35 protein-coding genes and 3 tRNA genes are annotated in these 42,232 nt (G+C 59.0%); 24 read left to right on the top strand and 14 right to left on the bottom strand.

The features are described from left to right. Positions 1-129: 129 nt before the first annotated feature. The 3 genes from adeC to AC0IW7_RS23925 are packed head-to-tail and all read right to left on the bottom strand — an operon-like array spanning position 130 to position 5,897. Positions 130-1,572, bottom strand: a complete 1,443-nt coding sequence (adeC, locus tag AC0IW7_RS23935; protein ID WP_471821270.1) for an AdeC/AdeK/OprM family multidrug efflux complex outer membrane factor — start codon at positions 1,570-1,572, stop codon at positions 130-132. Continuing rightward, the gene (locus AC0IW7_RS23930) at positions 1,572-4,706 is read right to left on the bottom strand and encodes an efflux RND transporter permease subunit (RefSeq protein ID WP_471821269.1); all 3,135 of its coding nucleotides are present in this window, start codon (positions 4,704-4,706) and stop codon (positions 1,572-1,574) included. The genes adeC and AC0IW7_RS23930 overlap by 1 nt, the downstream gene beginning before the upstream one ends. A gap of 3 nt (positions 4,707-4,709) precedes the next feature. Further along, the gene (locus tag AC0IW7_RS23925; protein ID WP_471821268.1) at positions 4,710-5,897 is read right to left on the bottom strand and encodes an efflux RND transporter periplasmic adaptor subunit; all 1,188 of its coding nucleotides are present in this window, start codon (positions 5,895-5,897) and stop codon (positions 4,710-4,712) included. A gap of 265 nt (positions 5,898-6,162) precedes the next feature. On the opposite strand from AC0IW7_RS23925, the gene AC0IW7_RS23920 reads away from it, so the two are divergent. Further along, positions 6,163-6,795 carry a TetR family transcriptional regulator gene (locus tag AC0IW7_RS23920; protein WP_471821267.1) on the top strand — a complete coding sequence of 211 codons (633 nt, stop codon included), beginning with the start codon at positions 6,163-6,165 and terminating at the stop codon, positions 6,793-6,795. A gap of 64 nt (positions 6,796-6,859) precedes the next feature. Here the strand turns inward: AC0IW7_RS23920 and AC0IW7_RS23915 are convergent, their stop codons facing one another. Then, positions 6,860-8,206: a class II 3-deoxy-7-phosphoheptulonate synthase gene (locus AC0IW7_RS23915; RefSeq protein WP_471821266.1), complete on the bottom strand. Its 1,347-nt coding sequence runs from the start codon at positions 8,204-8,206 to the stop codon at positions 6,860-6,862. A 123-nt stretch (positions 8,207-8,329) separates the two neighbouring features. Then, the gene (locus tag AC0IW7_RS23910) at positions 8,330-9,664 is read right to left on the bottom strand and encodes a flavin-containing monooxygenase (protein WP_471821264.1); all 1,335 of its coding nucleotides are present in this window, start codon (positions 9,662-9,664) and stop codon (positions 8,330-8,332) included. A gap of 168 nt (positions 9,665-9,832) precedes the next feature. Between AC0IW7_RS23910 and AC0IW7_RS23905 the strand changes: the two genes are divergently transcribed. Then, positions 9,833-10,606, top strand: a complete 774-nt coding sequence (locus tag AC0IW7_RS23905) for a spermidine synthase (RefSeq protein WP_471821262.1) — start codon at positions 9,833-9,835, stop codon at positions 10,604-10,606. A 1-nt stretch (position 10,607) separates the two neighbouring features. Here AC0IW7_RS23905 and AC0IW7_RS23900 read toward each other — a convergent pair whose 3' ends face one another. Beyond that, positions 10,608-11,399, bottom strand: a complete 792-nt coding sequence (locus AC0IW7_RS23900; protein ID WP_471821261.1) for a crotonase/enoyl-CoA hydratase family protein — start codon at positions 11,397-11,399, stop codon at positions 10,608-10,610. Positions 11,400-11,462: 63 nt separating this feature from the next. Then, the gene (locus AC0IW7_RS23895; protein ID WP_471821260.1) at positions 11,463-11,678 is read right to left on the bottom strand and encodes a hypothetical protein; all 216 of its coding nucleotides are present in this window, start codon (positions 11,676-11,678) and stop codon (positions 11,463-11,465) included. A gap of 114 nt (positions 11,679-11,792) precedes the next feature. On the opposite strand from AC0IW7_RS23895, the gene AC0IW7_RS23890 reads away from it, so the two are divergent. Then, positions 11,793-13,460 carry a DEAD/DEAH box helicase gene (locus AC0IW7_RS23890; protein WP_471821259.1) on the top strand — a complete coding sequence of 556 codons (1,668 nt, stop codon included), beginning with the start codon at positions 11,793-11,795 and terminating at the stop codon, positions 13,458-13,460. Positions 13,461-13,528: 68 nt separating this feature from the next. Here AC0IW7_RS23890 and AC0IW7_RS23885 read toward each other — a convergent pair whose 3' ends face one another. The 3 genes from AC0IW7_RS23885 to AC0IW7_RS23875 all read right to left on the bottom strand — a co-directional run bounded on the left by AC0IW7_RS23885 (position 13,529) and on the right by AC0IW7_RS23875 (position 16,215). After that, positions 13,529-14,686 (bottom strand): MFS transporter, encoded by a 1,158-nt coding sequence (locus AC0IW7_RS23885; protein WP_471821257.1) that lies wholly within the window; start codon positions 14,684-14,686, stop codon positions 13,529-13,531. Between the two features lie 72 nt (positions 14,687-14,758). Continuing rightward, positions 14,759-15,412, bottom strand: a complete 654-nt coding sequence (locus AC0IW7_RS23880) for a potassium channel family protein (protein WP_471821255.1) — start codon at positions 15,410-15,412, stop codon at positions 14,759-14,761. An 86-nt stretch (positions 15,413-15,498) separates the two neighbouring features. Continuing rightward, entirely contained in the window at positions 15,499-16,215 is a 717-nt protein-coding gene (locus AC0IW7_RS23875) for a DUF4431 domain-containing protein (protein WP_471821253.1), read from the bottom strand. A gap of 443 nt (positions 16,216-16,658) precedes the next feature. Here AC0IW7_RS23875 and AC0IW7_RS23870 point away from each other — a divergent pair, with 443 nt between their 5' ends. Next, complete coding sequence (locus tag AC0IW7_RS23870; RefSeq protein WP_471821251.1) at positions 16,659-18,167, top strand: flavin-containing monooxygenase; 1,509 nt, start codon at positions 16,659-16,661, stop codon at positions 18,165-18,167. A 49-nt stretch (positions 18,168-18,216) separates the two neighbouring features. On the opposite strand, the gene AC0IW7_RS23865 is transcribed toward AC0IW7_RS23870, so the two are convergent. Next, a complete protein-coding gene (locus tag AC0IW7_RS23865) occupies positions 18,217-20,073 on the bottom strand; it encodes a sigma-54-dependent Fis family transcriptional regulator (protein WP_471821250.1) in 1,857 nt (618 codons plus the stop codon). A gap of 399 nt (positions 20,074-20,472) precedes the next feature. Here AC0IW7_RS23865 and AC0IW7_RS23860 point away from each other — a divergent pair, with 399 nt between their 5' ends. The 6 genes from AC0IW7_RS23860 to AC0IW7_RS23835 all read left to right on the top strand — a co-directional run bounded on the left by AC0IW7_RS23860 (position 20,473) and on the right by AC0IW7_RS23835 (position 26,463). Then, on the top strand, positions 20,473-21,567 hold the full coding sequence (locus tag AC0IW7_RS23860; RefSeq protein ID WP_122495510.1) for an ABC transporter ATP-binding protein: 1,095 nt from the start codon (positions 20,473-20,475) through the stop codon (positions 21,565-21,567). Beyond that, a complete protein-coding gene (locus AC0IW7_RS23855; protein ID WP_471821248.1) occupies positions 21,567-22,688 on the top strand; it encodes an ABC transporter ATP-binding protein in 1,122 nt (373 codons plus the stop codon). The genes AC0IW7_RS23860 and AC0IW7_RS23855 overlap by 1 nt, the downstream gene beginning before the upstream one ends. Continuing rightward, a complete protein-coding gene (locus AC0IW7_RS23850; protein ID WP_471821246.1) occupies positions 22,685-23,548 on the top strand; it encodes a carbohydrate ABC transporter permease in 864 nt (287 codons plus the stop codon). Before AC0IW7_RS23855 ends, AC0IW7_RS23850 begins: the two co-directional genes overlap by 4 nt. A 9-nt stretch (positions 23,549-23,557) precedes the next feature. Further along, on the top strand, positions 23,558-24,358 hold the full coding sequence (locus AC0IW7_RS23845) for a carbohydrate ABC transporter permease (protein ID WP_463560517.1): 801 nt from the start codon (positions 23,558-23,560) through the stop codon (positions 24,356-24,358). A gap of 10 nt (positions 24,359-24,368) precedes the next feature. After that, positions 24,369-24,641: a DUF2160 domain-containing protein gene (locus AC0IW7_RS23840; protein ID WP_122495517.1), complete on the top strand. Its 273-nt coding sequence runs from the start codon at positions 24,369-24,371 to the stop codon at positions 24,639-24,641. A 79-nt stretch (positions 24,642-24,720) separates the two neighbouring features. After that, positions 24,721-26,463: an ABC transporter substrate-binding protein gene (locus AC0IW7_RS23835; protein ID WP_463382939.1), complete on the top strand. Its 1,743-nt coding sequence runs from the start codon at positions 24,721-24,723 to the stop codon at positions 26,461-26,463. A gap of 159 nt (positions 26,464-26,622) precedes the next feature. Here the strand turns inward: AC0IW7_RS23835 and folD are convergent, their stop codons facing one another. Beyond that, a complete protein-coding gene (gene folD / locus AC0IW7_RS23830; RefSeq protein ID WP_122450797.1) occupies positions 26,623-27,477 on the bottom strand; it encodes a bifunctional methylenetetrahydrofolate dehydrogenase/methenyltetrahydrofolate cyclohydrolase FolD in 855 nt (284 codons plus the stop codon). Between the two features lie 187 nt (positions 27,478-27,664). On the opposite strand from folD, the gene AC0IW7_RS23825 reads away from it, so the two are divergent. The 11 genes from AC0IW7_RS23825 to AC0IW7_RS23775 all read left to right on the top strand — a co-directional run bounded on the left by AC0IW7_RS23825 (position 27,665) and on the right by AC0IW7_RS23775 (position 38,566). After that, a tRNA-Arg gene (locus AC0IW7_RS23825) sits at positions 27,665-27,741 on the top strand. 50 nt (positions 27,742-27,791) lie between these two features. Continuing rightward, positions 27,792-27,867: transfer RNA gene (locus AC0IW7_RS23820), tRNA-His, on the top strand. A 54-nt stretch (positions 27,868-27,921) separates the two neighbouring features. Next, a tRNA-Leu gene (locus AC0IW7_RS23815) sits at positions 27,922-28,006 on the top strand. A 267-nt stretch (positions 28,007-28,273) separates the two neighbouring features. Beyond that, a complete protein-coding gene (gene tig / locus AC0IW7_RS23810; RefSeq protein ID WP_471821243.1) occupies positions 28,274-29,584 on the top strand; it encodes a trigger factor in 1,311 nt (436 codons plus the stop codon). A gap of 89 nt (positions 29,585-29,673) precedes the next feature. Beyond that, positions 29,674-30,318: an ATP-dependent Clp endopeptidase proteolytic subunit ClpP gene (clpP, locus tag AC0IW7_RS23805; protein ID WP_463382937.1), complete on the top strand. Its 645-nt coding sequence runs from the start codon at positions 29,674-29,676 to the stop codon at positions 30,316-30,318. Positions 30,319-30,421: 103 nt separating this feature from the next. Next, complete coding sequence (gene clpX, locus AC0IW7_RS23800; protein ID WP_122495527.1) at positions 30,422-31,702, top strand: ATP-dependent Clp protease ATP-binding subunit ClpX; 1,281 nt, start codon at positions 30,422-30,424, stop codon at positions 31,700-31,702. 154 nt (positions 31,703-31,856) lie between these two features. Further along, on the top strand, positions 31,857-34,253 hold the full coding sequence (gene lon / locus AC0IW7_RS23795; protein ID WP_471821241.1) for an endopeptidase La: 2,397 nt from the start codon (positions 31,857-31,859) through the stop codon (positions 34,251-34,253). A gap of 137 nt (positions 34,254-34,390) precedes the next feature. Beyond that, complete coding sequence (hupB, locus tag AC0IW7_RS23790; RefSeq protein ID WP_003239952.1) at positions 34,391-34,663, top strand: nucleoid-associated protein HU-beta; 273 nt, start codon at positions 34,391-34,393, stop codon at positions 34,661-34,663. Positions 34,664-34,889: 226 nt separating this feature from the next. Further along, complete coding sequence (locus AC0IW7_RS23785; RefSeq protein ID WP_471821239.1) at positions 34,890-36,764, top strand: SurA N-terminal domain-containing protein; 1,875 nt, start codon at positions 34,890-34,892, stop codon at positions 36,762-36,764. 114 nt (positions 36,765-36,878) lie between these two features. After that, the gene (locus tag AC0IW7_RS23780) at positions 36,879-37,769 is read left to right on the top strand and encodes an NAD(P)-dependent oxidoreductase (protein ID WP_471821238.1); all 891 of its coding nucleotides are present in this window, start codon (positions 36,879-36,881) and stop codon (positions 37,767-37,769) included. Continuing rightward, a complete protein-coding gene (locus tag AC0IW7_RS23775; RefSeq protein ID WP_471821236.1) occupies positions 37,769-38,566 on the top strand; it encodes a hydroxypyruvate isomerase family protein in 798 nt (265 codons plus the stop codon). The genes AC0IW7_RS23780 and AC0IW7_RS23775 overlap by 1 nt, the downstream gene beginning before the upstream one ends. On the opposite strand, the gene AC0IW7_RS23770 is transcribed toward AC0IW7_RS23775, so the two are convergent. Together AC0IW7_RS23770 and AC0IW7_RS23765 are read right to left on the bottom strand one after the other, a co-directional pair. Further along, a complete protein-coding gene (locus tag AC0IW7_RS23770) occupies positions 38,553-39,332 on the bottom strand; it encodes a siderophore-interacting protein (protein ID WP_471821234.1) in 780 nt (259 codons plus the stop codon). The two genes, AC0IW7_RS23775 and AC0IW7_RS23770, sit on opposite strands and share 14 nt — an antisense overlap. Then, positions 39,329-39,901: a PadR family transcriptional regulator gene (locus AC0IW7_RS23765; protein ID WP_463382931.1), complete on the bottom strand. Its 573-nt coding sequence runs from the start codon at positions 39,899-39,901 to the stop codon at positions 39,329-39,331. Before AC0IW7_RS23765 ends, AC0IW7_RS23770 begins: the two co-directional genes overlap by 4 nt. A gap of 263 nt (positions 39,902-40,164) precedes the next feature. Here AC0IW7_RS23765 and AC0IW7_RS23760 point away from each other — a divergent pair, with 263 nt between their 5' ends. From AC0IW7_RS23760 to AC0IW7_RS23750, 3 genes are all read left to right on the top strand, one after another. Then, entirely contained in the window at positions 40,165-41,490 is a 1,326-nt protein-coding gene (locus tag AC0IW7_RS23760; protein WP_471821232.1) for a spinster family MFS transporter, read from the top strand. Positions 41,491-41,765: 275 nt separating this feature from the next. Beyond that, entirely contained in the window at positions 41,766-42,086 is a 321-nt protein-coding gene (locus tag AC0IW7_RS23755) for a hypothetical protein (protein ID WP_471821230.1), read from the top strand. Between the two features lie 69 nt (positions 42,087-42,155). Continuing rightward, the coding region (locus AC0IW7_RS23750) for an ESPR-type extended signal peptide-containing protein (protein WP_471821271.1) at positions 42,156-42,232 on the top strand (77 nt) is incomplete at its 3' end.

The raw sequence follows: 42,232 nt of genomic DNA, 5'->3' as shown, positions 1-42,232 counted from the left end.
CTGCGCCTTTTCCCCGAATCCATTGAGCCCTCCTGAAAATAAATCAGAAGGTGTAAACCTTATTCAGGACGGGACACCCAAACAACAAAAAGCCCGCCAATTGGCGGGCTTTTTGTTGATGGCAAAACCTTACGGCTTAGCCGGTTCAGCGGGCGCCGAGCCGGTGTTTTCCACCCAGCCACCGCCCAGCGCCTTGTACAAATTAACTTCGCTGGTGAGCTGCGCCAAACGGTCGGTAATCAGCGCTTGTTGCGCGCTGAACAACGAGCGTTGGGCGTCGAGGAAGGTCAGGTTGCTGTCGATGCCGGTGCGGTAGCGACGTTCAGCCAGGCGGTAGTAATCCTGGTTGGCGGCAACGAAGTCACGTTGGGCCTGCAACTGTTGGTTGTAGGTTTGGCGTGCAGCAAGGCCGTCGGACACTTCCTGGAAGGCGGTCTGAATCGACTTCTCGTACTGAGCCACGCGAATATCTTTCTGAATTTTCGAGTAGTCCAGGCTGGCTTTCAGGCTCCCGGCGTTGAAAATCGGAATGCTGATGGACGGCGAGAAGTACCAACTGCCCGAGCCACCTTTGAACAGGTTGGACAGATCGGCACTGCTAGAACCGGCATTGGCCGTCAGGCTGATGCGCGGGAAAAACGCAGCCCGCGCCGCGCCGATGTTGGCGTTGGCGGCTTTCAGCAAGTACTCGGCTTCAAGGATGTCTGGGCGACGCTGGAGCAAATCGGACGGCAAGCCGGCTGGCAACTCTTCGAGCAAGTCGTCGGCCAATGGGCTGCTGGCGTTGAGGTTGTCCGGCACCGAGGTGCCGAGCAACAGCGCCAGGTTGTTGCGGTCTTGCGCGACCAGACGCTGGTATTGCGCCAGGGCCACACGCGCGCTTTCTACGGAGGTGCGCGACTGGCTGAGGTCCAACGCCGAGGCCACGCCGACTTCGTTGCTGCGTTGTGTCAGGCGGAAGCTGTCTTCGTAGGTTTTCAGGGTTTCTTCGGTCAGGCGCAGCAGTTCCTGGTCGGCGGTCAGCGTCAGGTAGGCATTGGCGACGTTGGCTACCAGGCTCAACTGCGTGCTACGACGTGCCTGCTCGCTGGAGAAGTAAGTCTGCAACGACTCTTCATTCAGGCTGCGCAGGCGGCCGAACAGGTCCAGCTCGTAAGCGCTGATACCGACAGTGGCCGAGTACTGACCGCTGGTGGTGGCTTGGCCGGTTTGCGACAAATCGCCCGGCGTGCGTTGGCGCACGCCGGTGCCGTCGGCGCTTACGTTGGGCAGCAGTTCCGCACGTTGAATGCGGTACTGCGAGGCGTAGGCGTCGAGGTTCAACGCGGCCACGCGCAGGTCGCGGTTGTTTTCCAGCGAGGTCTGAATCAGCTGCTGCAGCGCCGGGTCGTGGAAGAACTGGCGCCAGCCTTGTTCGGCCTGCGCCACGCGCGCCGACTCCGCTGGCCCGTACGCCGGGCCTTGCGGGTAGGTGGCGGCAACCGGCGAAGCCGGCTGCTCATAGTCAGGAATCAGCGAGCAGCCGCCCAGAATCAGGCTGGCAATCGCGAGGGACAGAAGGGACTTGCGCATCAGTGGCCAGCCTCATTACGTGGGGTTTCGGTCTGCTTGCCTTTGAACAGCGAGGAGATCGTGACGAAGAACAGCGGCACCCAAAAAATTGCCAGCACGGTGGCGGTGATCATGCCGCCGATCACGCCGGTACCGATGGCGTGTTGGCTACCCGAACCGGCGCCGGTGGAGATGGCCAGCGGCACTACGCCGAGGATGAATGCCATCGACGTCATGATGATCGGGCGCAAGCGCATGCGGCAGGCTTCCAGGGCGGCGTCGACCAGCGACTTGCCCTGTTCGTGCAGCTCTTTGGCGAACTCGACGATCAGAATGGCGTTTTTCGCCGCCAAACCGACGGTGGTCAACAAGCCCACCTGGAAGAACACGTCGTTCGACAAGCCGCGCAAGCTGGTGGCCATCAACGCACCGATGATCCCCAACGGCACCACCAAAATAACTGCCACTGGAATCGACCAGCTTTCATACAGCGCAGCCAGACACAGGAACACCAACAGCAGCGAGATCGCATACAGCGCCGGTGCTTGCGAGCCGGACAAGCGTTCTTCGTACGACAGGCCGGTCCAGGAATAACCGACGCCCGCCGGCAGTTTCTTCGCCAGCGCTTCGACTTCGGCCATGGCCTCACCGGTGGAGTAGCCCGGCGCCGGCGAACCCATGATTTCCATGGCTTCTACACCGTTGTAACGGGCCAGTTTCGGCGAGCCGTAAATCCACGAACCGGAGGCGAAGGCGGAGAAGGGCACCATCTGCCCGAGGTTGTTGCGCACGTACCATTTCTGCAGGTCTTCCGGGGTCATGCGCGATTTCGCTTCGCCCTGGATGTAAACCTTCTTCACCCGACCACGGTCGATGAAGTCATTGACGTAGCTACCGCCCAAGGCAATCGACAGGGTGTTGTTGATGTCCGAGAGGGTAATGCCCAGGGCGCTGGCGCGCTCGTCGTCGATGGTCAGCTGGAACTGCGGTTCATCGTTCAGGCCGTTCGGGCGAACCTGTTGCAGCACCTTGCTTTGCGAGGCCATGCCGAGGAACTGGTTGCGTGCTTCCATCAGCTTGTCGTGGCCGACGCCGCCACGGTCTTGGAGGAACACGTCGAAGCCGGTGGCGTTACCCAGCTCCAGTACCGCAGGCGGGGCGAAGGCGAACACCATGGCGTCGCGGAAGCTGAAGAAGTGCTGCTGGGCGCGTTGAGCGAGGGCGAATACGGTGTTCTCGGCGGAACGCTCACCCCAGGGCTTGAGCATGATAAAGGCCATACCCGAGCTCTGACCGCGACCGGCAAAGTTGAAGCCGGTAACGGTAAACACCGAGTTCACTGTGTCGGCTTCGTCTTTAAGCAAGTACGCGCGCATTTCATCGACCACCACCTGGGTGCGACCGGCACTGGAGCCCGCCGGGGTTTGCACCTGGGCGAACAGAACGCCTTGGTCTTCTTCGGGCAGGAACGCGGTAGGAATGCGGGTGAACAGCCAGATCATGCCGACGATCAGCACGGCGTAGGCCAGCAGGTAAGGAACTTTATTGCGCAGCATGCTGCTCACACCGCGCTCGTAGCCGCGTACGCTGCGGTCGAAGTTGCGGTTGAACCAGCCAAAGAAGCCACGTTTGGGAACGCCTTGAGTGCCTTCTTTATGTGGCTTGAGCATGGTGGCGCAGAGGGCCGGGGTGAAGATCAACGCCACCAGCACCGAGAGGCCCATGGCCGACACGATGGTGATGGAGAACTGCCGGTAAATCACGCCAGTGGAACCGCCGAAGAACGCCATTGGCAGCAATACGGCCGACAGCACCATGGCGATACCGACCAACGCGCCCTGAATCTGGCCCATGGATTTCTTCGTCGCTTCTTTGGGCGACAAATGCTCCTCGGCCATCACCCGCTCGACGTTTTCCACCACCACAATCGCATCGTCCACCAGCAAGCCGATGGCCAACACCATGCCGAACATGGTCAGGGTGTTAATGGTGAAGCCGGCGGCGGCGAGGATGCCGAAGGTGCCGAGCAAAACCACCGGAACGGTGAGGGTGGTGATGATGGTGGCCCGCAGGTTTTGTAGGAACAGGTACATCACCAGGAACACCAGCACCACGGCTTCGATCAGGGTGTGCACTACGCCTTCGATCGAGGCGGTGACCACCGGCGTGGTGTCGTATGGGTACACCGCTTTCATGCCTTGCGGGAAGAACGGTTCCAGGTCGGCGATGGTGGCGCGGATGGCTTTGGCGGTATCCAGCGCGTTGGCGCCGGTTGCGAGTTTGATTGCCAGACCGGAGGCCGGCTTGCCGTTGAACTGCGCGCTGATGCTGTAGTTTTCACCGCCCAGTTCAACCGTGGCGACGTCGCCGAGGCGTACCTGCGAGCCGTCAGTGTTGACCTTGAGCAGAATGTTTTTGAATTGCTCGGCGCTCTGGAAACGGGTCTTGCCGATGATGGTGGCGTTCAGCTGTTGGCCCTTCACGGCCGGCAAGCCACCCAACTGGCCAGACGAGACCTGCACGTTCTGCGCGGCCACGGCGGTTTTCACATCCACTGGGGTCAGCTGAAACTTGTTCAGCTTGGCCGGGTCGAGCCAGATACGCATGGCGTACTGGGCACCGAACACCTGGAAGTCACCCACACCGGCTGTACGCGAGATCGGGTCTTGCATGTTGGAAACGATGTAGTTGGCCAAGTCATCCTTGGTCATGCTGCCGTTTTCCGATACCAGGCCGATCACCATCAGGAAGTTCTTCACCGCCTTGGTCACGCGAATACCCTGTTGCTGCACTTCTTGCGGCAGTAGCGGGGTGGCCAGGTTGAGCTTGTTCTGCACCTGCACCTGAGCGGTGTCCGGGCTGGTGCCCTGGTTGAAGGTGGCAGTGATGGTCATGCTGCCGTCGGAGTTACTTTCCGAGGTGACATAACGCAGGTTGTCGATGCCGTTGAGCTGCTGCTCGATGATCTGCACCACGGTGTCCTGCACGGTTTGTGCGGACGCGCCTGGGTAGGTCACCTGAATGGCAATAGCGGGTGGCGCGATCGCCGGGTACTGGTTAATCGGCAATTTCAGAATGGACAGCGTGCCCACCAGCATGATCACCAGGGCAATTACCCAGGCGAAAATGGGGCGGTCGATAAAGAATTTCGACATGAATTACTTCCCTTCGCCTTGGGCTTGTTCAGTGGCCGGGGCCGCCGGCTTGGCTTCGCCGCCATTGGCCGCAGCGCCGCCGTTTGCTGGGGTGACGTTGGTGGCTTCGGCCACTTTCACTTCCACGCCCGGCTTCACGTATTGCAGGCCTTCGGTAATCAGGCGATCGCCGGCTTTGAGGCCGTCATTGATCAGCCAATCGGAACCCAAGGTGCGCTCGGCTTTTAGCTCGCGCAGTTCCACTTTGTTCTCTGCGTTAACCACCAGCGCTGTCGGCAGGCCTTTGAGGTCGCGGGTGACGCCTTGTTGCGGGGCAAGAATGGCGTTCTCGTTCACGCCGGCTTGCAGCTGGGCGTGCACGAACATGCCAGGGAGCAGTTGGTGTTTGGGGTTGGGGAACACTGCGCGAATAGTGACCGACCCGGTGCCTTCGTCGACCGACACTTCGGAGAATTCCAGCTTGCCTTCCTGCTCGTAGAGGCTGCCGTCTTCGAGTACCAGCTTGACCTTGGCCGCGTTGTCGCCGGCTTTTTGCAGGTTGCCGCTTTCCAGTTCACGACGCAGCTTGAGCAGTTGCGCGGAGGACTGGGTGACGTCGACGTAGATGGGATCGAGCTGCTGGATGGTCGCCATGGCATTGGTTTGGCCATTGCTGACCAGCGCGCCTTCGGTCACCGCCGAACGACCGATACGGCCGGCAATCGGCGCGAGCACTTTGGTGTAGCGCAGATTGATTTCGGCGCTCTGCAGAGCCGCTTCGGCTTGCAGGCGCTGGGAAACGGCGTTGTCGTATTCCTGACGGCTAACGGCCTGTTCGTTCACAAGCTGCTTGTAGCGATCAGCCAGGGACTTGGCCGATTGCAGGGTCGCCTGCGAGCTTTTCAGCGTGGCTTCGTACACGGAAGGGTCGATCTGATACAGCTGCTCGCCGGCCTTGACCTCGCGGCCTTCGGTAAACAGACGCTTAAGAATGATGCCGTTGACCTGCGGGCGAACCTCGGCAACGCGGTAAGCGTTGGTGCGGCCGGGCAATTGGCTGACGAGGGAATAGGCTTGCGGTTTCAAGGTCACCACACCCACTTGCGGGGTCTGTTGTGGCGGCGCTTCTGCTGCTTTTTCGCAACCGGTGAGCAACAGCGTTGCCAGGGCGAGGGCGGAAACCAGAGCGGGGTGGGCTGGCTTGAATTGCATGAAAGGCCTCATGTCGATCAGCGCTTGGGAAGGCGCCGGTACGATTGGTTAGTTTTAAACGTTTTGGGTAGGCGGCTGATCAAAGCGTGATCAAAAAATAAGGATTTTCTTGTGGATAGGTAGGATGCTAAGAAATATACTTACATTCACGGTTGTTTGTAAACGCCTAAAACTCACTGTTACATAAGCTTTTTTCAAGCTTTGCTTTTAACTGACACGACGCTGACATTGGGCTTACGTGTCGATAACCCAGGGCTGTATTGGCATGGTCAGACGCACCAAAGAAGAAGCACAGGAAACCCGTAGCCAGATTCTCGATGCCGCCGAGCAGGCGTTCTACGAGCACGGCGTCGGGCGGACGACGCTGGCCAAAATTGCCGATGTGGCCGGCGTGACGCGCGGCGCAATCTATTGGCATTTCAGCAACAAGAGCGACGTATTTCAGGCAATTCTCGAGCGTGCGCACCTGCCGTTCGAAGAGCTGGCCAAGGCCAGCGAAAGTGCCACTGAGCCTGACCCATTGGGTCGCCTGCGCGAATTATTGGTTCAGCTGTTCAGACAAACCGCCAGTGACGCGCAGGTACGGCGCATCAACGAGATTCTGTTCCACAAATGTGAATACACGGCGGAGCTCAATGACCTGCGCCAACAAATGCAAGACAACAGTATCGACTGCGACCAGCGCATCGAACTGACCCTGCGTAACGCCATTAACAAAGGCCAATTGCCCGCCGACCTGAACACCCAGTGGGCAGCCACGTGCCTGCATTCGTTTATTGATGGGGTGTTGGCGAAATGGCTGCTGGCGCCGAAAAGCTTTGCCATGGGCAAAGAGGCGGAGCGGCTGGTGGACGTGGCGCTGGATATGTTGCGGTTGAGTCCTGGGTTGCGCGGCTGACGAGCGCTCAGCGACCAGCACCGTCATCGCGGGAATGACGGTGTTGGATTGATGAACGCGAGGTTTACCGCCGAACCTGCTTCAGCGTCTCGGCAATCAAGAACGCCAACTCCAACGACTGATCGGCATTCATCCGCGGGTCGCAGTGCGTGTGATAGCGGTCCGACAGCCCATCTTCGGTGATCGGCCGCGAGCCGCCGATGCACTCCGTGACGTTCTGGCCGGTCATTTCAATGTGAATGCCGCCGGCGTACGTCCCTTCCGCTTCGTGAACCTGAAAGAACTGTTTCACTTCTGCAAGAATCTGCGCGAAGTCGCGGGTTTTGTAGCCGCTCGATGCCTTGATGGTGTTGCCGTGCATGGGGTCGGAGCTCCACAGCACGTGGCGGCCTTCCTCTTTAACGGTGCGCAGCAAACGCGGCAGACCGGCTTCGACTTTGTCGGCGCCCATGCGCACGATCAGGTTGAGGCGGCCTGGATCGTTGTCGGGGTTGAGGATGTCGATCAGGCGAATCAGGTCTTCGCTGCTCATGCTCGGCCCGCACTTCACGCCGATCGGGTTGCCCACGCCGCGCAGGAATTCCACATGGGCACCGTCCACCTGACGGGTGCGGTCGCCAATCCACAGCATATGCGCCGAGCAGGCGTAGTCGCCGCCGGTGAGGCTGTCGCGGCGCACGAAGGCTTGCTCGTAGTTGAGCAGCAGCGCTTCGTGGGCGGTGAAGAAGCTGGTCTCGCGCAGCTGCGGCGAGGTGTCCATGCCGCACGCACGCATGAAAGCCAGTGTTTCGTCGATGCGGTCGGCCAGTTGGTTGTACTTCTCGCCAAGCGCCGAATTCTCGATGAACTCCAGGTTCCACTTGTGCACTTGATGCAGATCGGCGAACCCGCCCTGGGCAAAGGCCCGCAGCAGGTTGAGGCTGGCGGTGGACTGGTGATAAGCCTGCAATAAACGCTCAGGATCGGGCACGCGGCTGGTTGCGTCGAAGCCGATGCCGTTGACGATGTCGCCGCGGTAAGCGGGCAGGGTGACGCCGTCGATGGTTTCGTCATTGGCCGAGCGCGGTTTGGCGAACTGGCCGGCCATTCGCCCGACTTTTACCACCGGGCTGCCAGCGGCGAAGGTCATGACGATGGCCATTTGCAGCAACACCTTGAAGGTGTCGCGAATTTTCGCCGCGCTGAACTCGGCAAAACTCTCAGCGCAGTCGCCCCCTTGCAGCAGAAACGCACGGCCCTGAGTGACCTCGGCAAACTGGCGGCGCAACTCGCGCGCTTCGCCGGCAAATACCAACGGCGGATAACCGGCGAGGGTTTGCTCAACCTGGCTCAGGTGGGCGGCATCTGGGTACTGCGGCTGCTGCTGGATGGGTTTGGTTCTCCAGCTGCTGGGGCTCCATGGTTGCGACATCGACGTTCTCGGCTCAAGCGAATTAGGCGGACGGGCATGGTAACCGATCGGCTTGCGCTCACAAGCGCAGAGCCTGTCGATAGGCGCGATAGAGCCGCTGCATTCGCCCGTGCCCGTCAACCGCTATGAGGCATTCACGGTTGCGCTTAACGCCTCGGTTCGCTCCGCCGGCAGGCGCAACGCGGCGCTGTGTTCGGCCATGCTCTGGCGGTAGGTGTCTTTGTGCACGTAGTAAGCCATGCGCTCCAGTTGCAGATAGCGGTAACCGCCGTCCAGCCGAATGCTGGCGCGCTCGCGCTTGATGGTCTTGAACGCCTCGGCGGCAGCGCTGCCTGCCTGCAACTGCCGGATAAACAGTGCCACCAGCTCCGCTTGCTCGGCCCGGCCCTGCCAGCCAAGGCCGGAGGCTTCCACCATGCCCATCATGAACAGGTCGTCGTACTCGGGGTGGAACACGTTCAAGTACAGCTTCGGTGCGCCGGCGCCTTCGGGCCAGTTGAGGTGCTCGCGTGCAACAAACGGATAGTCCAGCTTGTAGCCGGTGCCTTGCAGAATCAGGTCGTACTCGGCGTGCTCACCGTCGGTGAAGGTCACCGTTTTACCGTCGATGCGCGCGATATCGCGGCGCGCTTTGATGTCGCCGTGACCGAGGTGATGCAGCACCAATGAATTCACCACCGGGTGCGATTCGTACAGCTTGTAGTCGGGGTCGGGCAGGCCATATTGCGAGGGCTTGCCGATCAGGGCGCGAATCAGCAGGCCGTCGATGCGTTGCTTCAGCGCGCGGGGCAATTTCACTGCGCCGCCGAAGGTGTCGATGGGGCGTCCGAGCAGAAATTTCGGCAGGAAGTAATAGCCTCGTCGTACCGACAAATCCACCGAGGCGGCGCGGTGCACGGCGTCTACGGTGATGTCGCAGGCCGAGTTGCCGCAGCCGACAATCAGCACGCGTTTGCCGGCAAAAACCTCGGCCGAGCGGTAGTCGCTGGAGTGCATCAGCTCGCCGCTGAAGGTGCCCGGCAGTTGTGCCAGATTGGGTTGGTGCAAGGTGCCGTTGGCGATCAGCACACCCTCAAATTGCCATTCGCGGGTGACGCCGGCTTTTTCGGTGAACAGCGCCCAGCCTGTTTCCCGGCGCTCCATGCGCACTACGCGGGTGCCGAATTGGAAATGTTCGTACAGGCCGAAATGGCTGGCGTAGTCGCGAAAGTAGCGGCGCATTTCGCTGTGGTGGGGGTAGGGCGCCACGTCGTCGCCCATGGGAAATTCGCTGAACTGAGTGGTGCTTTTGGACGAGATCAGATGGGCTGATTCGTACATGGTGCTGTGCGGATTATCGATATCCCACAAACCGCCGACGTCGTCGTGCAGCTCGAAGCCGACAAAGGCAATGCCCTGTTTTTGCAACTGGCGGGCCGTGCACAGGCCCATGGGGCCCGCGCCGATAATGGCGTACATAGCGTTCTCCCTTGCACGTCGCGGCCGGCGACCTGCTGATTATTGTTCTGGTTGGGGGGCGTAACAGTGGGCGAATTATTGCGTGACCGGCGCCAGGCTCTTCAATGACAATCGGCGCCTTTCCCTGCCGCGCGCTGGTCGGGGATGTCATAAATACTGGAGACCGCAATGCCTGAACAGCCGCCACGGGACGAGCTGACCGAAGAGCTGCTATTGGCCGAAGTGCACGATGAGTACGGCGTTATCAAGGTCATGCAGGTAGGCGATTACCGCTTCCTCGAATTCGGCGATGCCATTGAGCAAAGCTGTGTATTCCTGCCCGACCCGACGTGGCTGGAGTACGACTACACGCGGGCGATGTTTATCGGCGCGCTGTGCCACGAGCAGCCGGAGAGCGCGCTGTTTCTGGGTCTGGGTGCCGGCACCCTGACCCAAGCGTGTCTGCGTTTTCTGCCGCTGGATGACGTGGAAGCCATCGAGCTGCGCCCCGATGTGCCGCGCTTGGCCATGGAGTTTCTGGGGCTGGACGACGATCCGCGTCTGTATGTGCGCATTGGCGATGCCATCGAACTGCTGGAAAGCGCCGAATCGGCAGACCTGATTTTCGTCGACCTCTATACCGACACCGGCCCGGCCGTTGGCCATCTGGCCTGGCGTTTTCTCGAAGGCTGCCAGCAGCGCTTGAATCCTGGCGGCTGGCTGGTGATCAACCAGTGGGCCAGCGACGACGGCAAACCGCTGGGCGCGGCGCTGCTGCGCGGGCTGTACCACCGGCATTACTGGGAGCTGCCGGTGAAAGAGGGCAACGTGATTCTGATCGTGCCCGCCGATCTGGATCAGCAGCTGGACACCGCCGCCCTCAGCAGACGCGCCGAGGCATTGCAGGCGCAGCTGGGTTATTCGCTGCAGCCTTTGATCGACCTGGTGCGCCCAGCCACCTGACTCAGCAGCCTTTGAATGCGCCGGGGCGGCGCTCTTGCATGGCGCGCACGCCTTCCTGAGCGTCTTCGCTGGCCATCAGGCGCCGCATGGTGACGGGCAAGGCAGCAGCGGCGGCCACTTCGCCTTCGGCCACTGCCTGGCGCGCCGAGGCCAAGGTCGCTTGCACGCCCAGTGGCGCCTGCGCCGCGACCCGTTCGGCCAGGTGCAAGGCGCGCGGCAGCAGGTCTTCGCTGGCCAACACTTCTTGAACCAAGCCCAGCCGGCAAGCTTCGTGCGCATCGAATTCGTCGCCGGTCAGCAGCCAGCGCATGGCGTTGCCCCAGCCAGCTGCCTGGTGCATGCGCAAGGTGGCGCCGCCGAAAGGGAAGATGCCGCGCTGCACTTCCATTTGCGCAAAACGCGTGTTGCTGGCGCACAGGTTGATGTCGGAGGCGAGCATCAGTTCGATGCCAATGGTGAAGCAGTAACCCTGAGCCGCGACGATCACTGGCTTGCTCACGCGCGGGCCGCCGAACACGCCCCACGGGTCACAGCCGCCTTCGGGAATCTGCCAGCCGCTGGCGAAGGTGGCGGCGACGTTCGCCAGGTCCAGCCCGGCGGTGAAGTGTTCGCCGTGGGCAAACACCAGCGCCACGCGCATTTCGTTGTCGCGCTCGAACTCGCCATAGGCCAGCGTCAGGTCGTTGAGCAGCGCCAGGTCGAACGCGTTGCGTTTGCTGGGGCGGTCGAGACCAATGAGCATGATCGCCCCACGTTTTTCACGGCTGACGCGTCCGGCGCTGGTGCTGTTCATGGGGAATTATCCTTATGGCTGGCGGAAGTGGCTGGTGCGGTATAGCTGGCCTGGTGCAGCCGGTCAAACCGCCGCGTGGCTGGCGCCGAAGGCGTCTATCTCGGCGACCGGCTGGCGGCGTGTAAGGATTTTCTTCGCGAAACTTACACCGAGGTCAAGTTTTTCCGGTATAGTGCGCGCCGGCTTCAAACGGCCGTGTTCAGGTTTTGCAGGTTTTTCCCAGAGCGAGCTCTGGGTGCAGTTCACCAAGTGAACGTCCTGGATATCTTCTTTTTTCATTAATACGTTTTCGCAAATCCCCGCCTACAGGGCTGCCAGGGTTACCTTCGGGTCTTACACGGCATGCGCAGCTTTGGAACATGGGTCTTTGCGGATGCACTTTGAGGCAGACCCATGACCCAGGTATCCGGCGGCTTCGCCGCGCTCGGACTTAACCCCAATATTCTCGCTGCAGTAATCGCTACCGGTTACGAAGAGCCTTCGGCTATTCAACTGCAAGCCATTCCAGTGATTCTCGCCGGCCACGACATGATCGGCCAGGCGCAAACCGGTACGGGCAAAACCGCCGCGTTCGCCCTGCCAATTCTCACCCGCATCGACCCGGCCAAACGTGAGCCACAGGCGCTGATTCTGGCGCCAACTCGCGAGCTGGCTCTGCAGGTGGCTACCGCCTTTGAAACCTACGCCAAGCAAATGCCAGGCGTGAACGTGGTTGCCGTTTACGGCGGCGCACCGATGGGCCCACAACTGAAAGCCATCCGTAATGGCGCTCAGATTGTTGTGGCTACTCCGGGTCGTCTGGTTGACCACCTGCGTCGTGACGAGAAAGTGCTGTCCACTATTCAGCACCTGGTACTCGACGAAGCGGACGAAATGCTCAAGCTGGGCTTCATGGACGACCTGGAAGTTATCTTCAAGGCCATGCCCGCTACCCGTCAGACCGTGCTGTTCTCGGCCACCCTGCCGCACTCGATTCGCGCCATTGCTGAAAAGCACCTGCGTGACCCGAAGCACATCAAGATCGAAACCAAAACCCAGACCGTGACTGCCATCGAGCAGGCTCACTTGCTGGTTCACGCTGACCAGAAGCACGCCGCCGTATTGCGTCTGCTGGAAGTGGAAGATTTCGACGCGCTGATCGCCTTCGTCCGTACCAAGCAAGCCACCCTGGACCTGGCCGCCGCGCTGGAAGCCAAGGGTTACAAGGCTGCTGCCCTGAACGGTGACATTGCTCAGAATCAACGTGAGCGCGTGATCGACTCGCTCAAAGATGGCCGCCTGGACATCGTGGTTGCGACCGACGTTGCCGCCCGTGGTCTTGACGTGCCGCGCATCACCCACGTAATGAACGTGGACATGCCCTACGATCCGGAATCCTACGTTCACCGTATCGGTCGTACCGGCCGTGCTGGCCGTACCGGTCGCGCCCTGTTGCTGGTAACGCCGCGTGAGCGTCGCATGCTGCAAGTGATCGAGCGTGTAACCGGCCAGAAGGTTGCCGAAGTTCGCCTGCCGAACGGCCAGCAAGTGCTGGACGCCCGCATCAAGAAGCTCACCAACGCTCTCGCTCCGCTGGTTGCGGACGCCGAAGCCAGCCACGGTGAGCTGCTCGACCGTCTGACCGCCGACATCGGTTGCAGCCCGCGCGCCCTGGCCGCTGCGCTGCTGCGCAAAGCCACCAACGGCCAGGCGCTGACCCTTGCCGACGTAGAGCGTGAACAACCACTGGTGCCGAACAGCGCACCGCGTGAGCGTTCCGAGCGTCCTGCTGGCGAGCGTAGCGAGCCGCGTGAACGTCGCGCGCCAATGCCGTTGGCCGAAGGCCGTGCCCGTTGCCGTACCGCCCTGGGCGCACGCGACGGTATTGCCGCGAAAAACCTGCTGGGTGCCATCCTCAACGAAGGCGGCCTGGCCCGCGAAGCCATCGGCCGCATTCAAGTGCGCGACAGCTTCAGCCTGGTTGAACTGCCGGAAGAAGGTCTGGAGCGTTTGCTGACCAAGCTGAAGGACACTCGCGTAGCCGGTAAGCAGTTGAAGCTGCGTCGCTATCGCGAAGACTAAGAAGGTTCGCCTTCTGGTCCGCTAAACAAAAAGCCCGCTGCGAAGCGGGCTTTTTTGTGCCTGTCTTTCTAGTCGTTCAATTTCAGCGCCAAACTCAGCGCCGCCGCGCCCACCAACAAGCCCGCCAATACCAGCAAGGCGGTGGTCAGGCTGCTGCCGTGGGCGATAAAGCCGATGAAGGCTGGGCCCAACAAAATGCCGCCATACCCCAGGGTGGAGACCGCTGGAATAGCCACGTTTTCGGCCATCACCTTTTGTTTGCCGATCAGGCTGAACATCACCGGCACCACATTCGAGCAGCCGGCACCCACCAGCAAAAAGCCCGCCAGCGATAGCGGCCACGATGGACTCAACGTCGCCACCACCAAGCCGGCCGCCGCCATCAGCGAGCCGAGCAGCACCACGCGCTGACGGCCAACCCGGTGCACCACCTTGTCACCTGTCAGGCGACCGACCGTCATGGCGCAGGCGAACGCCACATAGCCGATGCCCGAATGGGCTGAGGCCAAATGTTTGCTTTCGGTCAGGAACACGGCGCTCCAGTCGAGCATCGCGCCTTCTGCCAAAAACAGGATGAAGCACACCGCGCCAATCAGCAGCACCACGCCGTGGGGAATGGCGAATGCCGGGCCGTTGCTGGTACTGCCGAAGGGCAGCAAGTCACGGGCAGCGTGCAGCAGCACGGCAATGACTGCCGCAACCACTGCCAGTGCTGCCAGCAGCGGGCTGAGGTTCAGCGCCAAGAGCAGGCTCACCCCGGCCGCGCCGACAATGCAGCCGACGCTGAACAGACCATGGAAGCCCGACATCAATGGCGTTTCGCTGTTCTTTTCCACCAGCACGGCCTGCAAGTTGATGGTGCAATCCATGCAGCCGAGCCCGGCGCCAAACAGGGCGAGGCTGACGGCCAGCAATGGCCAGGACGAAAACACCGTCAGCAGCGGCAGCATCAGGCACACCAGCGCCGCCGCGCCGACGATAACCCGTCGGCAGCCGATGCGTGCTGCCAGCGCGCCGGCCAGTGGCATGGTGATTAACGAGCCGGCGCCCAGGCACAGCAACAGCAAACCGAGAGAGCCTTCGGACAAGCCCGCGCGCGCCTTGGCGAAGGGCACCAACGGCGCCCACGCGGCCATGGCGAAACCGGCGATAAAAAAGGCCCAGCGCGTCGAGCTTTTCTGGCGCGCGTGGGAAGGCAAGGCGAGGGCAGATTCAACAGCAGACATCAACGTTCCAGATCAGAGAAGTACGCGGTGTAGACCGGCCGAGCGCCGATCGCGTTCAGTCTGCCGGCGCGGCTAACGCTTGATTGCGGTCAAGGCAATCAGGCGCGACACCACCAACGCCAAGTACATGACTCCGGCGAATTCTTCGACCATCACCAGCGACCTGGCCATGGGTGTGAGCGGGATGATGTCGCCCAGGCCGACGCCCGACAGCGTGGTGAAGCTGAGGAACAACAACTCCATCCAACTGCGCGCCGCTTCGGGATTAATCAGTGCGCCAAAGCTGCCCGGCAACAGTAATTGGCAAAAGGTGTAGAGGTGCGCGAAGGCCCAGGCGAGCAGGGTGAACGTGGCGCCGACGGCGTACAGCTCATCGGTGGTGGCGCGGTAGTCGGCGTTCATATACGCAATCAGGCTGCCTGCTGCGTAGAAGTAGAACAGCGCTTCGAGCAGGGCGATCAGCGATTCCAGGCTCACCGCCGGCGTCACCTTGTTAAGCACGGATAAGCCAACCAGCACCACGGCCAGCACCACCGCCACCCATGTGTGCGAGGAACTTCGTTTGACCACGTTCAGCGCCAGGCCCAGCACCACCAACCCAAATGCGCCGAATAGCGCACGGCCCAGCGGCGTGTCTTCCATCCACGGGTACAGCAGCACGCCGAGCAACTGCACGAAGAGCAAGCCGGCGGAGGGATGGCGGATGATGTATTGAACGGGGCGCATAGAAGGCCTGTGCGAGTGAGCGGTGAATGGCAGACAACATAAAGCGAAGCGATATCCCTGGCGTGAATGTGCCCACGCCCGAGGCATTACTCGCCGTTAATCAGCACCTGACCTTGCTTGACCCAGCCGCTGTACACCGCACCGTTCTTGGTGGTGTAGCTGACCTCGGCCCAACCAAAACTGTGGATGTTGCTCACGGCTACGCTGTCGCCGGGCACGATGTAAGCCTTGCGGTCGGTGCAGCTGTCATTCGGTGCAGTGTGGAAGTACAGGCGGCCTTCACCGGTGATCTTGCCGGGCAGCGGTGCGGGCAACTGTTGGTCCAGCGATGCGTTTTCAGCGAGCACTTCGCAGTCCACCGGGTCGGCCGGCGTACCGCTGACAAACTCCACTTCCTGCAACAACAGCGGCGTGTGGTGGTGGCCGGTCAACGCCCCGGTGATGGTGCCCTTGAGGGTGAGCTTGCCTTCACTCATCAGGTACGGCCGCAACTGGTCGTAGCCTTTCTGGTCGAGGATCAGCTGCAAATAATCCAGGCGCTGGTCGGGACTGGTTTCAAACTCGTCGTTGGCGACCATGCACAGTGGCTCGGGCACCGCGAGGTAAAAGCCGACCTCCGCTTCATCACCTTGAGTAACGTCCTCGTAGTTTGGCGCGCCGGGAAAGGTGTCCGGGTACAGCGTGCCGGTCAGGGTGACGGTTTCGGTTTCAAAGGCGTGGCAGTCAGCGGCCAGCGCAGAAGAGGGGAGCAGCGGTGCGCCAGCAAAGGCGAGCAGGGCGCACAGGCGCATGGAAAAACGCATGGTGGGTCGTCCGTGATAGCGGGTGGTTAAAGCCCAGGGCAGCGAATTAGACGCGGGCGGCCAGGGCCTGCACAAGTTGAAAATGCAGAGAATGTGATCGTTCACGTCAGTGGCAAATCAGCCATTCGGACAGTGGCCGACGGGAGAGTTTTCGCGTTGAATGCGCGTCCTGAATGCTCGCGGCGCCGGGGCCGGACGCTATGCGTACGGGTTTCGCCCGTCGTCAGCAGCAACGTGCTGCCGGTTTTTAACAGCAGTTTGGTGGCATTTACGCCTTTTTTCGTACTTTGCTGCCGAACGCTGTGCTTTCGATGGCTATGCTCAAGCGAGTGGAAGTAAAAAAGTGATCGTCGTCCCTGGCCCACCTGCGCTGTTGGCCGTGGCTAAAACAATAAAAAATGCCCGCCGTTTCTCTCGAAGCGCGTGAGCAAACGGAGTGACCTATGGCGTGCGAACAATTTGATGTGTTGATCATTGGTGCAGGGCTCTCGGGTATCGGTGCGGCGTACCGATTGCAGACCACCTGCCCAGCCAAGCGCTACGCCATTCTTGAAGGGCGTGGCGACATCGGCGGCACCTGGGACCTGTTCCGCTACCCGGGGCTGCGTTCAGACTCCGACATGTTCACCCTCGGTTACCCCTTCCGCCCCTGGCAAGACGCCAAAGCCATCGCCGACGGCGCCTCGATTCTGCGGTACATCAAAGACACCGCCAGCGAATTCGGCATCGACCGGCACATCCGTTTTAACCAGCGCGTGACCTCGGCCACCTGGTCGTCCCACGAAGCGCTGTGGACGGTGCAGGTGCATAACCCGCAAAGCGGCGGCTGCAGCGTTTACCGCTGCAAATTCCTCTACGTGTGCAGCGGTTATTACGACTATGCCGGCGGCTACACGCCGGAATTCCCCGGTCGCGAGCAGTTCAAAGGGCAGGTCATTCACCCGCAGAAATGGCCGGAAAACCTCGATTACACCGACAAGAACGTCGTCATCGTCGGCAGTGGCGCCACCGCCGTCACGCTGGTGCCAGCCATGGCGGCGCAGGCCCGCCAGGTCACGTTGTTACAGCGTTCGCCGAGTTATGTAGCGTCGCTGCCGGCCAAAGACGTCATCGCCGATTTCCTGCGCAAGCATTTGCCCGAACAGCGCGCCCATCGCCTGGCGCGCTGGAAGAACGTGTTGTTGACCTTGGGCTTCTTCCAGTTTTGCCGCCGCGCGCCCAACCTCGCGCGCAAAATGCTGCGAATGGGCGTGAAGCGCGAATTGCCCGCCGACTATGCCGTGGACACCCATTTCAACCCCACCTATCAACCGTGGGACCAACGCCTGTGCATGGCGCCCAACGGTGACCTGTTCAAAGCCCTGCGCAGCGGCAAGGCGCAGATGGTCACCGACCACATCGAACGCTTTACCGAGACCGGCATTCGCCTGAAGTCGGGCCAGGAGCTGGCCGCGGACATCATTGTCACCGCCACCGGTTTAAAGCTGCAGGCTTGCGGCGGCATGGCCCTGATCGTAGATGGCAAGTCGGTGGATATCGGCGACACGCTCGCCTACAAAGGCATGATGCTCAGCAACGTGCCCAACTTCGCCCTGTGCGTGGGCTACACCAACGCCTCCTGGACGCTGCGGGCCGACCTGGCCTCGCGCTACGTGTGCCGCGTGCTGAACTACATGGACGAGAACGCCTACAAAATGTGCGTGGCGCAGCAGGTGGGTGGCTCGCTGGAGAAGCGGCCGCTGCTGGATATTTCCGCCGGCTATGTCCTGCGTGCGGCGGACGTGTTGCCCAAACAAGGGCCTGCTGCGCCGTGGCAGTTGAAACAGAACTACATTCTCGACCTGTTCAACCTGCGCTACTCGCCCGTGGAGGACGGCACCCTGACTTTTCGCCGCGTTCCCGCCCTAGGCATGGCGCCGCCTGTGGTTGAGCGCACCGTGTCGGCGGCGTAAAGGGGCGGCTTCAGCCGCGATTCCTGGAAACGTCGCTACCCTATGCCATTCACACTTTCACGCCTTGCTCTCTCAGCCGCTTGTACAAGGTATTGCGGCTAAGCCCGAGGCTACGGGCGAGGTGGGAGATGTTGCCGCCGCATTGTTCGTATTGGCTTTTCAGATCGGCATCGCTGGTGGCGCGGTATTCCACTACTGGCGGCGCCTCGCTGCCTGGCAAATCGGCGAAGAAGTCGTCGGGTAAATGCTCAGCGCGAATCGGCTGGTCGTCCGCCATCGCCAGGGCGATCTGCAGCACGCTGCTCAGTTGGCGCAAGTTGCCGGGCCACGGGTGGCGCAGCAGCATTTCCATCACTTCAGTGCTTAACCCGGCCCATTGGTAGGGCTCGCGATGGTGTTCCCACAGGCGTTGGATCATCGCCTGTTTGTCGGTGCGTTCGCGCAGGGGCGGCAGTTCGAGGTTGAGGCCGCTGATGCGGTAGTAGAGGTCTTGGCGGAACAGGCCGCTGTCGACGTCCTGGCGCAAGGCACGGTTGGTGGCGGATATCAGGCGAATGTCGACCGGGTACAACTCGCTGCTGCCCAAGGGTTGCACGCAGCGTTCCTGGAGCACGCGCAGCAATCGCGCTTGTACGCGCAGTGGCATGTCGCCAACTTCGTCGAGAAACAGCGTGCCTTTGTGCGCCTTGCGGATCAGACCGATGCTGCCTTTCTGGTTGGCGCCGGTGAAGGCACCTTTTTCATAGCCGAACAATTCCGACTCCACCAGCTCCGCCGGAATGGCCGCGCAGTTCACGGCGATCAGGCTTTGCTGCGCCCGTGAGCTGGCCTGGTGCAGGGCTTTGACGAACACCTCTTTGCCAACGCCGGTTTCGCCGTAGACCAATATCGGAATGTCCTTTTCCAGCAAGCGCTCTGCCTGGCGCACGGCTTTGTCGACGCGCGGGTCGCCGAGGTTGATGGCGGCCAGGGTAAACGGGCTTTGCGCTGCCGGGGCAGGGCTGGGCGGCGGGCTGAGCGGGGCGGTGCGGAAATCTCGCGCCTGGATCGGCACCGGTTGCTGCGGGCGTTTGAGCTGGGCATGAAAGCGAAAACGCCCGCCCGCGCGCAGGTTAAAGGGCAAGTCTTGCGGCTGGTTCAACAGCTGTTGCAGCGGAATGTCGAACAGGCGCTCGATGTTAACGGCCGCCAGGCTGATGCCCAGCAAGCTGTCAGCACGGCGATTGGCGGACACCACTTGGCCGTTTTCGTCGAACACCACCAGGCCAGCCCATGGGCTGTCGAGGTTGTTCAGGCTGGTGTTGAAGGTCAGCTGGAAATAGCGCTGCTGGAACAGGTTGAGGATCAGCCGGTTCTCCACCGACTGGCTCATCATTTTCACCATGCCCAAGGTGTGCGAGGGCGGCAGGTAGCTGTCGCTGGAAACATCAAGCACGGCGATCATCTGCCGCTGCTCGTTGAAAATCGGCGAGGCCGAGCCGGTCATGAAGCGGTTGGCTTTAAGAAAATGTTCGTCGTGCTGAATGTGCACCGGCTGCGCGCAGCTCAGTGCGGTGCCGATGGCGTTGGTGCCGGTGTACCGCTCCAGCCAACTGGCCCCGGCGACAAACCCGGCGGCATGGTTGGGCTCGATAAAACGCTGATCGCCCCAGCTCTGCAGCACCTGGCCCTGGTTGTCGGCCAGCATGATCAGGCAGTTGGAGTTGGCGAGAATGTTGCCGTAGTACGGCAGCACTTCCTTATGGGTGGTTTGCACCAGCGCGTGCTGACTCTCCAGCAGCGCCGACACCTCGCCCGCGCTCGGTTGACTGAACGTCGGCGCGCTCTGGTGCGTGAGGCCGAAACTGCGGCAGCGCGTCCAGGAGTCTTGAATGATCGTGTCGTGGGGCAGGGCGGCTTCGGCCATGACGGGGTCTCGCGTGGTGTTGTTTTTATTTTCAGCCAGCAATCGACCGGTCTTTGCCGGGTCGGTTCAGTGTCGTTGATGACTGTTCAAAGTCAACAGTGGCCACTGTTCAGTTGTTCACAGATGAGTGTTCACAGCTGTTCAAACTGACCCTTCAACAATTCTGGCTTGGTCGCTAATTCGTTATAAAACAGTAAGTTGTAAGTGTTAGTGGCGGGTTGGCACAAAACTGGCTCTAGTTTGACGAATTGAAATCGAGGGTGCCAGAGCGGGCAAGGCGAACGACAGCTGAAGGACGCAGCGTACTCCAGTACGTGAGCAGCTGAAGCAAGCGTTCAACGCCGCCCGGCCGACGCGCCCTCGGTCGACTCAACGTAGAACAACAATAAAAGGACGCCTATGTCTTTAGTGCTCGAACACGTCACCCGTGTGGTCGATGGCGAGTTGCATATCGACGACGCTTGTTTAAGTTTCGAACCGGGTTCGTTCAACGTGCTGCTGGGTCGGACCTTGTCTGGCAAAACCAGCTTGATGCGCTTGATGGCGGGCCTCGACAAACCCAACAGCGGCCGCATCTTGATGAACGGCGCCGATATGACTAACGTGCCGGTGCGCAAGCGCAACGTCTCGATGGTCTATCAGCAGTTCATCAATTACCCGACGTTGACGGTGTTCGAGAACATCGCCTCGCCGCTGCGTCAGGCCGGCCTCAAAGACGCGGAAATTGCCGAGAAGGTTCACGCTACGGCGAAGATGCTGCGCATTGATGCGTTGCTTAAACGCCACCCGTTGGAATTGTCTGGCGGCCAGCAGCAGCGCACCGCCATGGCCCGCGCGCTGGTGAAAGATGCCTCGCTGATTCTGTTCGACGAGCCGCTGGTGAACCTCGACTACAAGCTGCGCGAAGAGCTGCGCCAGGAAATGCGTGAGTTGTTCCAGGCCCGCCACACCATCGCGATTTATGCCACCACCGAGCCGAACGAAGCGCTGGCGTTAGGCGGCACCACCACCATCCTGCACGAAGGCCGCGTGGTGCAAAGCGGCAAGACCGCCGACGTTTATCACCGCCCGCAACAGGTGCTGGCCGCCGAGTTGTTCTCCGAGCCGCCCATCAACCTGATGCCCGGACGCATCAGCGGCACCGAGGTGAGTTTCGCCGAGGCGGTGCACTTTCCGCTAAATCCGGATCTGCAAAGCATTGGCGAAGGTGAGTACCGCTTCGGCGTGCGACCCAGCCATATCGGCCTGGTGCCGTCCAACGACGATGACCTGGAATTGGCGGTAACCGTCGAGCTGGCGGAAATCAGCGGCTCGGAAACCTTTCTGCATGTGCGCAACGAGCAGTTTGTGTTGGTGCTGCATTTGCCAGGCGTGCATGAGTACGACGTCGATACCTCGATCCTCATCTATATCCCCACCCACAAGCTGTTCGTATTCGCCGCCGATGGCCGCCTGATTCAGGCTCCCAGTCGCCGTGTCGGGAGGGTTGCCTGATGGCCGAGATCCGTTTGCACCATTTGGCTCACAGCTACAGCAAAACCCCGAGCGGGCCGGACGATTACGCCATTCGCGAGATGAACCATATCTGGGAACAGGGCGGCGCCTATGCGTTGCTCGGGCCGTCCGGGTGTGGCAAGTCGACCTTGCTGAACATTATTTCCGGGCTGTTGAGCCCGTCCGAAGGCGAGGTGCAGTTCGACGGCAAGGTGGTGAATCTGCTGCCGCCGGAAGAGCGCAACATCGCCCAGGTTTTCCAGTTTCCGGTGGTGTACGACACCATGACGGTGTTCGACAACCTGGCCTTCCCGCTGCGCAATCAGGGGCTGAACGAAGCCAAAGTGCTGAGCAAGGTCAACGAGATTGCCGAGGTGCTCGACCTGCACCCGTTGCTGCACAAAAAGGCCAAGAACCTCACCGCCGACGAGAAGCAAAAAGTTTCCATGGGCCGAGGGCTGGTGCGTGACGATGTGTCGGCGATTCTGTTCGACGAGCCGCTGACGGTGATCGACCCGCACCTGAAATGGAAGCTGCGGCGCAAGCTCAAGCAGATTCACGAACAGTTCAACATCACCATGGTGTACGTCACCCACGACCAGCTCGAAGCCTCGACCTTCGCCGACAAGATTGCCGTGATGTACGGCGGCCAGATCGTGCAGTTCGGCACGCCGCGTGAGTTGTTCGAGCGCCCGAGCCATACCTTCGTCGGCTACTTCATTGGCAGCCCGGGCATGAACCTGATCGACGTTACCCGCTGCGACGGTGGTGTGCGCTTCGCCAACACCGTGCTGCCGCTGAGCGCCGCGCTGAATCAACGCCTCGCCGCCATGCCGGATGCGACGCTGAAAGTCGGTATTCGCCCCGAGTTCGTGCACATCTGGGATGGCCCTTATGACGACGCGCTGTGTGGCGAGGTCGCCCATGTTGAAGATTTGGGCACCTACAAAATTCTGACCCTGACGCTCGACGGGCAAAAACTGAAAGTGCGCTTGCAGGAAGACCAGCCGGTGCCGCAGCAGAAGGTGTACCTGAGTTTTCCAGCGCAGTGGCTGATGGTGTATGCCGACGACTATCTGGTTGAAGCAGCGGTAGACGCGCCTGCGGAGGTGACGCTATGAAGGTGCAAAACAACAAAGCCTGGTGGCTGGTAATGCCGGTGTTTCTGCTGGTGGCGTTCAGCGCCATCGTGCCGATGATGACGGTGGTCAACTACTCGCTGCAGGACATCTTTGACCAGTCCAGCCGCTACTTTGTCGGCGCCGATTGGTACCGCCAGGTATTGGCCGACGACCGTTTGCATGACTCGTTGCTGCGCCAGTTCATCTTCTCGGCCTGCGTGCTGCTGATTGAAATTCCCTTGGGTATCGGCATCGCGTTGTGCATGCCCACCAAGGGAAAAATGGCCTCGCTGGTGTTGATCGTGCTGGCCATTCCGCTGCTGATTCCATGGAACGTGGTCGGCACTATCTGGCAGATTTTCGGCCGCGCCGACATCGGCTTGATGGGCTACACGCTTAACAAGCTGGGCATCTCGTACAACTACGCGGCCAATACGGGTGACGCCTGGGCCACCGTGTTGATCATGGATGTCTGGCATTGGACGTCGCTGGTGGCGCTGCTGTGTTACTCCGGTTTGCGCGCCATTCCCGATGTGTATTACCAGGCCGCGCGCATTGATCGGGCGTCGGGCTGGGCGGTGTTCCGTCACATTCAACTGCCCAAGCTCAAAAGCGTGCTGCTGATTGCCGTGATGCTGCGCTTTATGGACAGCTTCATGATTTACACCGAGCCCTTCGTGCTCACCGGCGGCGGGCCGGGTAACGCCACCACGTTCCTCAGCCAAACCCTGACGCAAATGGCGATTGGCCAATTCGACCTGGGTCCGGCGGCGGCGTTTTCGCTGGTGTACTTCCTGATCATTCTGTTGGTGTCGTGGGTGTTCTACACCGCCATGACCCACAACGATAAATCCCGCTGAGGCCCGACCATGACAACACGAAAAAAAGTGGTGCTGGTGCTCTATGTGCTGTTTCTGCTGGTGCCGATTTACTGGTTGCTGAACATGTCGTTCAAAACCAATAACGAGATTCTCGGCGGCCTCAGCCTGTGGCCCAGCCATTTCACCCTGGCCAACTACAAGGTGATTTTTACCGACCCGAGTTGGTACACCGGCTACCTCAATTCGCTGTATTACGTGAGCCTGAACACGGTGATTTCCCTGACCGTGGCGTTGCCGGCGGCCTACGCGTTTTCTCGCTACCGGTTCCTGGGCGACAAGCACCTGTTCTTCTGGCTGTTGACCAACCGCATGGCGCCACCGGCGGTGTTCCTGTTGCCGTTCTTTCAGCTGTATTCCTCGATTGGCCTGTTCGATACCCACATTGCCGTGGCGTTGGCGCATTGCTTGTTCAACGTGCCGTTGGCGGTGTGGATTCTTGAAGGGTTTATGTCGGGCGTGCCGAAAGAGATCGACGAAACCGCGTATATCGACGGCTACAGCTTCCCGAAATTCTTCGCCAAGATTTTTATCCCGCTGATTGGCTCGGGCATCGGCGTAACCGCGTTTTTCTGCTTTATGTTCTCGTGGGTCGAGCTGCTGCTGGCGCGCACGTTGACCTCGGTAAATGCCAAACCGATTGCTGCGGTAATGACCCGCACGGTGTCGGCATCGGGCATCGACTGGGGCGTGCTCGCGGCCGCCGGGGTACTGACTATTTTGCCGGGCATGCTGGTGATCTGGTTCGTGCGAAACCATGTAGCCAAGGGCTTTGCCCTGGGCCGGGTGTGAGGAACTGACGATGGAATGGATGGCTTGGACGACCCCCACCGCAGCGTTCTTCGCGGCAATCGCGTTGTTGCTGGTGGGCATGACGGTGTGGGAACTGCGCTCGCCTTGCGTTGAGCGGCGCGGGTTTTTACCGATTGCTACCACCCGTGGTGATCGGCTGTTTATTGGTCTTCTCGGAAGCGCCTACCTGCATTTGCTGGTGATCGGCGCGACTGAATGGAGCATCTGGGTGGCGTCCGCGCTGTCCCTGGTGTGGCTGTTGGTTGTGATGCGTTGGGGTTAACCGGCAGGCGGGCCGCAGCTGTCGTTGTCGTCTGCCCCGCGAGGTTGGAGCTCTACCTAATAATTACCAGGAGGTGTCTATGTTGAACAAAAACAACAAACTGCGACATAGCGTGACGTTGGCGGCGATTTTCGCCCTGAGTGGCTTGAGTGCAACAGCCTGGGCGGACGCTTACGAAGACGCGGCAAAGAAATGGATTGGCAGCGAGTTCAAACCGTCCACGCTCACGCCTGAGCAGCAGCTCGAAGAGCTCAAGTGGTTCATCAAGGCGGCCGAGCCGTTCCGCGGCATGAAGATCAACGTGGTGTCGGAAACTCTGACCACCCACGAATATGAATCCAAGGTGCTGGCTAAAGCGTTCAGCGAAATCACCGGCATCACCCTGACCCACGACCTGCTGCAAGAAGGCGACGTGGTGGAAAAACTGCAAACGCAAATGCAGTCGGACAAGAACATCTACGACGGCTGGGTGAACGACTCTGACCTGATCGGCACCCATTTTCGCTACGGCAAAACTGAATCCATCACCGACCTGATGGCCAACGAAGGCAAAGAGTTCACCTCGCCGACCTTGGACCTGAAAGATTTCATCGGTATCTCGTTCACCACCGCGCCGGACGGCAAGATTTATCAATTGCCCGACCAGCAATTCGCCAACCTGTACTGGTTCCGTGCCGACTGGTTTGAACGCGCCGATTTGAAGGCCAAGTTCAAAGAGAAGTACGGCTATGAGCTGGGCGTGCCGGTGAACTGGTCCGCCTATGAAGACATCGCCAAATTCTTCAGCGAAGACGTCAAGGAAATCGACGGCAAACGCGTTTACGGGCACATGGACTACGGCAAAAAAGACCCGTCCCTGGGCTGGCGCTTCACCGATGCCTGGTTCTCCATGGCCGGCGGCGGCGACAAAGGCTTGCCTAACGGCTTGCCAGTGGACGAGTGGGGCATTCGCGTAGAGGACTGCCATCCGGTGGGCTCCAGCGTGACCCGCGGTGGCGACACCAACGGCCCGGCCGCTGTGTTCGCCACGCAGAAATACGTGGACTGGATGCGCGCCTACGCGCCGCCAGAAGCCCAGGGCATGACGTTCTCCGAGTCTGGCCCGGTGCCAGCGCAGGGCAACATTGCTCAGCAAATCTTCTGGTACACCGCGTTCACCGCCGACATGACCAAACCGGGCCTGCCAGTGGTGAACGCCGATGGCACGCCGAAATGGCGTATGGCGCCGTCGCCGCGTGGCCCGTACTGGGAAGAGGGCATGAAGCTCGGCTATCAGGACGTAGGTTCGTGGACGTTCCTGAAATCGACCCCGGAAAAGCAGCGTCTCGCCGCATGGCTGTACGCGCAGTTCGTGACCTCGAAAACCGTTTCGCTGAAAAAGACCATTCTGGGTCTGACGCCGATTCGTGAGTCGGACATCAACTCGCAAGCCATGACCGACATGGCGCCGAAACTGGGCGGTTTGGTTGAGTTCTATCGCAGCCCGGCCCGCGTGCAATGGACGCCGACGGGCACCAACGTGCCGGACTATCCGCGCCTGGCGCAGTTGTGGTGGAGTCATATTTCGGAAGCGGCCAGCGGCGAGAAAACCCCGCAGGAAGCGCTCGACGGTTTGGCTAAAGACCAGGACGCGATCATGACGCGTCTTGAACGCTCGAAAGTGCAGCCAATCTGCGGTCCGAAAATGAACCCGGAAAAGGATGCGCAGTACTGGTTCGACCAGCCGGGCGCACCGAAGCCGAAACTGGCTAACGAGAAGCCCAAAGGCGAGACCGTTAACTACAACGATCTGTTGAAGCAGTGGGAGGCGGCGCGTAAGTAAGCGGCGTTTTTCGTAGGGCATAAAAAACGGCACCTTGAAGGTGCCGTTTTTTTATTGCGATCCCAAAACCTGTGGGAGCGGTTTTAGCCGCGATGCTTTTGGCTTTGCCGGTTGCAGGAATCGCGGCTGAAGCCGCTCCCACAGTGGTTCGATTGGATATCAGTCGTGCAGATGCTCAGCGGCGTACAGGGTGTTCTCCAGCAAGCATGCGCGGGTCATGGGGCCGACGCCGCCAGGCACTGGCGTGATCCAGCCGGCGCGGGGCAAGGCGGTGTCGTACACCACGTCGCCCACCAGCTTGCCGTCTTCCTGGCGGTTGATGCCCACGTCGATGACCACGGCGCCAGGCTTGATCCACTCGCCTTTCACCAGGCCCGGCTTGCCCGCCGCAACCACCACCAGATCAGCGCGGCCGACGTGGCCAGCGAGGTCTTTGGTGAAGCGATGGGTGACGGTCACGGTGCAGCCAGCCAGCAACAGCTCCATCGCCATCGGACGGCCGACGATATTGGAAGCGCCGACAATCACCGCGTCCATGCCATAAAGGTCGACGCCGGTGCTGGCCAGCAACGTCATGATGCCTTTGGGCGTGCATGGACGAAGCAGCGGAATACGCTGGGCCAGGCGGCCAATATTGAACGGGTGGAAACCGTCGACATCTTTGTCGGGGCGGATGCGCTCAAGCAGTTGCGAGGCATCGAGGTGCTCGGGGAGCGGCAGTTGCAGGAGGATGCCATCAATGGTGGCGTCGTCGTTGAGACGGTCGATCAGCTCGCGCAATTCATCCTGAGTGGTGCTGGCCGGTAGGTCATAGGCATGGGAGAGAAAGCCGACTTCTTCACAGTCTTTACGCTTATGGGAAACGTACACCTGAGAAGCGGGATCGCTGCCGACCAGAATTACAGCCAGGCCCGGGGTACGAAGCCCTTGCTCGCTGCGTTCGGCGACACGTTGGGCGATCTGCTTGCGCAGGCTAGCGGCGATCGCCTTGCCGTCGATAAGTTGTGCGGTCATGACGCTTGGTTAACCATCGGAAATGATTGAAAAAGGACGCGCATTCTCGCATGACCGGCCGAGCGGGCAAAGGCGGGCGGTCAGCATTTTCCCGTAACTCCTTTATCTCACTGAATTTTTTACGTTTTAGTGTTGACGGCTGGTGAGCTCGTCTATAACATTCGCCCCGCTTGTCGAGCACAGCCAAGTGCCCGTAGCTCAGCTGGATAGAGCATCCGCCTTCTAAGCGGATGGTCGCAGGTTCGAGTCCTGCCGGGCACGCCACAAGGCTGTTTGGCAATACAAGCAAAGCAACACAGCAACAACGCAATATGGTGGGCGTAGCTCAGTTGGTAGAGCACAGGATTGTGACTCCTGTTGTCGTGGGTTCGATCCCCATCGTCCACCCCATATTCGAAAAGACGCCAGACCTTAAACAGTCTGGCGTCTTTGCTTCAAAGCTTCGCGGACGTGGTGGAATTGGTAGACACACTGGATTTAGGTTCCAGCGCCGCAAGGCGTGAGAGTTCGAGTCTCTCCGTCCGCACCATCTAAGCTGATCTCAGCGAACAAATAGGCAGCTCCGTTAACGGGCTGCCTTTTTTGTTTCCCGGCCACCGGTTTTTTCCGGGCGTTATTTTCTTTCCTTTATATAAGCGCCGGCGACATCTATTGCTCCGCTTATGTAGGAATCCCCTTATGAATGCACGACTGACGCAGTGTGTGGTGACTTCTTGAGTTTTCGCCACTAGAATGCATGCCCTTGATTTCTGGGGCCGGAAACGGCCGGCTAACGTCTGTGCAACGAGGAATATTCATGCAAGTTTCTGTTGAAAATACTTCCGCTCTTGAGCGTCGTATGACCATTGGCGTTCCTGCTGAGCGCATCGAGACCGAAGTAAACAAGCGCCTGCAGCAGACTGCACGCCGTGCCAAAGTGCCGGGTTTCCGCCCGGGCAAAGTGCCGATGAGCGTTATCCGTCAGCGTTACGAAGACGCTGCTCGTCAGGAAGCTCTTAGCGACCTGATCCAGGCCACCTTCTACGAAGCTGTGGTCGAGCAGAAGTTGAACCCGGCCGGCGCACCAGCCGTTCAGCCGAAAACCTTCGAGAAAGGCAAAGACCTCGAATACGTCGCCACCTTCGAAGTGTTCCCTGAGTTCCAGGTTGCTGGCTTTGACGGCATTGCCATCGAGCGCCTGCAGGCCGAAGTTGCTGATGCCGACCTCGACAACATGCTGGAAATCCTGCGTAAGCAAAACACCCGTTTCGAAACTGCTGACCGTGCGGCTCAGAAAGACGACCAGGTCAATATCGATTTCGTCGGCAAAGTAGACGGCGAAGCTTTCGCTGGCGGCTCGGCCAAAGGCACTCAACTGGTTATCGGCTCTGGCCGCATGATTCCAGGTTTCGAAGATGGCCTGGTTGGCGCAAAAGCGGGCGAAGAGCGCGTGCTGAAGCTGACTTTCCCTGCTGACTACCAAAACCTGGAGCTGGCCGGTAAAGAAGCCGAGTTCGCCGTCACCGTGAACAGCGTTGCCGAGCCAAAACTGCCAGAGCTGAACGACGATTTCTTCGCCCTGTTCGGTATCAAAGAAGGCGGTCTCGAAGGCTTCCGTGCCGAAGTTCGCAAGAACATGGAGCGCGAGCTGCGTCAGGCCATCAAATCGAAAGTTAAAAACCAAGTGATGGAAGGCCTGCTGTCTGCCAATCCTATCGAGGTGCCGAAAGCACTCTTGATCAACGAAGTTGACCGTCTGCGCGTACAAGCGGTGCAGCAGTTTGGCGGCAACATTAAGCCTGACCAATTGCCCGCCGAGCTGTTCGAAGAACAAGCCAAGCGTCGCGTTGTGCTGGGTCTGATCGTGGCCGAGGTGGTCAAGCAGTTCGAGCTCAAGCCTGACGAAGCACGCGTTCGCGAGATGATTCAGGAAATGGCGTCGGCCTACCAAGAGCCTGAGCAAGTGGTGTCCTGGTACTACAAAAACGACCAGCAACTGAACGAAGTGCGTTCGGTTGTACTGGAAGAACAAGTTGTAGATACTGTTCTGCAGAAGGCCAATGTGACCGATAAGCAGGTCTCTTACGAAGAAGCGGTCAAGCCGGCGGAAGCTCCACAAGCAGCCTGACCCTAACGTCGTACGAGCAACCATAAGCCAGCCTTCGTGCTGGCTTATGTGTATTTGAGACATGACAAAAGCTAGGGAGCGTCGGATACATGTCCAGTAATCCTTTTATGCCGCAAATGCATGACATCCAGGCCGCTGGTGGCTTGGTGCCAATGGTCATCGAGCAGTCCGCCCGCGGCGAACGCGCTTATGACATCTACTCGCGCTTGCTCAAAGAGCGCGTGATTTTCCTCATCGGTCCAGTCGAAGACTACATGGCCAACCTGGTCGCAGCTCAACTGCTGTTTCTGGAAGCGGAAAATCCGGACAAAGACATTCACCTCTACATCAATTCTCCAGGCGGTTCGGTGACTGCGGGTATGTCGATCTACGACACCATGCAGTTCATCAAACCTGACGTGTCTACCATCTGCATCGGCCAAGCCTGCAGTATGGGTGCGCTTCTGTTGGCTGGCGGTGCCGCTGGTAAGCGTTACTGCCTGCCGCATTCGCGCATGATGATTCACCAGCCGTTGGGTGGCTTCCAGGGCCAGGCTTCGGACATTGAAATTCACACCCGTGAAATTCTCACGATCCGTGATCGCCTGAACCAAATTCTGGCGCACCACACCGGTCAGCCGATCGAGGTGATTGCCCGCGACACCGACCGTGACAACTTCATGAGCGGCGAAGTCGCCGTGAATTACGGTCTGATCGACAAGGTTCTGAGCAAGCGGGAAATGGCTGCTCAGTAAGCCTTTTGGCAGCGGTCAGTAATACATGGCCGCCATGCGGGCTTGAAAATGCCCGCATTTGCCCTCATCTTGTGTTTCAAGCCTATCGGATTGGATTGAACGAATGACTGACACCCGCAACGGCGAGGACAACGGCAAACTGCTTTATTGCTCCTTCTGCGGCAAAAGCCAGCACGAAGTACGCAAATTGATTGCCGGCCCTTCGGTCTTTATCTGCGACGAGTGCGTTGACCTGTGCAATGACATCATCCGCGAGGAGGTGCAAGAAGCTCAGGCCGAGAGCAGCGCTCACAAACTTCCCGCGCCCAAGGAAATCAGCACCATCCTTGATCAGTATGTGATCGGGCAGGAACGCGCGAAAAAGGTGTTGGCGGTGGCGGTATATAACCACTACAAACGCCTCAACCAGCGCGACAAGAAAGATGATGTCGAACTGGGCAAAAGTAACATTCTGCTGATTGGTCCGACCGGCTCGGGTAAAACCCTGCTCGCCGAGACGCTGGCTCGCTTGCTGAACGTGCCGTTCACCATCGCTGATGCCACCACTTTGACCGAAGCCGGCTATGTCGGTGAGGACGTGGAAAACATCATTCAGAAGCTGCTGCAAAAGTGTGATTACGATGTAGAAAAAGCCCAGATGGGCATCGTCTATATCGACGAAATCGACAAAATTTCCCGCAAATCCGATAACCCGTCGATTACTCGTGACGTTTCTGGTGAGGGCGTGCAGCAAGCCTTGCTGAAACTGATAGAAGGCACGGTCGCCTCGGTTCCGCCGCAAGGTGGTCGCAAGCATCCGCAGCAGGAGTTTCTGCAGGTGGATACGCGCAACATTTTGTTCATTTGTGGCGGCGCGTTTTCGGGTCTTGAGAAAGTTATTCAAGGCCGTTCGGCCAAAGGCGGCATCGGCTTCAACGCTGAGGTGCGCAGCATTGATTTGGGCAAAAAAGTCGGAGAATCCTTGCGTCAGGTTGAGCCCGATGACTTGGTCAAGTTTGGCTTGATTCCTGAGTTTGTAGGTCGTTTGCCTGTTATCGCGACGTTGGACGAATTGGATGAGGCTGCGTTGATGCAGATTCTCACCGAGCCGAAAAATGCGCTCACCAAACAATACGCCAAGCTGTTCGAGATGGAAGGCGTGGACCTGGAATTCCGCCCGGATGCCCTGAAGTCTGTTGCTCACCGGGCCTTGGAGCGCAAAACCGGCGCCCGTGGTCTGCGATCCATTCTTGAAGGCGTACTGCTCGACACCATGTATGAAATCCCGTCGCAAACCGACGTGAGCAAAGTGGTAATCGACGAGAGCGTAATCGCTGGCACCTCCAAGCCGCTGTTGATCTACGAAAACAGCGAGCCGCCGGCAAAAGCAGCGCCAGACGCATAAAGCACGGTTGTCACATGGTTAAAGCAAAGGGGCCTGCGGGCCCCTTTGCTTTTGCTGAACCAGCGCTTGTTTTTTGTTTGGGCTGCCCCCATCTTAGGTCCAAGGGTATTTCCCACCTGTTTACGGCCGAATGGCCGCCGTAGAGCTGAAAATCATGAAGACAACAGTCGAATTGCCTCTCTTGCCACTGCGTGATGTCGTGGTCTACCCACACATGGTGATCCCGCTGTTTGTGGGGCGCGAAAAATCGATCGAAGCCCTTGAGGCTGCGATGAGCGGCGACAAGCAGATCTTGCTAGTCGCGCAAAAGAACCCTGCAGATGATGATCCTGCTGAAGACGCGCTTTACCGCGTCGGTACCGTAGCCACCGTGCTGCAATTGCTGAAACTGCCCGACGGCACAGTAAAGGTATTGGTGGAAGGCGAGCAGCGCGGCACTATTGAACGCTTCATCGAAGTTGACGGCCACTGCCGTGCGCAGGTGGAATTGATTGAAGAAGTCGATGCTGCCGAGCGCGAGTCTGAGGTTTTTACGCGCAGTCTTTTAAGCCAGTTCGAGCAATATGTTCAGCTGGGCAAGAAGGTGCCGGCCGAGGTGTTGTCCTCGCTTAATAGCATCGACGAGCCCAGCCGCCTGGTTGATACCATGGCGGCGCACATGGCGCTGAAGATCGAACAGAAGCAAGAGATCCTTGAGATTACCGAACTCTCCCAGCGCGTTGAGCATGTATTGGCTCTGCTGGATGCGGAGATCGATCTGCTGCAAGTTGAAAAACGCATCCGCGGCCGCGTTAAAAAGCAGATGGAGCGAAGCCAGCGCGAGTACTACCTGAATGAGCAGATGAAGGCTATTCAGAAAGAGCTGGGCGATGGCGACGAAGGTCATAACGAACTCGATGAACTTAAAAAGCGTGTCGAGAATGCCGGCCTTACGAAAGAAGCACACACCAAGGCACAGGCTGAGCTGAATAAGCTGAAGCAGATGTCGCCGATGTCCGCAGAAGCGACCGTGGTTCGCTCGTACATCGATTGGCTGGTCAACGTTCCATGGAAAGCGGAGAGCAAAGTTCGGCTTGATCTCGCCAAGGCAGAGGACATCCTGGACGCTGACCACTACGGCCTCGAAGAAGTTAAAGAGCGGATTCTCGAATACCTCGCCGTGCAAAAACGCGTGAAGAAAGTCAAAGGTCCGGTGCTCTGTCTGGTTGGTCCGCCTGGCGTCGGGAAAACCTCGCTGGCTGAGTCGATTGCCCATGCCACCAACCGCAAGTTCGTGCGCATGGCGCTCGGCGGCGTGCGGGACGAAGCTGAAATTCGTGGTCACCGTCGTACATACATCGGCTCGATGCCAGGTCGCCTAATTCAGAAGATGACGAAGGTTGGCGTGCGCAACCCGCTCTTCTTGCTCGACGAAATCGACAAGATGGGCCAGGACATGCGTGGTGATCCGGCCTCGGCGCTGCTCGAGGTGCTTGATCCTGAGCAAAACCACAACTTTAACGACCATTATCTAGAGGTTGATTACGACCTTTCAGACGTAATGTTCCTCTGCACCGCAAACTCTATGAACATTCCAGCGCCTCTGCTGGACCGTATGGAAGTGATCCGTCTACCAGGCTATACGGAAGACGAAAAGGTCAATATCGCGGTGAAGTACCTCGCACCGAAACAGCTTCAAGCCAACGGTTTGAAGAAGGGTGAGCTTGAATTCGAGGAGGCTGCGATCCGCGACATGATCCGCTACTACACACGCGAAGCGGGTGTCCGTAGTCTCGAGCGTCAGATCGCTAAGGTTTGCCGGAAGGCCGTCAAAGAGCATTTCCGTGAGAAGCGTATGAAAGTCGTCGTGGCTGCTGACTCGCTCGAGCACTTCCTCGGCGTCAGTAAATACCGCTACGGACTGGCCGAGCAGCAGGATCAAATCGGGCAAGTCACCGGGCTTGCGTGGACCCAGGTTGGCGGCGAGTTGCTGACGATCGAAGCGGCTGTTGTGCCTGGCAAAGGCCAGTTGATAAAGACCGGCTCTTTGGGCGATGTAATGGTGGAATCCATTACCGCAGCACTCACCGTGGTGCGCAGTCGAGCCAAGAGTCTGGGGGTCGCGCTCGACTTCCATGAGAAGCGCGACATTCACATTCACATGCCGGAAGGGGCGACCCCTAAAGATGGCCCCAGCGCCGGCGTAGGCATGTGTACGGCCCTGGTTTCAGCGCTTACGCAAATACCGGTTCGGGCAGATGTGGCCATGACTGGCGAGATCACTTTGCGCGGTCAAGTTCTCGCAATCGGCGGCTTGAAAGAAAAACTTCTTGCGGCTCATCGCGGCGGAATCAAGATTGTGATTATTCCCGAAGAGAACGTTCGTGATCTGAAAGAGATTCCAGAGAATATTAAGGCTGACCTGCAGATTAAACCGGTTAAATGGATTGACGAGGTCCTGCAAATTGCGCTGCAATACGCGCCGGAGCCCTTGCCCGATGCGGCTCCGGAGATGGTTGCAAAGGATGACAAACGCGAGACTGATTCCAAGGAGCGAATTAGCACGCATTAGCCGGGGGGCTTCCTTGACACATTTTTAGAGCCCTTGTTATAAAGCGGCTCTTCTTGTGCCAAATGGCCTTCCAGCACCGTTTTTGCTTTCACCCAAAAATTAAGAAATAAACTCAAACAGGAATAAGGGGACTTAGAGTGAACAAGTCGGAACTGATTGATGCTATCGCTGCATCTGCTGATATCCCGAAAGCTGTAGCTGGCCGTGCGCTAGACGCAGTAATCGAATCCGTAACTGGCGCTCTCAAGGCTGGTGATTCGGTTGTACTGGTAGGCTTCGGTACTTTCGCTGTTAAAGAGCGCGCTGCTCGTACTGGCCGTAACCCACAGACTGGTAAGCCGATCAGCATCGCTGCTGCTAAGATCCCAGGCTTCAAAGCTGGTAAAGCTCTGAAAGACGCCGTTAACTAAGCGTCTTTCTGGTTTTGCCCACCTCGGCCAGCGTAATGCTGGCCGAGTCGCGAGGCGGTAGAGCAGAGCTGGTTAGATTACCGGTTCCGCGCAACGAGGTTCGAAACGAGCCTCGGTCGCCCCGCCAGCTACGAGAAGGCGCATCCTCGGATGCGCCTTTCTTCTATCCGGATTCTACCCACGCTCCACGGCCGCTTATTTCAGTACGGTCGTTTCTGGGGGACGCATGCTGCAGAACATCAGGGACAATTCACAAGGCTGGATTGCCAAGACCATCATCGGTGTCATCGTTGCCTTAATGGCATTCACGGGCATCGAGGCTATTTTCACTTCGCAGAGCACCGCGCAACAGGCTGCCAAGGTCAATGGTGAAGAAGTAAGCCAAAACGAGCTGAGCCAGGCGATGGAAGCCCAGCGCCGCCAGTTGATGCAACGCCTCGGTAAAGATTTCGACGCTTCGCTGCTCGACGACAAACTGCTGCGTGAAGCGGCTTTGAAAAGCTTGATCGAGCGCAAGCTGCTGCTGCAAAGCAGCAAAGACGCCCATTTCGCATTTTCCCAACCCGCTCTGGATCAGTTGATTCTGAACACGCCAGAGTTCCAGGTAGACGGCAAATTCAACTCCGACCGTTTCGACCAGGTTATTCGGCAGATGGGGCACACCCGTCTCCAGTTCCGTCAAATGCTTGAGCAAGAAATGCTCATCGGCCAGTTGCGTGCAGGCGTGTCCGGTAGCGGCTTTGTGACTGACGAAGAAGTGCAAAACTTCGCCCGTCTGGAAAAACAGACCCGTGACTTCGCGACGTTGACGCTCAAGGCAGATCCCAAAGCGGTGAAGCTTTCTGACGATGAAATCAAAGCCTATTACCACGAAAACGCCAGTCAGTTCATGAGTCCGGAACAGGTCGTTCTTGATTATATCGAGCTGAAGAAAGAAGCGTTCTTCAGCAAGGTGGAGGTCAGCAATGAGGACCTCCAAGCCGCGTACGAGAAAGAAATTGCCAACCTCGCTGAGCAACGCGAGGCCGCGCACATTCTTATCGAAGTGACCGACAAGCAAACCGACGAGCAGGCTAAAGCGAAGATTGATGAGATCAAGCAGCGTCTGGACAAAGGCGAAGATTTCGCCAAGTTGGCCAAAGAGCTGTCCGAAGATCCTGGTTCCAAGGCTAGCGGTGGCGACCTCGGCTATGCCGGTAAAGGTGTCTACGATCCCGCCTTCGAAGAAGCACTCTATGCGTTGGATAAAGGCGCTGTTTCGGCCCCGGTACGCAGCAGTTTCGGCTGGCACATCATCAAGTTGCTGGGCGTGCAGGCACCGGAAATACCGACCCTGGCCAGCTTGAAAGATAAACTGACCCGCGAGCTGAAAACCGCGCAGGTTGAGCAGAAATTCGTTGAGGCCAGCAAGGCGCTCGAAGACTCCGCATTCGAAGCGTCGGACCTCAGCCAACCCGCGCAAGAACAGGGCCTGCAGGTGCAAACCAGCGCGCCGTTCGGTCGCGAAGGGGGAGAGGGTCTGACCGCGAACCGTCAGGTGTTGCAGGCTGCGTTCAGCCCGGAAGTGTTGGAAGAAGGCTCGAACAGCGGAGCCATTGAGCTAGATCCCGACACCGTGGTGATTGTGCGCGTCAAAGAGCACAAAAAGCCCGAGCAGCAGCCGCTTGAAAAAGTCACCGCTGCGATTCGCGAGCACTTGATTCAATTGCGCGCCGCTGAGGCGGTGGAAACCAAAGGCAAGGCGATGGTGGCTGATCTGCGCGAGGGCAAAACCCCAGTCGCTCAGGCCAAAGGTCAGCAAGACTGGAAGGTCGTGGAAGCTGCAACCCGTAGCCAGGAAGGTATCGAACCTTCCGTGTTGCAGGCGCTGTTTCGCATGAGCAAACCGGAATCGGCCGACAAACCCACCTTCACCGGCGTCACCCTGGCTAACGGCGACTATGTCGTCGTGCAGCTCAAAGGTGTCAGCGAGCCGAAGGAAAGCTTGAGCGAAGAAGACAAGGCGATGTACCGCCGCTTCCTCGCGTCGCGCAGTGGCCAGCAAGACTTCGCTGCGTTCCGCGCCGAACTGGAAGCCAAGGCGAAAATCGAGCGTTTCTAAGCATTCGATTCAGCCAATAAAAAGCCCCGCGTTATGCGGGGCTTTTTATTGGGGTGCCGGCGGCAGAGGGCGAGCGTTAAGATTGCCGTTTTCTGCCGCCTTTGGAGTCTTGCGATGCACGCGTCCCTTCCTTCTATTGCCTTTGCTGGCATCGGCCTGATGGGGCTGCCGATGTGTCAGCGGTTGTTGTCCGCCGGCTACACCCTGACCGTCTGGAACCGTTCACCGGAGAAATGCGCGCCGCTGGTAGCCGCCGGCGCCCGCCAAGTCAGCACCCCTGCCGAGCTGTGCGCGCACGCCGATGTGGTGATGTTGTGCCTCGCCGATACGCGCGTCGTGCGCAAGGTCGTGTTCGGCGAAAACGGCGTTATGGACGGCGCGAAAGCAGGGCAGTTACTTGTCGATTTCTCCAGCCTGGAACCTGCCGCCACCCGGGAAATGGCCGCTGAGCTGGAAAGCCGTACTGGCATGCATTGGCTGGACACACCGGTATCGGGAGGCGTTGCGGGTGCCGAGGCTGGCACGTTGACCATTATGGCCGGTGGGCGCGAAGTGGACATTGAGCGCGTTCGCCCTGTCCTGATGAACCTGGGGCAGCGTCTCACCCGTATGGGCTCCGTAGGGGCGGGCCAAGTCACCAAGGTATGCAATCAAATGATCGTTTCCTGCAATGCGCTGGTGATTGCTGAAGTCGTCGCGCTAGCGGAAAAATCCGGCGTCGATGCGGGTGTGCTGGCTTCAGCTTTGGCCGGTGGCTTCGCTGATTCCAAGCCGCTGCAAATTCTCGCGCCGCAAATGGCCGCGAGCCAATTCGAGCCCATCAAGTGGCATGTGCGCACCTTACTGAAAGACTTGGATACTGCCGTGAAACTTGCTCGTGAGCATGACTCAAGTACCCCGATCAGCGCATTGGCTGCGCAACTGATGCGCTTGCATGGCAGCAACGTCGGCAATCTTGAGCGCGACCCGGCAACGCTTATCGAACTGTACCGGGAGACGCATTGATGAAGGTCGCGGCCAATATCTCCCTGCTGTTCACCGAGCTACCGCTGCTCAAGCGTATCGCCGCTGCCGCTGCGGCGGGGTTTTCGGGCGTCGAAGTGCAATATCCCTATGAAGTCCCGGCTATTCAGTTCAAGGAAGCCTTGGCAGCTGCCGGGCTGCCGTTGCTACTACTCAACATCGCTGCGCCCGACCTTGCCTCTGGCGGCCCAGGCCTGGCCGCCGTGCCCGAGCGTCGCGAGGCGTTTGCCCAGGCTTTGCAGGAGGCGCTTACCTACGCTGCCATGGTGCGCCCGCAATGTGTCAACGTGTTGCCAGGGCGCCTGGCTCAAGGCGTGAGCCGCGACCAAGCGCTTGCGACGCTCGTCGATAATGTGCGGATGGCAGCGGAAGCCTTCCGGCCTTTGGGAATTAAAGTGCTCAGCGAGGCGATCAATCCCCTGGATATGCCAGGCTTCTTAATCAATACGCCGGAGCAATTGCGAGCGCTAGTCAACGCCGTGAATCACGAGAATTTCGCCGCCCAACTCGACCTTTACCACATGGCGCGCCAGGGCCTGGATTTGTCTCAGGCAATTGCCGATTTGGCAGGAGTGATTGGCCACATACAGTTCGCAGACTGTCCTGGCCGCAATCAGCCAGGCACCGGCAGCATTGATTTCGCCTCGGCCTTGGGGGCGTTGCGCCAGGTCGGATACACGGGCTGGCTGAGTGCCGAATACCGCCCCAGCGAGGGCAGCGATGCTTCCCTGGCCTGGCTTTCGCAATGGCGCAGCGCCGGGCTGCTTAGTCCTCAGTAGTGCTGTCGAGTTTCCAATAGCCAGCGGCCTTCAGAAAGTTCTCGTCAACACCGAAGTCATCAAGCAGTACGCGACGCACGCGACGCGATGTTGCCGACTCCGCGGCGATCCAGGTGTACAGCGAGCCACTCGGCAGCGTGATGGTTTTCACCGCGCTGAGCAGATTTTCTCCCTGGTCTCGGCGCAACCATTGCACCGCCACGTTCGCCGCGCTGCGCAAGACTTGCTGCTCGGCGGCGTCGGCCACTTCGATCAATGCCAGCACCTGACGCCCGGCCGGTAGTTCCTCTAGGCGCCGTGCAATAGCGGGCAGAGCGGTTTCGTCGCCGATCAGTAAGTAGCTGTCGAACATATCGGGCACGATCATCGAACCGCGTGGCCCCCCGGCATACAGGTGCTGCCCCGGTGCTGCCTGCTCTGCCCAAGTGGAAGCGGGGCCGTCGCCGTGCAGCACGAAATCGATATCCAACTCGCCCGCCGCCGCGTCGTAACGGCGCGGCGTGTAGTCGCGCATCGCCGGCTTGGGCCCCTCGGTTTCCGCTCCAGCGTGGAGTGCTTCCAGCGCCGCTTGCTGCTCCGGTGTCTGGGCGAAAAACAGTTTTATATGGTCGTCGCTTCCCAAACTGATAAAACCCGCTAGGTCCGGGCCGCCAAGGGTGATGCGGCGCATATGGGGGGTCAGCTCGGTAACGCGGATCACATCCAGGCGACGACGTTTAATTTCATGCATCACGCGGTGAATGCCCGCTGCGTTGGGTTGTGTCATTGCGCACTCTCCGGGTTGGTTGGAGCCGGCTGTGGGCCGGCAGCGATGGCGGTGGCGGCGGCATTCAGCAAATCGCGCACGCGGATGATTTCCGCCTCGCTCCATTGCCCATGGTGCAGCTGCAACGCGTGCCGCAGGTTATGCACCGCCTCGTGAATTTGTGCCGGCCGGTCATGGCCGCGCATTGAGCGTTTACTGACTTCCAAGCGCACCCTGAGCCCGTCCAGCGCCACTTGCTGCTCAGCGAGCGAGGCGCGGCCAGTGTCGGTCGCGGTGTAGAGCTTTTTGCCGTGCTGCGCATCGCCGGCAATCAGGTCGCTTTCTTCAAGAAAGGTTAGCGTTGGGTAAATAACCCCTGGGCTTGGGGCATACGCGCCTTCAAACATATCTTCAATTCGGCGGATCAGGTCGTAGCCGTGGCTGGGTTGTTCAGCGATCAGCGCCAACAACAACAGTTTCAAATCGCCTGGTGCAAACACCCGTGGTCCGCGTCCGCCGCGCCCACCGGGGCGGCGTTCGAACTCATCGGTTTCACGCATATGGAAGGGATGGTGATGGTGGTCTCTCATCGTTTTACTTTCGTCTCGGGTTTCTAAGATATAACGTAAGATATATCGTAGAGATCTGGCAAGCCGTTTCGACCAGCGGTAACTGCCGCGTTCCGCCAGAGCTCCGCGCAGAAAGCGAGAAAAAATCGCGTTACATAAGGTTTACGAATGTTCACAGACACCGCGTCGCAGAGGCTCTAGATTGGACCCTCGGGCTTTGTCCTACAGTTTTTTGCGTAGCGGCGACGTCAGCGTAGATAAGAACAACAAAAGAGAACTCCTTTATGTCCAGTGCTACTCAGGCGGCCAATGCTTGGCGTGTCTTGTTTTTGCTGTTCCTTGCGAACCTGTTCAATTTCTTCGACCGCAGCATTCCGGCGATCATCATCGAGCCCTTGCGCCATGAATGGAGCCTGAGCGACCTGCAGCTCGGCCTGATTGGCACCGCTTTTACCATCGTCTACGCGATCGCCGGCGTGCCGTTGGGGCGCATGGCCGACACTGGTTCGCGCAGCAAAATCATGGGCTGGGGACTGATGGTGTGGAGCGGTCTGACTGCGGTTAACGGCTTCGTTTCGGGATTTTGGAGCTTTCTTCTGGTGCGCATGGGCGTTGGCATCGGTGAAGCAAGTTACGCGCCTGCCGCCAACTCGCTGATCGGCGATCTCTTTCCCGCCAACAAGCGCGCCCGTGCCATGGGTATTTTCATGTTGGGCCTGCCGCTGGGCTTGTTGCTCGCCTTCTTTACCATCGGTGCGATGGTGGAAGCCTTTGGCAGTTGGCGGGCGCCATTTTTCATCGCCGCCGTTCCGGGCATGATCCTGGCCGTCTTTATGTTCTTCATCCGCGAACCACAGCGTGGCGCGGCCGAGGTGGTGCAAGTGGCGGCGGTCAAGGTCGATCGCCCGGTTCGCAAGGTGTTGAGCATCCGTACATTCTGGTGGCTGGTGGTCGCCGGGCTGTGCTTCAACTTCGCAACCTATGCCTGTAACTCGTTTATGGTGCCGATGCTGCAGCGCTACTTCCTGATGCCGCTGGGGCAGGCCGCAGTTGCTACCGGCATCATTGTCGGCATTACCGGGCTTGTTGGCTTGACGGTCGGCGGCTGGTTTGCCGACAAGGCGCACCAACGTTCCGAGCGTGGTCGTCTGTGGATGGCTGCGGCGTCGCTGGCCATTTCTACGGTCGCGACAGGCTGGGCGTTATCGCTTGGTGCCGGAAGCATTGCTTTGTTCGTGGCAATTTTTAGTCTTGGTTGGCTGTTTTCCTACAACTTCTACACCTGTGTTTACACCTCGATTCAAGACGTAATCGAACCGCGACTGCGTGCAACCGCGATGGCACTTTTCTTTGCCGGCCTGTACCTGCTCGGCGGTGGTCTTGGACCGGTGGTTGTGGGCTGGCTTTCCGACCATTTCGCGCATTCGGCAATGTACGCCGCAGGCGCTGCTGAAATGAGCGAGGGGTTCAAAGCGGTGGGCTTGCACGACGCGATGTACCTGATACCGATCGCAATGCTGCTGACCCTGTTGGCTTTGATTCAAGCTGCGCGGCATTTGCCGAAAGACGCTTTGGCCATGCGCCAGTCCATGGAAGCTAACGCTGCGTAATAGGCAACTCCTCCGCAAAAGGCCCGCATAGTGCGGGCCTTTTTTATTTGTGCGCAAATAATATGGTCATTGTGCTCAATGAATGTGGGTCGTTAGTTTTAGAAATATCACTTCGTTAGGTAAGACTGTTCTGTCGGAATAAATAAGAGCGAGGTTTTATTGTTTTCCCTTGGCTTGAGAGAGGTTTCATACATTTGCCACGGTTGCCCCTTGCACACGCACTGTTCTGTTTGGCGTAGTTTTAGTTTGATTATCCGCCGCACAGAGTTATTGCCGTGCCTATACAAAGCTGCAAGCCTTATATTCTCAATTTTAGTTGTCGCGCGTGGCTCAACACCTATGCCCTAGGCCTTGCAGTGGGCGGCTTCTCCCTCCTTTCAGTCCTCTCGGCTAACGCTGATAAAGCGGCACCTCGTCACCCTCCAGTTGTAACGCCTATCGAGCGGGAGTTCGACCGCCAAGGAAAGTTATTGCTTGAGGAAAAAATCACGCGGGAACTAAAAGAAAACCAAAAAAGAATAAAGGAGCAAAGCGAGAGTGCGGCTTCAACGACGCGTCAGAAAGTTTCGCCTAGCCATAAAGAAGACGGCGAATAAAGTTGTGGAACGTTGTTTTTATAGTCCCGATTCTGCCAGCAAAAAATTATAATTTAACGTGAGCTAATTATGAACAAACACTGCTTTCGCCTCATCTTCAGCAAGCCCTTGGGCTTTTTAATTCCCGTCGCGGAAATCACTACGGC

The sequence above is a fragment of the Pseudomonas sp. AC229 genome (genome assembly GCF_979254655.1).
The sequence above is the reverse complement of the archived record's forward strand: the minus strand, read 5'-3'. Positions and strand labels throughout refer to the sequence as shown.

Excerpts from the sequence above, each read along its gene's own strand:
- clpX (WP_122495527.1), top strand. The coding sequence starts at position 30,422 with ATGACTGACACCCGCAACGGCGAGGACAACGGCAAACTGCTTTATTGC.
- AC0IW7_RS23900 (WP_471821261.1), bottom strand. The coding sequence starts at position 11,399 with ATGAACAGCACCAGCGCCGGACGCGTCAGCCGTGAAAAACGTGGGGCG.
- AC0IW7_RS23890 (WP_471821259.1), top strand. The coding sequence starts at position 11,793 with ATGACCCAGGTATCCGGCGGCTTCGCCGCGCTCGGACTTAACCCCAAT.
- clpP (WP_463382937.1), top strand. The coding sequence starts at position 29,674 with ATGTCCAGTAATCCTTTTATGCCGCAAATGCATGACATCCAGGCCGCT.
- AC0IW7_RS23885 (WP_471821257.1), bottom strand. The coding sequence starts at position 14,686 with ATGTCTGCTGTTGAATCTGCCCTCGCCTTGCCTTCCCACGCGCGCCAG.
- AC0IW7_RS23865 (WP_471821250.1), bottom strand. The coding sequence starts at position 20,073 with ATGGCCGAAGCCGCCCTGCCCCACGACACGATCATTCAAGACTCCTGG.
- AC0IW7_RS23915 (WP_471821266.1), bottom strand. The coding sequence starts at position 8,206 with ATGTCGCAACCATGGAGCCCCAGCAGCTGGAGAACCAAACCCATCCAG.
- AC0IW7_RS23910 (WP_471821264.1), bottom strand. The coding sequence starts at position 9,664 with ATGTACGCCATTATCGGCGCGGGCCCCATGGGCCTGTGCACGGCCCGC.
- AC0IW7_RS23845 (WP_463560517.1), top strand. The coding sequence starts at position 23,558 with ATGACAACACGAAAAAAAGTGGTGCTGGTGCTCTATGTGCTGTTTCTG.
- AC0IW7_RS23880 (WP_471821255.1), bottom strand. The coding sequence starts at position 15,412 with ATGCGCCCCGTTCAATACATCATCCGCCATCCCTCCGCCGGCTTGCTC.
- AC0IW7_RS23785 (WP_471821239.1), top strand. The coding sequence starts at position 34,890 with ATGCTGCAGAACATCAGGGACAATTCACAAGGCTGGATTGCCAAGACC.
- AC0IW7_RS23930 (WP_471821269.1), bottom strand. The coding sequence starts at position 4,706 with ATGTCGAAATTCTTTATCGACCGCCCCATTTTCGCCTGGGTAATTGCC.
- AC0IW7_RS23875 (WP_471821253.1), bottom strand. The coding sequence starts at position 16,215 with ATGCGTTTTTCCATGCGCCTGTGCGCCCTGCTCGCCTTTGCTGGCGCA.
- AC0IW7_RS23760 (WP_471821232.1), top strand. The coding sequence starts at position 40,165 with ATGTCCAGTGCTACTCAGGCGGCCAATGCTTGGCGTGTCTTGTTTTTG.
- AC0IW7_RS23870 (WP_471821251.1), top strand. The coding sequence starts at position 16,659 with ATGGCGTGCGAACAATTTGATGTGTTGATCATTGGTGCAGGGCTCTCG.
- AC0IW7_RS23840 (WP_122495517.1), top strand. The coding sequence starts at position 24,369 with ATGGAATGGATGGCTTGGACGACCCCCACCGCAGCGTTCTTCGCGGCA.
- AC0IW7_RS23860 (WP_122495510.1), top strand. The coding sequence starts at position 20,473 with ATGTCTTTAGTGCTCGAACACGTCACCCGTGTGGTCGATGGCGAGTTG.
- AC0IW7_RS23855 (WP_471821248.1), top strand. The coding sequence starts at position 21,567 with ATGGCCGAGATCCGTTTGCACCATTTGGCTCACAGCTACAGCAAAACC.
- adeC (WP_471821270.1), bottom strand. The coding sequence starts at position 1,572 with ATGCGCAAGTCCCTTCTGTCCCTCGCGATTGCCAGCCTGATTCTGGGC.
- AC0IW7_RS23775 (WP_471821236.1), top strand. The coding sequence starts at position 37,769 with ATGAAGGTCGCGGCCAATATCTCCCTGCTGTTCACCGAGCTACCGCTG.
- folD (WP_122450797.1), bottom strand. The coding sequence starts at position 27,477 with ATGACCGCACAACTTATCGACGGCAAGGCGATCGCCGCTAGCCTGCGC.
- AC0IW7_RS23920 (WP_471821267.1), top strand. The coding sequence starts at position 6,163 with ATGGTCAGACGCACCAAAGAAGAAGCACAGGAAACCCGTAGCCAGATT.
- lon (WP_471821241.1), top strand. The coding sequence starts at position 31,857 with ATGAAGACAACAGTCGAATTGCCTCTCTTGCCACTGCGTGATGTCGTG.
- AC0IW7_RS23905 (WP_471821262.1), top strand. The coding sequence starts at position 9,833 with ATGCCTGAACAGCCGCCACGGGACGAGCTGACCGAAGAGCTGCTATTG.
- AC0IW7_RS23765 (WP_463382931.1), bottom strand. The coding sequence starts at position 39,901 with ATGAGAGACCACCATCACCATCCCTTCCATATGCGTGAAACCGATGAG.
- AC0IW7_RS23770 (WP_471821234.1), bottom strand. The coding sequence starts at position 39,332 with ATGACACAACCCAACGCAGCGGGCATTCACCGCGTGATGCATGAAATT.
- AC0IW7_RS23925 (WP_471821268.1), bottom strand. The coding sequence starts at position 5,897 with ATGCAATTCAAGCCAGCCCACCCCGCTCTGGTTTCCGCCCTCGCCCTG.
- AC0IW7_RS23850 (WP_471821246.1), top strand. The coding sequence starts at position 22,685 with ATGAAGGTGCAAAACAACAAAGCCTGGTGGCTGGTAATGCCGGTGTTT.
- AC0IW7_RS23780 (WP_471821238.1), top strand. The coding sequence starts at position 36,879 with ATGCACGCGTCCCTTCCTTCTATTGCCTTTGCTGGCATCGGCCTGATG.
- AC0IW7_RS23895 (WP_471821260.1), bottom strand. The coding sequence starts at position 11,678 with ATGAAAAAAGAAGATATCCAGGACGTTCACTTGGTGAACTGCACCCAG.
- tig (WP_471821243.1), top strand. The coding sequence starts at position 28,274 with ATGCAAGTTTCTGTTGAAAATACTTCCGCTCTTGAGCGTCGTATGACC.
- AC0IW7_RS23835 (WP_463382939.1), top strand. The coding sequence starts at position 24,721 with ATGTTGAACAAAAACAACAAACTGCGACATAGCGTGACGTTGGCGGCG.